Annotated in this window: 48 protein-coding genes (1 of these 48 running past the window's edge); 9 read left to right on the top strand and 39 right to left on the bottom strand. The window is 53.5% G+C overall.

Annotated features, from left to right (window positions below; translation table 11 throughout):
• Positions 1-1,185, bottom strand: the 5' portion of a protein-coding gene (locus tag FC18_RS04820) for an ABC-F family ATP-binding cassette domain-containing protein (RefSeq protein WP_054678872.1). The gene continues 360 nt to the left of window position 1, outside the view; only the first 1,185 of its 1,545 coding nucleotides appear in the window; its start codon is at positions 1,183-1,185; its stop codon lies off the left edge, out of view.
• A gap of 215 nt (positions 1,186-1,400) precedes the next feature.
• Between FC18_RS04820 and lepB the strand changes: the two genes are divergently transcribed.
• The gene (gene lepB, locus FC18_RS04815; RefSeq protein WP_054678869.1) at positions 1,401-2,012 is read left to right on the top strand and encodes a signal peptidase I; all 612 of its coding nucleotides are present in this window, start codon (positions 1,401-1,403) and stop codon (positions 2,010-2,012) included.
• Positions 2,013-2,070: 58 nt separating this feature from the next.
• Here the strand turns inward: lepB and FC18_RS04810 are convergent, their stop codons facing one another.
• Positions 2,071-2,400: a hypothetical protein gene (locus tag FC18_RS04810; protein ID WP_056975613.1), complete on the bottom strand. Its 330-nt coding sequence runs from the start codon at positions 2,398-2,400 to the stop codon at positions 2,071-2,073.
• Positions 2,401-2,650: 250 nt separating this feature from the next.
• On the opposite strand from FC18_RS04810, the gene FC18_RS04805 reads away from it, so the two are divergent.
• Positions 2,651-3,364 (top strand): histidine phosphatase family protein, encoded by a 714-nt coding sequence (locus tag FC18_RS04805; protein WP_054678865.1) that lies wholly within the window; start codon positions 2,651-2,653, stop codon positions 3,362-3,364.
• 58 nt (positions 3,365-3,422) lie between these two features.
• Here the strand turns inward: FC18_RS04805 and nagA are convergent, their stop codons facing one another.
• From nagA to guaB, 15 genes are all read right to left on the bottom strand, one after another.
• Positions 3,423-4,580, bottom strand: coding sequence for an N-acetylglucosamine-6-phosphate deacetylase (gene nagA, locus FC18_RS04800; protein WP_054678862.1), 1,158 nt, complete (start codon positions 4,578-4,580; stop codon positions 3,423-3,425).
• Positions 4,581-4,812: 232 nt separating this feature from the next.
• Positions 4,813-5,202, bottom strand: coding sequence for a PTS sugar transporter subunit IIA (locus tag FC18_RS04795; RefSeq protein WP_054678859.1), 390 nt, complete (start codon positions 5,200-5,202; stop codon positions 4,813-4,815).
• Between the two features lie 114 nt (positions 5,203-5,316).
• Positions 5,317-6,138 carry a PTS system mannose/fructose/sorbose family transporter subunit IID gene (locus FC18_RS04790; protein ID WP_054678856.1) on the bottom strand — a complete coding sequence of 274 codons (822 nt, stop codon included), beginning with the start codon at positions 6,136-6,138 and terminating at the stop codon, positions 5,317-5,319.
• Positions 6,125-7,018, bottom strand: coding sequence for a PTS mannose/fructose/sorbose/N-acetylgalactosamine transporter subunit IIC (locus tag FC18_RS04785; protein WP_054678853.1), 894 nt, complete (start codon positions 7,016-7,018; stop codon positions 6,125-6,127). The genes FC18_RS04790 and FC18_RS04785 overlap by 14 nt, the downstream gene beginning before the upstream one ends.
• Positions 7,019-7,108: 90 nt before the next feature.
• A complete protein-coding gene (locus FC18_RS04780) occupies positions 7,109-7,588 on the bottom strand; it encodes a PTS sugar transporter subunit IIB (protein ID WP_054678850.1) in 480 nt (159 codons plus the stop codon).
• 193 nt (positions 7,589-7,781) lie between these two features.
• Entirely contained in the window at positions 7,782-8,957 is a 1,176-nt protein-coding gene (locus FC18_RS04775; protein ID WP_056975611.1) for an SIS domain-containing protein, read from the bottom strand.
• Between the two features lie 54 nt (positions 8,958-9,011).
• Positions 9,012-9,752: a GntR family transcriptional regulator gene (locus FC18_RS04770; RefSeq protein ID WP_054678844.1), complete on the bottom strand. Its 741-nt coding sequence runs from the start codon at positions 9,750-9,752 to the stop codon at positions 9,012-9,014.
• Between the two features lie 844 nt (positions 9,753-10,596).
• Positions 10,597-12,141, bottom strand: a complete 1,545-nt coding sequence (locus tag FC18_RS04765; RefSeq protein ID WP_054678841.1) for a UDP-N-acetylmuramoyl-L-alanyl-D-glutamate--2,6-diaminopimelate ligase — start codon at positions 12,139-12,141, stop codon at positions 10,597-10,599.
• 67 nt (positions 12,142-12,208) lie between these two features.
• Positions 12,209-12,688, bottom strand: coding sequence for a transcription elongation factor GreA (gene greA / locus FC18_RS04760; RefSeq protein WP_056975609.1), 480 nt, complete (start codon positions 12,686-12,688; stop codon positions 12,209-12,211).
• 179 nt (positions 12,689-12,867) lie between these two features.
• The gene (locus FC18_RS04755; protein ID WP_056975607.1) at positions 12,868-14,169 is read right to left on the bottom strand and encodes a serine hydrolase; all 1,302 of its coding nucleotides are present in this window, start codon (positions 14,167-14,169) and stop codon (positions 12,868-12,870) included.
• Between the two features lie 173 nt (positions 14,170-14,342).
• A complete protein-coding gene (locus FC18_RS04750) occupies positions 14,343-15,509 on the bottom strand; it encodes a sensor histidine kinase (RefSeq protein WP_054678836.1) in 1,167 nt (388 codons plus the stop codon).
• 2 nt (positions 15,510-15,511) lie between these two features.
• Positions 15,512-16,198 carry a response regulator transcription factor CroR gene (croR, locus tag FC18_RS04745; RefSeq protein ID WP_054678833.1) on the bottom strand — a complete coding sequence of 229 codons (687 nt, stop codon included), beginning with the start codon at positions 16,196-16,198 and terminating at the stop codon, positions 15,512-15,514.
• Between the two features lie 184 nt (positions 16,199-16,382).
• Positions 16,383-16,985, bottom strand: a complete 603-nt coding sequence (locus FC18_RS04740; RefSeq protein WP_054678830.1) for a TetR/AcrR family transcriptional regulator — start codon at positions 16,983-16,985, stop codon at positions 16,383-16,385.
• Positions 16,986-17,072: 87 nt separating this feature from the next.
• Positions 17,073-18,422: an Nramp family divalent metal transporter gene (locus FC18_RS04735; protein ID WP_056975605.1), complete on the bottom strand. Its 1,350-nt coding sequence runs from the start codon at positions 18,420-18,422 to the stop codon at positions 17,073-17,075.
• 482 nt (positions 18,423-18,904) lie between these two features.
• Positions 18,905-20,389: an IMP dehydrogenase gene (gene guaB / locus FC18_RS04730; protein WP_056975603.1), complete on the bottom strand. Its 1,485-nt coding sequence runs from the start codon at positions 20,387-20,389 to the stop codon at positions 18,905-18,907.
• Positions 20,390-20,813: 424 nt separating this feature from the next.
• Between guaB and FC18_RS04725 the strand changes: the two genes are divergently transcribed.
• The 3 genes from FC18_RS04725 to FC18_RS04715 all read left to right on the top strand — a co-directional run bounded on the left by FC18_RS04725 (position 20,814) and on the right by FC18_RS04715 (position 24,056).
• Positions 20,814-21,731 (top strand): ABC transporter ATP-binding protein, encoded by a 918-nt coding sequence (locus FC18_RS04725; protein ID WP_056975601.1) that lies wholly within the window; start codon positions 20,814-20,816, stop codon positions 21,729-21,731.
• Positions 21,721-23,337 (top strand): ABC transporter permease, encoded by a 1,617-nt coding sequence (locus FC18_RS04720; RefSeq protein WP_056975599.1) that lies wholly within the window; start codon positions 21,721-21,723, stop codon positions 23,335-23,337. Before FC18_RS04725 ends, FC18_RS04720 begins: the two co-directional genes overlap by 11 nt.
• A gap of 80 nt (positions 23,338-23,417) precedes the next feature.
• Positions 23,418-24,056 carry a TetR/AcrR family transcriptional regulator gene (locus FC18_RS04715; protein ID WP_056975597.1) on the top strand — a complete coding sequence of 213 codons (639 nt, stop codon included), beginning with the start codon at positions 23,418-23,420 and terminating at the stop codon, positions 24,054-24,056.
• Between the two features lie 57 nt (positions 24,057-24,113).
• On the opposite strand, the gene FC18_RS04710 is transcribed toward FC18_RS04715, so the two are convergent.
• The 7 genes from FC18_RS04710 to rsmG all read right to left on the bottom strand — a co-directional run bounded on the left by FC18_RS04710 (position 24,114) and on the right by rsmG (position 29,617).
• On the bottom strand, positions 24,114-24,830 hold the full coding sequence (locus tag FC18_RS04710; protein WP_054678816.1) for a DUF1129 domain-containing protein: 717 nt from the start codon (positions 24,828-24,830) through the stop codon (positions 24,114-24,116).
• A gap of 41 nt (positions 24,831-24,871) precedes the next feature.
• Complete coding sequence (ychF, locus tag FC18_RS04705; RefSeq protein WP_054678812.1) at positions 24,872-25,972, bottom strand: redox-regulated ATPase YchF; 1,101 nt, start codon at positions 25,970-25,972, stop codon at positions 24,872-24,874.
• An 80-nt stretch (positions 25,973-26,052) separates the two neighbouring features.
• On the bottom strand, positions 26,053-26,238 hold the full coding sequence (locus FC18_RS04700; protein ID WP_054678810.1) for a DUF951 domain-containing protein: 186 nt from the start codon (positions 26,236-26,238) through the stop codon (positions 26,053-26,055).
• An 83-nt stretch (positions 26,239-26,321) separates the two neighbouring features.
• On the bottom strand, positions 26,322-27,191 hold the full coding sequence (locus FC18_RS04695) for a ParB/RepB/Spo0J family partition protein (RefSeq protein WP_056975595.1): 870 nt from the start codon (positions 27,189-27,191) through the stop codon (positions 26,322-26,324).
• Positions 27,181-27,948, bottom strand: coding sequence for a ParA family protein (locus FC18_RS04690; protein WP_054678807.1), 768 nt, complete (start codon positions 27,946-27,948; stop codon positions 27,181-27,183). The genes FC18_RS04695 and FC18_RS04690 overlap by 11 nt, the downstream gene beginning before the upstream one ends.
• A gap of 52 nt (positions 27,949-28,000) precedes the next feature.
• A complete protein-coding gene (noc, locus tag FC18_RS04685; RefSeq protein ID WP_054678804.1) occupies positions 28,001-28,885 on the bottom strand; it encodes a nucleoid occlusion protein in 885 nt (294 codons plus the stop codon).
• 3 nt (positions 28,886-28,888) lie between these two features.
• Positions 28,889-29,617, bottom strand: a complete 729-nt coding sequence (gene rsmG, locus FC18_RS04680; protein WP_054678802.1) for a 16S rRNA (guanine(527)-N(7))-methyltransferase RsmG — start codon at positions 29,615-29,617, stop codon at positions 28,889-28,891.
• Positions 29,618-30,287: 670 nt separating this feature from the next.
• Between rsmG and FC18_RS04675 the strand changes: the two genes are divergently transcribed.
• Both FC18_RS04675 and FC18_RS12035 read left to right on the top strand, forming a co-directional pair.
• A complete protein-coding gene (locus tag FC18_RS04675; protein WP_054678874.1) occupies positions 30,288-30,521 on the top strand; it encodes a hypothetical protein in 234 nt (77 codons plus the stop codon).
• Positions 30,518-30,691 carry a hypothetical protein gene (locus FC18_RS12035; RefSeq protein WP_156300907.1) on the top strand — a complete coding sequence of 58 codons (174 nt, stop codon included), beginning with the start codon at positions 30,518-30,520 and terminating at the stop codon, positions 30,689-30,691. Before FC18_RS04675 ends, FC18_RS12035 begins: the two co-directional genes overlap by 4 nt.
• A 44-nt stretch (positions 30,692-30,735) precedes the next feature.
• Here the strand turns inward: FC18_RS12035 and FC18_RS04670 are convergent, their stop codons facing one another.
• Complete coding sequence (locus FC18_RS04670) at positions 30,736-31,212, bottom strand: CvpA family protein (protein ID WP_056975593.1); 477 nt, start codon at positions 31,210-31,212, stop codon at positions 30,736-30,738.
• A gap of 130 nt (positions 31,213-31,342) precedes the next feature.
• Entirely contained in the window at positions 31,343-39,025 is a 7,683-nt protein-coding gene (locus FC18_RS04665) for a Cna B-type domain-containing protein (protein WP_056975591.1), read from the bottom strand.
• A gap of 690 nt (positions 39,026-39,715) precedes the next feature.
• Between FC18_RS04665 and FC18_RS04660 the strand changes: the two genes are divergently transcribed.
• The gene (locus tag FC18_RS04660) at positions 39,716-39,922 is read left to right on the top strand and encodes an LBP_cg2779 family protein (RefSeq protein ID WP_054678790.1); all 207 of its coding nucleotides are present in this window, start codon (positions 39,716-39,718) and stop codon (positions 39,920-39,922) included.
• 52 nt (positions 39,923-39,974) lie between these two features.
• Here the strand turns inward: FC18_RS04660 and FC18_RS04655 are convergent, their stop codons facing one another.
• The 13 genes from FC18_RS04655 to FC18_RS04590 all read right to left on the bottom strand — a co-directional run bounded on the left by FC18_RS04655 (position 39,975) and on the right by FC18_RS04590 (position 56,511).
• Positions 39,975-40,616: an LVIS_2131 family protein gene (locus FC18_RS04655; RefSeq protein ID WP_054678787.1), complete on the bottom strand. Its 642-nt coding sequence runs from the start codon at positions 40,614-40,616 to the stop codon at positions 39,975-39,977.
• Between the two features lie 44 nt (positions 40,617-40,660).
• The gene (locus tag FC18_RS04650; protein ID WP_056975589.1) at positions 40,661-42,034 is read right to left on the bottom strand and encodes an FAD-dependent oxidoreductase; all 1,374 of its coding nucleotides are present in this window, start codon (positions 42,032-42,034) and stop codon (positions 40,661-40,663) included.
• Positions 42,035-42,289: 255 nt separating this feature from the next.
• Entirely contained in the window at positions 42,290-42,670 is a 381-nt protein-coding gene (locus FC18_RS04640; RefSeq protein ID WP_054678781.1) for an LPXTG cell wall anchor domain-containing protein, read from the bottom strand.
• A gap of 24 nt (positions 42,671-42,694) precedes the next feature.
• On the bottom strand, positions 42,695-43,729 hold the full coding sequence (locus FC18_RS04635) for a WxLIP family cell surface protein (protein WP_056975587.1): 1,035 nt from the start codon (positions 43,727-43,729) through the stop codon (positions 42,695-42,697).
• Between the two features lie 91 nt (positions 43,730-43,820).
• Positions 43,821-44,621: a WxL domain-containing protein gene (locus tag FC18_RS04630; RefSeq protein WP_056975585.1), complete on the bottom strand. Its 801-nt coding sequence runs from the start codon at positions 44,619-44,621 to the stop codon at positions 43,821-43,823.
• A gap of 489 nt (positions 44,622-45,110) precedes the next feature.
• A complete protein-coding gene (locus FC18_RS04625) occupies positions 45,111-47,483 on the bottom strand; it encodes a phosphoketolase family protein (RefSeq protein ID WP_156660867.1) in 2,373 nt (790 codons plus the stop codon).
• A 210-nt stretch (positions 47,484-47,693) separates the two neighbouring features.
• Positions 47,694-50,402: a YhgE/Pip family protein gene (locus FC18_RS04620; protein ID WP_162260704.1), complete on the bottom strand. Its 2,709-nt coding sequence runs from the start codon at positions 50,400-50,402 to the stop codon at positions 47,694-47,696.
• 268 nt (positions 50,403-50,670) lie between these two features.
• Positions 50,671-51,561 (bottom strand): aminoglycoside 6-adenylyltransferase, encoded by an 891-nt coding sequence (locus tag FC18_RS04615; RefSeq protein ID WP_054678762.1) that lies wholly within the window; start codon positions 51,559-51,561, stop codon positions 50,671-50,673.
• Positions 51,562-51,629: 68 nt separating this feature from the next.
• Positions 51,630-51,842: a hypothetical protein gene (locus tag FC18_RS04610; RefSeq protein WP_054678759.1), complete on the bottom strand. Its 213-nt coding sequence runs from the start codon at positions 51,840-51,842 to the stop codon at positions 51,630-51,632.
• A gap of 61 nt (positions 51,843-51,903) precedes the next feature.
• Positions 51,904-53,184 (bottom strand): replication-associated recombination protein A, encoded by a 1,281-nt coding sequence (locus tag FC18_RS04605; protein WP_162207918.1) that lies wholly within the window; start codon positions 53,182-53,184, stop codon positions 51,904-51,906.
• 103 nt (positions 53,185-53,287) lie between these two features.
• Positions 53,288-53,812 carry a GNAT family N-acetyltransferase gene (locus tag FC18_RS04600; protein ID WP_054678752.1) on the bottom strand — a complete coding sequence of 175 codons (525 nt, stop codon included), beginning with the start codon at positions 53,810-53,812 and terminating at the stop codon, positions 53,288-53,290.
• A gap of 149 nt (positions 53,813-53,961) precedes the next feature.
• On the bottom strand, positions 53,962-55,419 hold the full coding sequence (locus tag FC18_RS04595) for an NCS2 family permease (RefSeq protein WP_056975579.1): 1,458 nt from the start codon (positions 55,417-55,419) through the stop codon (positions 53,962-53,964).
• A gap of 258 nt (positions 55,420-55,677) precedes the next feature.
• Positions 55,678-56,511 carry an Rgg/GadR/MutR family transcriptional regulator gene (locus FC18_RS04590; protein WP_056975577.1) on the bottom strand — a complete coding sequence of 278 codons (834 nt, stop codon included), beginning with the start codon at positions 56,509-56,511 and terminating at the stop codon, positions 55,678-55,680.
• A 188-nt stretch (positions 56,512-56,699) separates the two neighbouring features.
• Between FC18_RS04590 and FC18_RS04585 the strand changes: the two genes are divergently transcribed.
• A complete protein-coding gene (locus FC18_RS04585; protein WP_156300904.1) occupies positions 56,700-57,425 on the top strand; it encodes a hypothetical protein in 726 nt (241 codons plus the stop codon).
• The last annotated feature ends 246 nt before the right edge of the window (positions 57,426-57,671 follow it).

Here is a 57,671-nt window from a genome sequence, read left to right as displayed (position 1 = left end):
CTTCCAGTTCAGTTCTTGTTCGAAGTAACCAAAGACCACGTTCTGCGCAATCTCGACGTTGCCGCTGATTGCGGGCTGCAACCCCAGAATTGTCCGCAGCAGTGTCGACTTTCCGACCCCGTTGAACCCTTCAAGCACCAGAACCTCATCGGCGGAGATGGTAAAGTTCATCGGGCTGAGCAGGGGCTTGTCGTACCCAACAACCAGGTCGTTCACGTCGACCAGCACCTGACTGTTCTGTTCCACAAACGGAAAGCCAATCTTCGCGTGTGCCCGGTTGCCAGGTGGGGTCAGGCGATCAACGCGCGCCAGTTGCTTCTCCCGGCTCTTCGCCGAGTTACTGCGACTGCCGGCCTTGAACTTACGGATGTACGCTTCCGTTTTTTGAATCATTTCTTGCTGCTTGTGGAAAGCCTTCATGTAGGTCTCCGCGTTGGCCGCCTTCTGCCGCATCGCCTGTTTCAGACTACCCGTGTACTTAGTAATCGTCGCAAACTCGACGTCCAGAATTGCGTTGGTCACCCGCTGCAAGAAGTCGTAGTCATGGCTAATTACGATAAAGGCACCTTCGAACTCCTGCAGCCAGTCGGCCAACCAATCAATGTGGTCCTTGTCCAGGTAGTTGGTTGGTTCATCGAGCAGCAGCATATCGGGTTCTTCCAGCAGCAACTTGGCCAAAATAATCTTGGAACGTTGGCCCCCAGAAAGCTGGTCCACCTTGTGATCCAGACCAATTGCGAGCAAGCCTAGCCCACTAGCAACCGTCTCAATTTGGGTCTCGATGTCATAGAAGTTGCGTGCTTCGAGTTCTTGCTGCAGCTCACCAGCTTTTTCAAGCAACTCATCGTCTTGATTCTCAGCGTAGTCAGCGTAAATCTTATTGATTTTCGCTTCCTTAGCGTACAAATCCGCAAAGGCGGTCTTCAGGAAGTCACCGATGGTCTGGCCCGGGGTCAGGTTGGCGTATTGGTCAAGGTACCCCACGTGCAGGTGCTTCTGCCACACAATCTTCCCGGCATCTGGCTCCAGCTGGCCGGTCAGAATCTTGATTAGCGTACTCTTCCCCGCACCATTTTGGCCCACAATCCCCAAATGGTCTTCTTTGTTCACCTGGAAACTGGCGTCCGTGTACAGCTGCTTATCAACAAACCGCTGACTCAGGCCCGTTACCGTCAAAATACTCATTATTTGTCTCCTTAAGAATTGGTCTCTGGCGTCAAGTGACCCGCAGTTTGTCCAAAATCTTGTCCGTGTTCATTAACGTTAAATAATTCTAACGCAAAACTGGGCGTGCGAATATATGCGCGCTTAACTATTAGGCGAATATTCGCACTTGTCTCCACCCGTCACGTTAGCACATGTGGTATGATTATCACAACTATAGTTGGAGGATTAATCCATTGGCGTCAAATAAGAACGATTACATTAAATCTATTTTGCAGTTTATCGCCCTATTCGTTGCGGTACTCGCCGCGACCATGCTGCTCATGCGGTTCGTCGTCAGCAAGGATGTCGTTCAGGGGCCATCGATGGAGCCCGGGCTCAATAACGGAGACCGGTTAATCTCCCTGCGCATGAAGAAGCCAAAGCGCAACGATATCGTCGTGCTGTACGCGCCCAAGGTTGACAACCCCGCACCCGGCGAACTCTACATCAAGCGGGTCATCGGCATGCCTGGAGACACCGTTGAGAGCAAGAACGATCAGCTCTACATCAACGGCAAAAAGGTCAAGCAGTCCTACCTCAGCCAGAAGTTCATCAAGCAGGAGCTGCAAGACTCCGCCAGCGAGCAAGGGGTGAACGTCAATGCGCTGAAGTTCACCAACGACTTCTCACTGAAGACCCTCTCCTCAACCCACCGCACCACGGTGCCCAAGGGTAAGTACTTCGTGATGGGGGACAACCGGTACGTTTCCCACGACGGCCGCGCGTTCGGCTTCATCGGTAAGAAGGACATTCAATCCACCGTGGTCTTCCGCTACTGGCCATTAAACAAAATTAAAACCTACTAATTAGCAAACGCCCCGGGCTCAATCCCCGGGGCGTTTTTTTGCTGCACACAGATGCTAGTTACAGCTGAATCTGGTGGCTGTCAATCAGTGCGCGTATGGCGTTTTGAATACTGAGTAACGTGCCCGCCGCATCTTCCTTGAACGACTCAATGTACGTTTGGCCGCCGAGCGTTGGTGTGGCGACCTCCGCACCCATCATGTCCGTGATGTGCAGCTGGGTCCCATCAATCTTGGCGGTGAAGTAACTGCCCTCGGTGCCTTCATCCAGCAATTCCTGCGCCCAGTTCTGCAGGCCGGCCTTGATTACCGTATCTGCATCCCCGGCGATTCCGTCTGCAACCAACTTGTTCACTTCATTCATGTTCTGTGGTACACCATGCAAGATCATTCCCGTTGCCTCCAATGATTATCCTTTTAGCCGTACTTTATTTACACGTTCATCTTACAATAAGTAAGTGGAAAAGTCACGCAACCCCCGCAATCTCGCCAAACTTTTACCCTTACCAACCTGCGAGCACCCGTGACCACGATTAACTATCCGTCCGTTCACATTTGCGGCCAGATATGCGACGATAGGGTTAGGAAATAAATCGCAGTGCCGCATCCTTGCGGCAAACACACTATAGGAGGACTTCAGCATGGTAGAAATCTGGCTCACACGACACGGTGAAACGCAGTACAACGTTAAGGGCGTCGTCCAGGGCATCGTCAACTCTAACCTCACCGAACGCGGGGCTGCCGACGCCCAGGCACTTGGCCGCGGATTCGCACAGGAACACGTGCACTTTGACGCCGCATACTCCAGCGACCTCGGCCGCGCCGTTGACACCGCCCAGCTCGCACTGACCGCTTCGGGCAACAAGCTTGCCGTAACCCAAATGTCTGGTTTGCGCGAACAGAACTTCGGCATGTTCGACGGTCAACCCGAAACCCAGCGGCAAGGCGCACTCGGCGCGATGCTCAAGGACGCCGGGATTGCCAACGTCGATTCACTGAACATGAAGCAGATGGTCGACCTCGTGCGGATTCTCGATATCCACCACGGACAGGCCACCGCCGAAAACGCCAAGATGAGCATCGCCCGCTTCACCGCAGCCCTGACCAAGATTGGCGAAACGGCTGAACGTGAGCACCAGCACCGCGTGTTCGTGGTGGCGCACGGGGCCATCATCTGGCTGTTCCTTAACTCTATCGGCATGCCTGATGATGCCGGGTTCATCAAGAACGTTGCCGTTTCCAAGCTGATTTTCGGCAAGGACAAGTTCACCATTGCCACAACGAACGACCGCAAGTACGTTGAACTGGGTGGCGGGACCAAGAACGTCCCTAGCCAAGAATTCAAGCTCAACTAACTCCAAACACGAAAAAAGCTTCCGCAATTAAACTGCGGAAGCTTTTTTGTTGCAATGCCTATGCTTCGTAACGTGACTGACCATTCAGGTACGTTGCGGCCAGGGACATGTCTGGCTTCAAAACGATGAAGTCAGCATCGCGGCCAGGCAGAATGCTGCCGCACTTGTCGGCAACCTTGCAGGACTTCGCTGGTACGTAGCTAGCCATCAGAACTGCTTCTTCAGGCGTGTTGCCGTTCCAGTCCACCACGTTCTTGATGGCGTCGTTCAGCTTCAGGATGGAGCCGGCCAGACTGTGGGCACCGTCACGCAGCTTCGCCATGCCGTCCTTAACGACAACTGGGAATTCACCCAGTACGTAGTCGCCATCAGGCATGAGGCCCGCACGCATGCAGTCCGTGATGAGTGCAACGTGTTCTGGGGTCTTCTCGCGGATCAGGGAAGCAGCAACTTCTGGACGTACGTGGTGCCCGTCGCAGATCAGTTCATCGTCCACTACCTGCGTGAACATCGCAGCCCCAACCATCCCGGGTTCGCGGTGGTTCAGACCACTCATCCCGTTGAAGGTGTGGGTGAAGACGGAGGCACCGGCTTCGATGCAGGCCTTGGCTTCTTCAAAGGTGGCGCTGGAGTGGCCCAGGGAAACAACCTTGCCGGACTGAGTTACGTGCTTAGTGAAGGCAACCGCACCCTTACGTTCTGGGGCAATCGCAATCTTCTGCAGCAAGCCCTTGGCACTCTTCTGCCATTCGTCGAACTCGGTCACAGATGGGTCCTTGAAGTACTTAGGGTTCTGGGCCCCTTTGTGTTCTTCGGTGAAGTAAGGACCTTCGAAGTAAATCCCCTGAATCTTGGCGCCGTCTTCTTCACCCTTGTGGTCGCCGATGGTCTTACATACGGCGTTCAGCTGGTCAAAGGAACCGGTCAGCGTGGTTGGCAGCCATGAGGTTACCCCACAAGAAAGCAGACCTTCACTCATTTCTTGGATATCATCCCAGTTGTTGTCCATTACGTCGTGGCCAAGCAAACCGTGAATGTGCGTGTCAACCAAACCAGGGGCAATCCACTGGTCACCCAGGTCCTTGATCTCACCTTCTGGCTTCTGGCTTGCGGGGTAGTAGTCCCCAAACTTGCCGTCATCCGTGATTTCAAGGTACCCGCCGTTTTCGGTCACGTTCTTCAGGAAGAACTTAGCCGCGTGAATGTAATAACTCATTGCAATATTCTCCAATCTTTTAAACACTTGCGCCCAGCAATCAACCAAGCAGCCAGACTGTTGCGCTTTCATAATAATTCTAACACTACCACCGCTTAATGTTCACCGCGGATAAACAACGCGGGGCCAGGACAACCGTCCCGGCCCCGCATTCTCATTCTCTCATGTTGTGGTGCATGCGATTTTGTTTGTACTCAAATCCATTAAGCAGGTGGTTGCAGTCTACTGACTATCAGCCGATGCCCGCAATCACATCGTTAACGTGAACGATACCATCCTTGGATTCGTTGACGATTGCTGGTTCCATGCCCAGCATCTCACCATTGATGTAGCTAATCAGCATTGGTAGGTTCATTCCGGCGTACAGGTCGAAACTTGCCTTGCCTTCCATCAAAATCCGGGAAGCCACGTTGCAAGGTGTGCCGCCCATCAGATCGGCAAAAACGGTGTAGTCGCTCAAGCCGTCAATTTCGTCCAGCAATTTCTTCTGGAAGTCTTCTGGGCCTTCACTTGGCAGCAGGCCAACCGTGTGAATGTTGTCCTGTGGTCCCATAATCATTTCTGCGCTCTTCTTCAGTTCTTGGCAAAACAAGCCGTGACTGATTAGTACCAATTCACTCATAACGAAATCCTCCTTGATGAAACTGGAAATAGTGGTGCTCGGAGCGCCGCCCGTCAGACCCCCGTTAAGGATCGATTACAATCCTAAGTCTAACGCGTCCGCCCCATCTTTTTACTAGCCCTTGGTAATTACACCAAGTGCAGCCAGTGCGATGGATACAATCAGCACGATGAAGATTGCCTTGGTGGAGGTCATCTTCTTCTTACCAAGCATCCAGTAGATAATCCCAACGATGATTGCTGGCAGAATCTTTGGCAGAATCATGTCCAAGTTGTTCTGCAGGTTCAGTGGCACGGAACCAATGGTTGGTGCCCAGGCAATCTTAACGTTGATCATGGTAGCAACCAGGCCACCGACCATGAAGACACCCATCAAGGTAGCAGCGTCAGTCAAAGCGGACAGCTGGTGCTGCATCGTGGTAACCAGGGAAACCCCCTGCTTGTAAGCAATCTTGAGCTGTACCCAACGGAATACGTTGACAGCAAGTTGAGCGATAATCCAAATGAACAGACCAGTTGGGTTACCTTGTGAAGCCATCGTTGCGGCAATCGCCCCGAAGATAGCTGGAATCAGAGAAGCGAAGATGGAGTCACCGATTGCGGCGAAGGAACCCATCAGCCCAGTCTTCATACCGGAAACTGTTTCAGCCCCGTCAATCCCTTGTTCTTCTTCGACAGCCAGGTCAATACCAGTGATGATGGTGTTGAAGAAGTTGGAAGTGTTGAAGAACTGGGTGTGCATCTTCATTGCCTGCTTCAGTTCTGGGGTGTCATCCCCGTAGATCTTCCGCAGTTGTGGCAGGATGTGGTACAGGTAACCAGAACCTTGCATACGTTCGTAGTTCCAACCCAGTTGGAATCCGAACAAGCTACGACGGTTAATCTGATTGAAGTCTTTGTCAGTCAGCTTGTAGGTAGGCTTTTTAGAGTTCGTCATCTTCAATTTCCCCCGTTTCGCTAGAATTTGCATTGCTGGATGCTGCTACAGCCTTTGGTGCACTAACTGCACGCTGGTAGCTGATTGCGGCAAGTGCCAAACCGATGAATGCAATCGCAAGCATGGACAGACCGTTGAAGCCGGTTGTGAATGCCTTGGATGCAGCAGTGAGGCCGGCACCAAGAGTCTGGACATCGGTGAACAGGGTGGACATCAGCATGGTGATGATGAACCCAAGAATCAGGTATGGCCAGTGCTTCTTTACTGGCAGGTAACGGAGCAAGATAGCGAACCCAACGGCTGGCAGTACGGCACCGGCAACGGACAGACCATCACCAAGCCACTTCCAAGGGCCGTTCAGAGCTTTAACCAGGTTACCAATGAAGGTCCCACCAAGTGCAAGCCCGAGGGATACAGGAATCATACGGGAAAGTGCCCATGGAAGCGCACCAGCAACGAAGTAACGTTCGATACCCTTGTAGTTCATCTTTTCAACTTGCGCATCAATCCGGTGTGCGAAGAAGGTGTTGGTGAAACGACCAAGAATATCCATGTAAACCATCAAACTAGCAACAGGAACGGCAACTGCGGCAATCGCAGCCTGAGCGTTCATGCCGGCACCAACTGAGAATGCTACGGCGATCAGTGTCCCGGTGTTCGCGTCAATACGTGTCGCACCACCGAAAGTACCAACCCCAAGAATCGTCAGCTGCATACCACCACCGATAATCAAACCGGCTTTAACGTCACCCATGACCAGCCCGGAAATCAGACCAGCGGCAACTGGTGAACTCAATGAAGAGTAAATCTGCAATTCATCGAGAATCTGGTAGCCGGCGTACAGCGTGATGAGTAAAATCTGCCACCATACAATGTGCATTGTTCTTCCTCCTTTAGTCGAGCCCTATCCCGCCATGACGGGGACAGGCTCTGCTCGTAGTCGAGCGTGCAGGCAAAACCCGCCGCTCTGTTACTTCTTCAGCAACGGCATGAACTCTACTGGTGTGTCACCAGGGGCCATCTGGTTAATCAGGTGAACGCCGAGTTTGTCGAGCTCTTCGAAGTTCTTCACGTCTTCATCAACAACGTTAACTGAACGTGTGATTGAACGTGTTTCGTCTGTCTGGGACATGTTACCGACGTTGATTTCGTCGATTGGCACACCCATCTTGACCAATTCAAGCAGTGGTGCTGGCGTCTTAGCGACAATGAAGACCTTCTGTGAGTCATACTTGTGCGCCAAAATGTGTTCGCCCGCAGTCTTGATTGGCAATACGGAAAGACGCACGCTGGTTGGTGCTGCCATCCGCAAACCGCTCTTCTCAATTGCACTCTGAGACACCTTGTCGTCAACAACCAGAATCCGGGTTGCTTGCAACTTGGTGGTCCAAAGGTTAGCAACTTGACCGTGAACCAAACGGCCGTCAATACGTGTTGCAATAATTGCCATGACCATTCCTCCTTGGAGCAGACCGCATAACGTTTACCGCCATGTTGTCCGCTAACTTGGGTTACTACCTTCAATTCCACTTATGATCTGGTTCAATCACGAAGGTATTAACCCGTAACCTACGATGTAAAGCCGGTGTTTACCGGGCTTTACGAATAAATAATTGCCTTAATGGCGTGGAATCCAAATTAATTTAGCCTGCGTAATCGTGCAGGATTACCCCTTTAACGACCCGGTTAACGGTGCCGCTTGGTGATGGAGTATCAGGGGTGTTGCCCACCTTGATGGAGCTCAGCAGAGCCAGCGTCTGGGCGAACATCACGTCTGGCAGGGCCTGGTAGGCTTCTGGCAGCGCCGTGTCGCCGGTAGCGAAGGCGAAGTTATCACCGGAGAAGTTGTTCTCCTGGTTGGTGCCAATCGCAACGACACGCTGGGCAATCTTGTCGCCGTTGATTTCTTCCATCACGTCGACGTCGTACTGCCGGGTGTATGGGTTGTTGCTGAGAAAATCGAAGACGAGGGTCTTGCCATCAACGAAGGACTTAGGCCCGTGCCGGAAGCCCATGGACGTGTCGAAGATGGTTGCCAGTTTGCCGGCAGTCAGTTCGAGCACCTTGAGCTGTGCTTCGCGGGTGAGCCCACCAAGGCTACCTGAGCCAAGGTAGGTAATCCGGTCGAAGTCCCCGGCGATGTACGCCTGGATTTCGGCTTCGCGGGAAATCACCTCGTGGCCCATGTTGACGATGGTGGCCACGTAATCAGCCTTAGCAACTTCATCGGCCTGATCGAAGGTAAGCAGTGCGGTGAGGGCCATGCAGGAGAAGCTCCCCGTCATCGCAAAGCCCTTGTCGTTGGACCCGGCTGGCTGCAAGAGAAGCAGGTTCCGACTTTCGCCAGTTGCGTGTTTTGCGAGGTTCCCGTCTGGGGCGCAAGTAATCGTAATCTGGTGCAGGTTGTGGACGAGCTGTTCAGCCAGTTCCACAGTCTTGACGGATTCAGGAGAGTTACCACTGCGGGCGAATGATACCAGCACGGTTGGGGTGTCCGGCTCCAAAAAGTCGTATGGCGCCGAAACGATGTCGGTCGTCGCGATTGATTCGAACCGGAAGTGCTTCCGGTCCCCGTGACGGTTCAGGTAAGGCGTAACGGTGTCACCCGTGTAAGCACTGGTGCCGGCACCGGTGAAAATCACGCGGACTACTTGGCCATCTGCCTCATCGATTACTTTGCGCAAGTACGTTGCAATGGCTGACTTCTGTGCTGAGTAGTTGTCGAATGCCTCTTCCCATAATTCTGGCTGCTGCTTGATTTCCTTAGTGGTAATCTGAGCGCCAAGTTCAGTTAATTCTTCCGTTGATTTTGCAAACACAACTAGTCCTCCTATATCTTCCCTACGATCGGGTCAAACTTCACTCGCCAACGCTCAGGTTGTTGAGCCGCGCCCTGCACCGTGATGCAACACGCGATATACAAATTGGTCGGCACGGGTCACGCTGAGGGTAAACTCAACGATTTCACCGTTAACCCCAGTACTGGTGCGCTGAACGTTCAGGCTGGGCGAGCCCTTGGGCACTTCGAGCAGCTCGGCATCCTTGTCCGGCATGAGGCTGGCGTAGAATGCTTCGCGTGCATCGAGGACCGGTGAGTCGTACTTCTGCAGCATGGCCGCGTACAGGCCAAAACGTTCAATGTCCGTCGGCGTCAGCTTCGGGAACCGGTCAGCGGGCAAGAATGTCCGCTCGACCATCAGCGGTACGCCATCGGCACAACGCAGACGCTTGAGCTTGTAAGCCGGCGTCCCCAGCGGAATGTTGAGCTGTTCCGCAATGTACTTGGTGGCGGGGAAATGTTCCAGGTAGATAACCCGCGAAAATGGCCGGCGACCTTGTTCCTCCATCTGTTCCGTGAAGCTGTACGTGTCGGCTAAGTTCGTTGGTTCAACCAGCGGATTCGCGACGAACGTGCCCCGGCCGCGACGGCGGTAAATCAGGCCCATCATTTCGAGCTTCGCAAGCGCCGCCCGCACCGTGTTCCGACTGACGCCGTACTCTTCAGCGAGAATGCGCTCGGCCGGAATCTGCTCGTGCGGCACCATCCGGGTTTTGATCCGGTCACGCAGCTGGTTGACCAGTTGCTCGTGTAGTGGTTGCTCTACCTGTTCCATTTGTCCTCACCTCCTGGTATTGGTACCAACCAGAAGCAGTGTAAACGTATTCTTAAATACCGTCAACCTGACCAATTTGCAAATATGGATATTTTCTGAAATTATTGCAGAAATTGGTACAGATAGACCAATAAAATGTCCGTAAAAGAAATGTTTAAAGCGTGCCCATCTGACGCGGCTTCGAATGAACACCGTCAATATATCAGCCAAATCAATTACTAGCAATCCTTTTTGGTATATATGCTCACAAAAAAAGACCAATAATTTTGAAAGCGTTACAAACTTTTTCTAACCCCGTAAACCAAAACACGATACCACCGGGCATCTAACGCGTGTAAGCGATGTTTTCAAAAATATGTAGTGGTCACCCACTTCTTTACAAATGTTGATATATCAGCGTTTTTCGATGGTACCAATCATGAATTTGTTGCTTTATCCCCGTGAAAACAAAATTCGACGGAACCACGATTGCCCTAGACCAATTTCAGGTCATGACAAAGCCCGTCATCATGCCCGCTCCAGCGATTGGTATAGACTCATATACGTGGGTACCACGCGTTTTACAGCCCGCAGCAAAACGGGGCCAGTTTTCACTGAACCCCGCTAATTATTATTTGTTCCTACCAATTATTATCTAATTTATCGTCGGTTAAGAGTGTTTATTTTGTTCGTTTTAGCCTTCAAATTTGCAGTTTTTGACCACAAAACCGGTTTTTTGACGTCCCATCCAAACAAAAACTCACGCTCTGTGCATTTGCGCGCGCACTATCACGAAGTTCTAATTTCGCCTACGAGCACATTAAAACGGCGCCAGCAAAATTTGCTGGCGCCGCACTTAGTTCAATTATTCTGCATTAATGACTTGCTGCACAGCCGCCGCATCGGTCATCCACGGTGTGTTCACGCCGCGGATGCGCTGGCGGTTCTCGGCACCCTTGCCGGCAATAACGACAATGTCTTCGGGCGCACTAGCATTGATTGCCGCCGTAATGGCCTGCTGGCGGTCTAGTTCAACGTGCACGTGGACGCGCTGTTCATCGATGTCCTCCCGAATATCGGACACAATCGACTCGGCGCTCTCAAAACCAGGATTGTCCGTGGTCAGGAACGCATCATCAGCGTACTCGTTCAATGCGCGCGCAAAGTCCTTGCGCCGCGACACACCGCGATCACCAGTCGCACCGATGACCACGAGTAGCCGCGGATTGTTGAATTCCGCGTTCAGGTAGCTTAGGACCGACTTCAAACTGGCATAGTTGTGCGCGTAATCCACGTAGACGTGTCCGTGACCTGGCACGGAGTATTCTTCCATCCGGCCCGGAATCGTCACCTTGGCGATTCCGTTGGCAGCCGTGGTGGCATCCACACCGGCCAGCCCGCCGCTGATGATGGCGGCCGCCGCGTTGCTTTCGTTGTAATCACCCGTCACCTGAATCGTGTAGTTGCCGCCGACATTCAGCGCCACCGCCTTGTTGGTCACCGGAATCAGCGTGAAGTCACTGCGCTGGGTCCCAATTGTGTGCGTGTCGTAGCGGAAGTCAATCTGAACGTCCGGACTAGCCGGCTTGAACGTGGCCGATGCGTACAGGTAAATACTGTCGGGCCGCGTCGTGGTTTGGGCCGCCGCGTACACCTCAGCGAAGTGGCTGGTTTCCGCGTTAATCACCACTTTGCGCGAGTTAACAATCATCTGTAGCTTGCAGTGCAGGTAGTCGGCGAAGTCCTTGTGCTCGGTGGGCCCGATGTGGTCTGGTTCGATGTTCAGGAACACGCCGACATCGTAGCTAAGGCCAAAGACCCGGTTACGCAGGTACGCCTGGCTGGAGACTTCCATGACCAGGTTGCTGAGCCCGTTGTCGACAGCGGTGCGCATGTCGTGGAACAGGTCCATGCTTTCGGGCGTGGACAGGTCGGAGCGGAACTGCTCGCCGACCCCCGGGCCCACGATGCGGTCGATGGAGGAGAACAGCGCCACGTGCTTCGGGTGGGCTGCTTCCAGAATGCCCCGAGTGAAGTATGCAGACGTGGTCTTCCCTTGCGTCCCCGTGTAGGCGATGACGTGCAAATCATCTTGCGGGAAGTCGTAAAAGGCCGCACTCAAAATCGCCATGGCCTTGGTGATGTTCACCACAATCAGCGCGTTGAGGCCGTTGCCTTCCACGTACGGTTTTTCCGCCACGTACGTCAGCGCCCCGTTGTCCTTGGCCATGGAGAGGTAAATCGGCCGGAACTTCGCGCCCTTACAGAAGAACAGCGTGGGCCCATCAACCTTGCGTGAGTCGTACGCAATCCCGCTCATGTCAACGGCCGTATCATTTTGCACCGCACTGCTCTTCAGCAAATGGTGTTCCTTGAGTAAGAGAATGCAGGCCTGGAGAGAAAGTCCCATAATAATCCTTTCGTACGGCATATCGGTTCCCCAATATGCTGCTTGATTCCACTTTGCACCGCTAAGGCTATTCGAAATCGCCCATCAGTTGCACTTGTTCAATCGTCACTGAGTACGTGCCCGCTGGTGCCGCAACGGCGCAGGTGTCACCGACCTTGTGGCCCATAATCGCGGCGCCCAGTGGGGAAACCGAGGTCAAGTTCGCCTCCGAAATCTCCGCCTCGGCCGGCCCGACCAGGTTGTACGTATCCACGTCGTCGGCCTCATCGCTAAAACGCACCGTCACCGTCTTGCCGAGCGTGGCCACACCGTCGTCTGCGACCGTTACCTGCTCGCCGTACCGCGTTTCCTTGTCCAGGTAGCGCATCCGGCTTTCGAGGTGCCGCAGTTCACGCTTCGATTCCGTGTACTCGGCGTTCTCGGAGCGATCCCCCAGTGCCGCCGCGGCCGCCACCCGTTTGATCAGCGCCGGGCGTTTGGCCTTGCACCGCTCAATCTCGGCCTTCAGCCACACCATCCCTTGTGGCGTAATGTCAAAATATTCCATGTTCACCCTCCTACAAGCACCACGAATTCAGTGCATAGGTTCTACAGCTATTGTGCCTAGCTGCGGCCAAAATGGCAACACCCACGCACCAATTTAACTTAAATTACACGTAGCAAGTGGCCACTGGCGCATACAAAAGGGCAGACCCGTAAGTCTGCCCCGATAGTGCATGCTATTGCTTAGAACAAGTTGCTAAAGAAATTACCAATCCCGCGGAACAACAGGCGGAAGAAGCCGGCCTTCTCAACGGTCTTGGTGGTTGCAACCTTCACGCCGGTTTCGCTGCCATCGACGTAACCGAGGGTGTCGCCCTTCACGCTCACAGTGACATCCCCGACCGTGGTACCCTTCTTCACGGGCGCCGCAACGGTCTTCTTGACGGCCTTGTAGCTAAGCGTCACGTCCTTCTTGGTCGTGGCGGTTGGTACGGGCACGGTAACGGCCTGACTGGTCTTCGCGGCAACGGTGGTGTCCTTACCCTTGTCGACCGTGACCGTCTTGTGCCCCGCGATGCTGGCGTTCTTGCCGACAATCGTCATGTTCTTCCAATTACTGAAGGTCCAGCGCATCAGTTCAGCAGTCCGCTGGAAACGCTTGGTGGCACCCGTCCCGCCGGCGTTCAGCACCACGGTGATGATCCGCATCCCGTTCTTGGTCGCCGTCCCGGTGAAGCATTCACCAGCGGCGTCGGTCGTCCCGGTCTTCAGGCCATCAACGTTCAGGTCGGACTGGTTGTAAACAAGGCCGGGCAGCATCCAGTCCCAGTTGTCCATCTTCGTGGCGTCATCGGTGCCGGCGCGGAAGGTCTTGTGGGCGATGCTGGTTGTGTCCAAGACATCAGGGAAGTCGGTGAGCAGCTTCTGGGCCACGATGGCCATGTCCTTGGCACTCATCCGGTTCTCGTCGGTCTTGCTCGTCCCGGTGACGATGTATTCGCCCAGGTCAGAGTTGTCGAGCCCACAGGCGTTGACGATGGTGGCGTCACTAATGCCCCAGCTCTGCAGCTTCTTGTTCATCATGTCGATGAACTTGTCCTGGCTCCCGGCAACGATGTCCCCGAGTTCCATGGCTGCAGCGTTAGCGGAGTAAATCAGCGTTGCTTGGTACAATTCCTTCACGGAGTATGAACCATCGGCCCGCAGCGGCACGTTTGACAAAGACTTGTCCTGGCTGATCTTGTAGATTTCGTGGTCCGGCGTAATCTTGTCGGTCCACTTCACCTTACCGGACTTGATGGCTTCCCGCAGCAAGTACACGGTAATCAGCTTGGTCATGGACGCAATTGGCAATGCCGTGGTTGCGTTCTTAGCGTACAAAACCTTACCCGTCTTGGCGTCAACACTGATTGCCGCCTTCGCGTTCAGGTTCAGCGTGCTTTCAACCCCGTCGGTCGCCGCACTAGCTGTGGCTGCTGGCAGCACGGTGGCCCCAATCGTAATCGTGGCTAAAAAGGCCACGATGGTACGGAAGAACTTCTTCATCACTATATCCTCTCTATGTGCCCGCAGCGGCGAACACGAAAACGCACTATTTTTAGCCCGACACGCCTTAACAGCGCGCCAGACTTCGCGTCAATACATAAACTATTTTACACGGGATTAGAGTAAGCACAATGCCGGGATTACGCTTGTGCCGGACTTTTGCCGAAAAATAACTAAACGCTTTCCTTGTCGTCGCGCTTCAACGTGACCCCGGTCTTCAGTGGCAGGTGCATGACAAAGGAGGTCAGCTCGCGGTTGGAATCCGCGAAAATATAACCGCCGTGCAACGTCACGATACTCTGGGCAATTGCCAGGCCGAGCCCCGACCCCCCAGTTTCCTGCGAGCGGCTTTCTTCGACGCGGTAGAACCGGTCGAACAGCTGGTTGAGCGAACCGGTCGGAATCTGCTGCCCGTCGTTGGCCACGCGCACGACCACTTCCGAGCCGATTTTTTCCGCACTCAGGTACACGTGCTTGGCGCCCTTGCCGTACTTCAGCGCGTTAATAATTAGATTATTGAACACCCGCCCCAGCTTCTCGGAGTCGGCCTCCATCATGAGCGGCGTCGGGTCGCAGTGCACATCAAACTCGATGCCCTTCTTGCGGCCTTCAAGCTCGAAGCTGGCGGCAAGTTGATCGAGCATCGCGGCCATGTCGAACTTGGCCAAGGTCAACTTGGTCGTCGTACTGCGCACCTTCGTGTATTCGAACAGGTCCTCAACCAGCACCTTCATCTGCTTGGACTTCAGGTAGGCCGTGTGCACGTACTTCTGCATCTCAGCTTCCGTGCGGTACTGGCGGTCTTCAATTAGCCCCAGGTACCCGATGATGGAAGTCAGCGGCGTGCGAATATCGTGGGAAACGTTCGTAATCAGCTCATCCTTGCTGGCCTCAATCTTGCGTTCTTCTTCCATCGATTTCACCGCCGAATCCACCAGGGCGTTGATACTGGAGACAACCTTCTCCATATCCGGTCCCACTTCAAGGCGAATACGGTGGTTCAGGTGGCCCTCAGCGATGTAGTGCAATTCACCAATGATGTGGCGCAGCTGCATCTGCCGGTAGCGACGAATCAGGCGCCAGTAGACGACAATGACGTCGGCCACCGCCATCACGATGATGAACAGGTTCTGCCAACTCCAGAGGTGATTCCCGCCGAACGTAATGGTGGTCTTGATGGTCCAGATGGCACTGGCCCACTGCCGATCGCTCACAATCATCTGGTCAATCATGACGATGAGGGCGAAATTGAGTAGCAAAAGGAGGATGACGGTCACGAGACCCTCAACCCACAGTTCAGATTTTTCCTTGGTCGTGAGGTGAATTTTTTCACTGGCCATGCTTATGCCTCAACTTTGTACCCAACGCCCCAAACAGTCTGGATGACCTTCTCGCCGTCCGTTGCTTCTTCAATCTTGTCGCGCAGGTGGGAAACGTGCACCATGACGGTCTTAGCCGACACGATGGACTCCTGCTGCCATACGCGCTCGAAGATTTCGTCGGCGGAGAACACGCGGTTCGGGTGACTTGCCAGCAAGTACAGAATCCCGAATTCCAGGGCGGTCAGCTGAATCTGCTTGCCCGCGATGGTGACCACCTCGTGGCTATCCTTGTTGATCTTCAGCGGGCCAACTTCGAGAACGTCCGGCGTCGTGTTCTGCACCGCATTTTGGCTCCGGCGCAGCAAGCTCTTCACGCGGGCCATCACTTCCAGCGGGTTGAACGGCTTGGTTACGTAGTCGTCAGCCCCGGTAATCAGCCCCTGAATCTTGTCCATGTCGCCGGTCTTGGCGGACACAATGATAATCGGAATCTGACTATCCTTGCGCACTTCCTTCACGACCTCCATCCCGGACATGTTCGGCATCATGATGTCGAGCACCATGAGCGCGATGTCGGGATTCGTGACTAACTTAGTGATGGCTTCCTTCCCGGAGTATGCCGGAATGGGTTCGTAGCCTTCGTTGGTTGCGTAAATGCTCAGCAGTTCAACGATTTCTTTATCGTCGTCAACAATTAAAATTTTCATTTCGATATAACCTCTTCCAAATCAGAATGGTAGTGGTATTGCTACCCCAATTCTACCAAAAACTACCAATAAAGCGGTGCTGATTTTATTTTTTATGCAAAAGCTAAAAAGTACGCGGCGGAAACAAAAAGCCAGCGCCAATGCAGCCCCGAAACGGGCACATTGGCGCTGGCTAACGCGCGGTTTAATGTTGAAATAACATAAATTGGAGTTCCTTGCGCATCTGCGCCGCCGTCGCATCTGACAATTCGCGGCGGTTACTGATGAGCAGGGCCTCGTACAGATGGCGCTGCAAAATATCCATGATGATGCTGGCAACTACGGGCACGTCGGCCTCGCTGCCGGGCAGTAAGTTTGCGTGCGGCCGCAACGCCTGCATGATTTCCGTTTGGATCCCCGCGAGCACCGTGTTCATCCAGCTCGACTCGTCGTCGGACAGCAGCATCCGTTCACGCACGGTGATCATGAAGGACTGGTAGTTGTCCTCACGGGTGAATAGGTCCCAAACCGTGCGGAACAGTTGCAACAGCTGGTCAACTAACTCTGCCGTCGTGGTCACACCCGACAAATCGAAGGCAACCTCGTTAATCCGGTTTTCCAGGCCCTGACGCACAATCGTGTCCAGAATTTCCTGTTTGCCGTGCGGGAAGTAATAATACAGCAAGCCGTCCGCAATCCCGAGCGCCTTATTCAATTCACGCGTGGTGGTTGCTTCATAGCCTTTTTCAGCAAAAAGATCGCGGGCAACGTCCACTATCTTGGCGCGTTGATCGTCACTTTTAGACATACATACCTCTTTCAATTATTTAGGCGCAATATCCGCCTGCCTACGATAAAAACCGCAGCAAGCGCCACGGTTTTTGGCTTTTTTGGACTACAGAATGCCGATGGTTTGCAGAATCAGGTAAATATTCAGCAAAATCAGCACAATCGTGGCAATCCAGGACAGAATCTTGGTGGCCATGTTGTTGGCGAATTCACCCATCAGTTTCTTGCTGCTGGTGAAGATAACCAGCGGAATCACCGCAAACGGCAGCGCGATACTCAGGAAGACCTGGGAGAAGGTCAACAGGTTTTCAATCTTCGCTTCGTTGCCGTGGTAGATGAAGGCAAAAATCAGCACGGGGGTCACGGACAGGAGCCGGGTAACCAGCCGCTGAACCCACATTGGGGCCTTAATCCGGATGAACCCTTCCATTACAATCTGCCCGGCGAGCGTCCCGGTAATGGTTGAACTCTGCCCGGAAGACAGAAGCGCAATGGCAAAGAGCATGGACAGCACTGGGCTGGCGATAGCGCCGACGATTGCGGGGTTGTTCAGGGACTGGAACAATTCGGCGAAACGGCCGATTGAACTCTTCGTCCCGTAGAACAGGGCCGCCCCCAAAATCAGGAGCAAGCTGTTCACGATGAATGCGAGGAACAGCTGCAAGTTGGAGTCGATGGTCGCAAACTTAACGGCCTGCTTCAACTCTGCACGGTTCTTGCGGTTCACCTTCCGCGTCTGGGAGATGGATGAACCCAGGTACAGGTCATGCGGCATCACGGTCGCACCAACAATCCCGAGGGTCAGGTACAGCATCCCGTGGTTCGTCACAATACTCGTCGTTGGGATGTACCCGGTGAGAATCCCGCCGATGTCGGGCTTGGCCAGGAACACTTCGTACCCGAACACAACCAGAATCACGGCCACCAGGGTGGCAACGATGGCTTCAATCTTGCGGAACCCGAGCTTCATGAGCAAGAGCAATAGCAAAACGTCCAGCGCGGTGATACAAATCCCGACAATCAGCGGAATCCCGAACAGCAACTGAATCGCAATCCCAGACCCGATGATTTCGGCGATATCCGTGGCCATGATGGCTAATTCGGCAATGATCCAGAGCGTGAAGCCCCCGACTTTCCCGGTGTGTTCCCGGGTGAGCTGTGCCAGGTCCTTACCCGTCACAATCCCCATCTTAGATGCCATTGCCTGCAGCATCATCGCAATTAAACTTGAGAGTAAAACAACGGCGAGCAGCTTGTACTTAAACTGTGCCCCACCGGCGATGGACGTAATCCAGTTACCTGGGTCCATGTACCCCACCGCAATCAGAACCCCAGGGCCCATGAATGCGCGGAATGTCTTCCAGAACCCCGCGTTCTGCGGAACCTCGATTGTCCCGTTAACTTCGCTAAGGCTCGTGCCGCCTTGTTCATCCTTGTGTACATCATTTGCTTGCATGATTATACCTCTTTCCTATTGGCTTAGAAATTCGGTGATCAATGTGGCGCGCACCCGAGTTCGAACCGTCGCACTTCCCAGCGTGACAACTCCGGATTACTTCAACCGTGTCGGCTTCCAAATTAATCAGCTAATTCACTTTTAGTTGAGCGCCCGCTCAACTTAATCCCATATTAAATATACGCGAAATTTTCTGAAAAGCAATAGATTTTGAGCGTTCGCCCAAATTTTTTTGGTGTCCCAAACAATTTCCGGGCAAACGCCTTGGTTGCGGCGTTTAATCTGGCAAACTCGTGGGCAGGTTATCATGAATCCACCCTGAAACAACCACTAAACTGTCATTTTTACGGCCAATGGTTTCTGGCCGCCAATGTTGTTGAACCCCACAAAACAATTGCGCGCACCGCCTGCATCCAGTTCGCGCGCAAATAAAAAGCGGCAACCTGCGCACGATTATGTACGCGGATTGCCGCTAGCAAAAATTATTCGACTGAGTAGTTAGGTGCTTCCTTGGTAATCTGAACGTCGTGCGGGTGGCTTTCACGCAACCCGGCGCCAGAAATCTGGATGAACTGGGCGTCGTCTTCCAGCGTTTTGAGGTCTGGTGCACCGACGTAACCCATGCCGGCACGCAGGCCTCCGACCATTTGGAAAATCACGTCGCCGACCGCGCCCTTGTAGGCAACGCGGCCTTCGATTCCTTCTGGCACCAGCTTATTGGCTTCGTTCACGCCGGCCTGGAAGTAACGGTCGGATGAACCGTGGGCCTGTTCCATCGCCCCGAGTGAACCCATGCCGCGGTATGTCTTGTAGCGCCGACCGTGGAAGAGTTCCATCTGGCCTGGGGCTTCGTCGGTGCCGGCAAGCATGGAGCCCAGCATTACGGCGTTCCCACCGGCAGCCAGAGCCTTCACGATATCGCCGGAGTACTTGATGCCCCCGTCAGCGATGATGGTCTTGCCCAGTTCGCGGGCAACACTAGCTGCTTCGTAAACGGCGGTTAGCTGTGGCACCCCGACACCAGCAACGATACGGGTGGTGCAGATGGAGCCGGGGCCAATCCCGACCTTCACCACGTCAACCCCAGCGTCGTACAGAGCGCGGGTTGCTTCAGCAGTCGCAACGTTCCCGGCAATGAGGGTCGCCTTAGGGAAGTGCGCGCGGATTTCGGCAATCTTGCGCAGCACCCCAGCGGAGTGGCCGTGCGCCGTGTCGATGACAATCGCGTCGGCGCCGGCAGCCAGCAGGCCTTCCGCACGTTCGAACGTGTCGGAGGTTACCCCGACTGCGGCCGCAACGAGCAGGCGGCCCTTGGCGTCCTTCGCGGAGTTCGGGTACTTAGTTACTTGTTCAAGGTCCTTAATCGTAATCAGTCCGGACAGGCGGCCAGCTTCATCAACCAGCGGCAGCTTCTCAATCTTGTTGGCCTGGAAAATCTTGCTGGCTTCTTCAAGCGTGGTCCCCAGCGGTGCGGACACCACTTCGTCCGTCATGGCGCTGGCGATGTCCACGGACATGTCACCGACATAGCGCAGGTCGCGGTTGGTGATAATCCCAACCAGGCGCTTGTCGTCGTGACCCGCAACGATTGGCACCCCAGAGATGTGTTCCGCGTCCATCAGGTCGGCTGCTTCCTTCACGGTCCGGTCGGCGGTGAGGTAAACTGGGTCGCCGATGACCCCGTTCACTGCGCGCTTAACCTTGGCCACTTCTTCAACCTGGGCGGCAATCGACATGTTCTTGTGAATGACCGCCATCCCCCCTTGACGCGCCATGGCAATCGCCATTTTGCTCTCGGAGACGGTATCCATCCCGGCACTGATAATTGGGACGTTCAATTTAATGTTTGGAGCGAGCTGGGTGGACAGATCCACCTCATTCGGTAAGACATGACTCTCTGCTGGTACTAGCAAAACATCATCAAAAGTAAAACCGCGGCGTGCAAACTTGGTATCCCAATTACTCACGATCAATCCTTCTTTCTTATATTAGTAGAAATGCGCCAGGCAATTGCCCGACGCACTTCTATTTGATTGTTTGCAAGTTTAACACTGACATTTAATTAGAACAAGGCACTAGAGCCGAACGTTATAAAAAATAATCTGGGCTTAGTCAATTTCTAATGTTCGGAAAAGTGTTCCCCAATCACTGGCAAAATGCGCAAAATATTTTACCAATTTACCTGCCATCAGCGGCGCCAAAATTCCCACAAACAAATTGACTCATGAGTCATTGACTAAGCAGTCAATTCAGGTGTACACTCTGGTTGCCGAATGAAAAACGCGCGTGCACTGGCGTTTTCCCGGCCACGATTACCTGCTGGACTGTAGGCAGCAGCCTTCTTCGTGCATTAACTGACATCATTTTATTCTATCTATATGGAGGCTCAACATGTCTGAACCAGTCGTGAACATCAATCATCTGCAAAAGCATTTTGGCAAGTTCCAAGCCCTGAAGAACATCACCTTCACCGTCAACCCCGGCGAGGTCTTCGGGTTCATCGGGCCCAACGGTGCGGGGAAATCAACCACGATCCGCACGCTACTCGGGATTCTCAAGGCATCAGGCGGTAGTGCCACCATCTTCGGCAAGGACGTCTGGGCGGACGCGGTGGCCATCCACAAGCGCCTCGCCTACGTGCCTGGTGACGTGTACCTGTGGCCGAACCTATCTGGTGGTGAGGCCATCGACCTGTTCCTGAAGCTCAACGGCCAGAAGCACGACGCCAAGACCGACACGCTCATCAAGGAATTCGAACTCGACGTGTCCAAGAAGTGCCGGACCTACTCCAAGGGTAACCGGCAGAAGGTTGCGCTGGTCGCCGCTTTTGCCACCGACGCCGACCTGTACATCTTCGACGAACCCACCAGCGGTCTCGACCCGCTGATGGAGGAAGTCTTCCAGAAGCACGTGCTAACGCTGAAGGCAGCCGGCAAGTCCGTGCTGCTCTCCAGTCACATCCTGAGTGAAGTGGAACGCATGTGTGACCGCATCGGCATCATCCGCAGCGGGGAAATCATCGAAACCGGAACCCTAGACGAGATGCGCCAGCTGTCACGGACCAACATCACCGTCACCACGAGCACGCCGGCTGTCGACCTCGGGGAAATGAAGGCCATTCACGGCTTCACGCCGGTTGCTGGTGCCCACAACAAGTACACCTTCGCCGTCGACTCTGAAGCACTCGGCACGGTGATGACCGAGCTCACCGCCCGCGGCATCGTGGGCCTGCAGAGCACACCACCAACTCTGGAAGACCTCTTCCTGCGCTACTACAACCAAGAGGAGGGTGATTCAAGTGAACGCTAAATTCGGCAAAAGCGGCTTCCTCACCCGCTTCTACCTGCGCCGCGACTGGCTCCGGATATTCTTCTGGATCCTCGGTCTGGCCGGGTTAATGGGTGCGGCCGCCGCCAAATTCGATGGCCTGTACGGAACGGAAAAGGCGCTGAATTCCATCGCCGAAACACTCAAGACGCCGGCCATGGTTTCCCTGTTCGGTCCGTTCTCAGACGCCGTCAAGACGAACCCGGCGATTATCTACGCTGCAGAAATGATGGTCTTCATGGGCCTGTTCGCCGCAATGATGAACATCTACTTCGCCGTCCGCAACACACGCGCGGAAGAAGATTCCGGCGTGGCGGAGTTAGTGCGGGCCCACGCGATTGGTAAGCAAAGCCAGCTGCTGGCGGCGACCTTAGAACTCATCGTGATCAACCTGCTGGCCGGCATCATCGAAGCGGCCGGTTTGCAGGCTGCCAACATGACCGGCTCGACGGTTGAAGGTGACTGGTTGTTCGGCCTGGGTCTGGCCGCCTTTGGCTTGATGTTCGGGGCGTTCAGCCTGCTCATCGCCCAGCTCGTATCCAGTGGCCGTGCGGCAACCATGAGTAGCTACCTGCTGCTAGGCGTACTCTTCATCGCCCGCATGGGGACCGACGTCAAGAACACCGACTACACCTGGTACACGATTTTCGGCTGGATTGAAAAACTTAGCATCTACGTCGACAACAACTGGGCGCCAATCATTCTGATGCTCGGCGCGACCGTGGTTACCGGCGGCATTGCCTTCCTCGTGAACGGCACACGTGATGTCGGTGCTGGGGTCTTCCCTCAGCGTAGTGGCCGCAAGCGAGCCAGCGTCTTCCTCGCCGGTCCCCTCAGCCTGGTTACGCGCCTGGAACGCACCAGCATCATCGTCTGGCTCATCAGTATGCCCATCCTCGGTGCCAGTTATGGTTCCATCTTCGGCACGGTTGGCGACCTGATGAAGACCAACCCAGCATTGACCAAACTCATGGGGGCGGCGGCAGTCAACCAGGCTGCCCGCGCCGTCATCCTCTCCTTTGCGGGCAAGCTCAGCATCATCGTGGCACTGGTGGCCACCATCCCCGCCCTCATCACCCTGCTCAAGATTAACGGCGACGAGAAGAAAGGCTACCTGGAACAGATTCACGCCCGCGGTATCTCCCGCTTCAAAATTTTCGGCAGCTACACCCTCGTCGGCCTGCTGACGGGCTCCATCGGGCTTTTCCTCGGCATCATTGGCATGGGCGCGGCCGGGAACACGACCATGAAGCACCCCATCGCTCTGACCCGGTTCCTGCGCGGCTTCGTTGGGTACTGGCCGGCACTACTAGTCATCATCGGCATCACGCTGATTATCGTAGCGTACTTGCCGCGTATTCAGCAGTTCGTCTGGATTCTGCCTATCTACGGCCTGTTCTCCCTGTACCTCGGCCCGATGATGGACCTGCCGAAGTGGATGACCAAAATCACCCCGTACGGCTGGATCAATAACGTGCCCACTGCCCACATTAACTGGGGTACGTTCAGCTGGATGACCGCGCTCGGGCTGGCGCTCATCGTCCTCGCTTACGTCGGCTACCGACGCCGCGACCTGACGACTAACTAACCCAAGATTAGACATTTTACTACAAACTGTTGTAGATTATTAATTAGTTAATCGCTGCACCCGTTGAAAGAAGGATTATCATGACCAAGGCTGCCCCGCGTGACCCAGACAAAGAAGAACGAATTTTCAGCGCCGCCATGCACATCTTCGCCAGTCGTGGCTACCAAAACGCCAAGACCGACGACATCGTCACGCAGGCGGGCGTGTCTAAAGGACTGCTATTCCACTATTTCGGCAGCAAAGCGAACCTCTACGTCGAAACCGTCAAGCGCGCCTACCGCGTGATTGAGGACGTCGCCGACTACTCCGTCTGGCAGAACGCGCCCGACCTCACCACCATGATTACTTCCGCGTTGAAGTACAAGATTCAGCTGCAGATGCAATACCCCGATGAGTTCGCCATGGCCATCGCCGCCTACACGAACAACGCGACGCTGCCCCAGAAGATGCAGGATGAACTCGGCAATATATGGAGCAGCCAGCTCACCACCTCGGTGCCGATGTTGACCAAGCCGGTTATCGAGCGCATGCATTTGCGTGATGACGTGGAGCCCGAAACCGTCATGGAACTCATGAGTGCCATCAGCCTAATCATCGGTGAGAAGGCCAAGGCGCGGCTACAGGCTAACCCGCACCTACCCATTTCCGAGCTCGAAGACTTTGTCGACGAGACCAAGAAGTACATGGACGTGCTCATTCACGGATTCCAGAAACAGTAACCAACTAAAAAAGACAGTTCCCGTAAAAAGCGGGAGCTGTCTTTTAGTTTACGCGCGTTACTTCTTTGGCCGTGGAGTTGCCCCTGCCGCCTGGAACAGGTTGCGCAGGTTGTACTTCCGCTTCATGAAGAAGTGGGCACCGTATGCAACGACGGCGAGGATGAACTGGCCCCACCATGGCATGCTAGCAGTGATTGGCGTGTTAATCCCAGTCAGCCAGGTCGTGAAGAATGAGCCCACGATGATGAGAGCGAAGAACACGGCGGCCGTCAGGAAACCATTTGGCCGGTCATTCTTTGGCTTTTCGGCCCAGCGGCTGTAGTACGTGAAGGCCGCTGCGGCAACGAAGGACATGATGGCCAGTGACAGCAGACCACCCGAGTTCTGGGTGATGGTCTTGTGCCGCCAGATGGCGAAGAGACCCATGGCCCCATAAATCAAGGAGAAGATTGCCAAGAAGGAAAATGCCAGGTCGGTAGTTTCAATCCAGAACGGCTGGGCCGCTGGGGCCTGCTTAGGCGCATTGATCAGCTTGTCTGCGAGGACGGATGGTGAACCGTAAACCGTGTTCGCGGGCTTGCCGGCTGCTTGATCCTTCAAGATTGCGGGAATCAGTTCCTGCAACATCTCGGTTTCGCGCGCCTCGTCAACGCCTTCTTCCTTCAAGAACTTGCGGAGACGGAAGACGTAATCCGCGTTCTTGTTGCTGAGCTTGGGCAGCTCTTCGTCGAGGTTAACTTCGACTACTGGCTGCGCTTCTTGTTTCTTGGCCATGTATTTCCTCCTGGTACTGTAATGTGATTTTGGTTGTTAAATTAAACGTTGAACCGGAATTCAATGATGTCGCCATCTTGAACTTCGTATTCCTTCCCTTCAGAACGCAAGCGGCCGGCTTCACGCACGGCGGCCATGCTGCCGAACTTGTCGAGGTCAGCGAAGGACACGGTTTCGGCCCGAATGAAACCACGTTCGAAGTCGGAGTGGATAATCCCGGCAACTTGTGGGGCCTTCATGCCGCGCCGGAAGGTCCAAGCCCGTGTTTCCTTACCACCAGCGGTAAAGAACGTTGCCAGACCCAGCAGGTGGTAACTAGCACGAATGAGCTTGTCCAGCCCGGATTCCTCAACCCCTTCAGCTTCGAGGAAGTCAGCCTTGTCGTCATCGTCCAGTTCGCTGATTTCTTCTTCAGATTCAGCACACAGGGCAATCACTTCGGCGTTTTCCTTAGCGGCTTCGGCTTCAATCTGCTTGACGTAATCGCAGTCTTCAGGGTTAGCCATGTATTCTTCAGCGATGTTGGCCACGTAGAGCACTGGCTTGCTCGTGAGCAAGAACAGGCCCTTAACAATCTTCATCTCGTCCTTGTCGAAGTCGATGGAACGAACGGGGTTACCCTCTTCAAGCACCGGCTTAATCCGCTTCAGAATCTCGAATTCAACCTTCGCTTCCTTGTCACCAGAGCGGGCAACCTTCTCGACCCGGTCGTAGCGCTTCTGGATGGAATCCAAATCCGCGATGGCCAGTTCCATGTTGATGGTGGCCATGTCGTCGATTGGGTCAACCTTGCCGGTCACGTGGGTGATGTTGTCGTCATCGAATGCCCGCACAACGTGGACAATCGCGTCCACCTGGCGAATGTTCTCCAGGAACTTGTTCCCGAGACCTTCACCCTTGCTGGCACCCTTCACGATGCCGGCGATGTCGGTGAATTCGAAGGTCGTGTGAATGATCTTCTTTGCGGGAATGATTTCGTCGATGCGTGCCAGACGGGAATCTGGCACTTCAACCATCCCCACGTTGGGGTCGATGGTGGCAAATGGGTAGTTCGCCATTTCGGCACCAGCCTTGGTAATCGCGTTGAATAAGGTGGACTTGCCGACGTTTGGCAGCCCAACAATCCCTGCAGTAAGAGCCATGAGTTAAGTAATCCTTTCTTATCGCGCGGGTACAATGACTGCACCCGCCGTATCTGTGTATCCTGGTGCCGGTCAGCGCGCTATTCTGCCGCTTTTTCCAGTACCTTCTTCATCCGCTTCTCGAAGTCGCGGCGGGACATCATGACGATGTGTCCGCAACCGCAGCAGCTAATCTTGATGTCAGCACCCATCCGGATGATTTCCCACCGATTCTCGCCACACGCGTGCGGCTTCTTCATCATCACAATGTCGTGTAAGTCGTACATATATAATTGCCTCCGCATAAGGCGCAAATCTGCGCCCTCGTCACAATAAAACATTATACCGCTTTTCGCGTGTAGTTTCGCAATCAGTCGATGTTCACGTCCAGAATCGAGAGGATGCGGTTCAGATCCTCCGTGTTCTCGAAGTCGATCTCGATGTGGCCCGTGCCCTTCTGGTTCTGCGCGATGTTCACGCGGGTACCAAAGCGGTCCACGAGCCGGTTCTCGCTGGCCCGCAGGTAGGGTGACTTCGGCTTGTCCTGCACAGTTGGCCGCTTGACACCGTCGTTGGCCTGGGCAATCAGCTTCTCCAGCTGCCGCACGGTCAGGCCTTCCTCGATGACGCGCTTGGCCATGGCCACAATCTTGCTCTTATTCTTGAGCGACAGCAACGTGCGGGCCTGGCCCATGGAGAGCTTGCCGCTGGTCAGCATCTTCTTGACTTCATCGGGCAAAGACAAAAGACGCAGGTAGTTCGCAATGTACGGCCGGCTCTTGCCCAGGCGCTGGGAAACTTCGGCCTGCGTGAGGTTCAGCTTCTTAATCAGCATGTCGTACGCTTGCGCTTCTTCAATCGGCGTCAGGTTTTCACGCTGCAAGTTTTCCAGCACGGCCACTTCCATCATGGATGCTTCGTCAAAGTCGCGCACGATGGCCGGCACGGTGTCCTTACCCGCCAGCTTGGAAGCGCGGAACCGGCGCTCACCAGCGATGATCTCGTAGCCGTTGACACTCTTGCGCACGATGATGGGTTGGAACACCCCGGTCGTGCGGATGGATTCAGCGAGGTCCTTCAAGGCATCCTCGTCGAAGTCCTGACGCGGCTGGTACGGGTTAGGCCGAATGTCGTCCAGTGGCAGTTCCGTCACCACGTCCTTGGCGGTGTCGGTATTGTTGAAGTCGCTAAAAATTGCGTCGATGCCGCGACCAAGGCCTTTTCCTTTTTTATTCACCATGAGCTGCTAGTACCTCCTGAGCCAATTCTTCGTAAACCTGGGCCGCCCGTGACTTCGGTGCGTAGTCAACGATTGGCTGGCCGTATGATGGAGCTTCGGCTAACCGCGTCAGCCGGGGAATCACCGTGTTGTAGACGTGTTCGCCAAAGTGGGAGCGAACTTCCTCAATGACTTGCGCGCCAAGGTTCGTCCGTGCATCGTACATCGTCAGCAGCACGCCTTCAATCGCCAGGTTCGGATTGAAGTGCTTCTGGACGAGCTTCACCGTGTTGAGCAGTTGGCCCAAACCTTCCAGGGCGTAGAATTCGCTCTGCACGGGGATGAGAATACTGTTGCTGGCGGTGAAGGCGTTGATGGACAGCTGCCCCAGTGATGGCGGACAGTCGATGAGGACGAAATCATAGTTGTCCAGCACCGGCGCCAGGCCGAGCTTGAGCCGCATTTCCCGGGCAATCTGCGCCGTCAGTTCGATTTCGGCCCCAGCCAACTGAATGGTTGCGGGCACGATGTCGACCCCCTGGTGTTCGGTATGCAAAATGGCCTCGGTAATTGGTTCTTCGTTCACGAGGACGTCGTAAATATCCTTCTGCACGCGGGGCTTTTCGATGCCCACCCCACTCGTGGCGTTGCCTTGCGCATCAGCGTCGACAATGAGCACCTTTTTGCCCGCATTCGCTAAGCACGCGGCAAGGTTGACGGTCGTGGTGGTCTTACCCACCCCGCCTTTTTGGTTCGCAATTGCGATAACGTCGGCCATGTTCTCCTCCTTAAATTGCGCACGCGCGACTTTTGCGTGTGCATAATGCTAATTATTTCTTGGGAATCTCAATGATGACGCGGTAGACATCGCCGTCGTCTTCTTCACGTTCCTTAACCTTCATCCCCGAATCTTTGACCAGCTTCAGGGACTTCTTGATGGTGTTTAAGGCAATGCGTGAATCATGATTGAGGGCGCGCCGCTTACGGGGCTTCGGCTTTGCTGGTGCCGCCTTTGCCTCTGGTTCTGGCGTCGCTTCTGGTGCGGGTGCCGGTGTTGCCTGCTCTGCGGCTGCCGCTTCGGGATCGACAATCTCCTGCACAATGCGCGCGGTATCCTTAACCGTCAAACCTTCCAGCGCAATTCGTTCCAGCATCGCGGTCTGCTGTTCTGGATCCAATCGCAACAGTTCCCGGCCGTGCCGCTCGCTGATGACACCGTTCATGATGGCGGTCTGCACAGGCGCACTGAGCTTTAAAAGCCGCAGTTTGTTAGCGACAAAGGACTGACTCTTCCCAATCCGGCGGGCCAGGTTCGCCTGGGTCATCGCGTTTTGGGTCATCAGGTCGTTATACGCCCGTGCTTCTTCAACGGGTGACAGTTGCGCCCGCTGCAAGTTCTCGATGATCGCCATCGCGGCGGATTCATCATCAGCCATCGTGGTCACAATCGCCGGAATCTTCTCCCAGTTCAGCTGCGTGGTGACCGCCCGGAACCGGCGCTCACCGGCGATGATTTCGTAGTGGCCGTGTTCATACTCACGCACCACGATTGGCTGCAGCAAGCCGTGATCACTGATGGTCGCGGCCAGTTCCTTGATTGCATCTTCTTGAAAGACCTTGCGGGGCTGGAAGCGGTTGGGCACGATTGCGCTCACGGGCAGTTCCGTGACGACCTTCTCGTCCTTCTTCTTCCGCCCAAATAAATTGAGTGCCATAGTTTAACCCCCAATCGGCTGCTTCGCCGGGGTCCCCGGCTTGCGGGGGTACTTCTTCGGCGTTTGCTTTTGTTTATCAATCACCAGCAAGTGGCGCGTATCGTCGGCCAGTGGCAAGTGAATCGTGATGTCTCGCTGCAACTGACCGCCAAGGGTGGTCAGTGCCGTCTTGGCCGCGGTCACTTCAGTTGGTGCCTGGGCCGCCTTGAGCGCGATGAACTGCCCGCCCACCTTCACGAGCGGCAAGCACAGCTCAGCAAGCACGGGCAATGCGGCCACGGCGCGCGCGGTCACGATGTCGAACTGTTCGCGGTACTGCGACTTCTTCCCCGCGAAGGTTTCGGCGCGATCATGCACCAGCGTCACGCCGGTCATGCCGAGCTTTGTGGTCAGGCGGTCCAGGAAGTCAATCCGCTTTTGCAGCGAATCCACGATGGTCACGCGCAGGTTCGGGTTCAGAATCTTCATCGGCAATGACGGGAAGCCGGCACCGGCACCGACGTCACAGAGCGTGGCGTCAGTGGTGCGTAGGTCATCGATGGCGATGAGGGGCGTCACTGAGTCGTAGAAGTGCTTGAGGTACACTTCCCCTTCCTCCGTGATGGCAGTCAGGTTCATCTTCTGGTTCTCGCTGACCAAATATGCAAAATACGTGGCAAACTGCGCTTTCTGCTCAGCGGTCAACTTAATCCCCTGGGCGGCAAGTGCTGCAGCAAATTCTTCGGGCGTCATTGCATTCTCCATTTCTGCGTTCCACGCCGTCACTGCGGCGTTTCGACCGTTCATTTGTGGAACATAGCTAGTTTCACGTTACTCTTTAGTTTAGCCCAGCAGGCACTCTGAAGCAACCGGAACCACCGCCGCAACGTGGAAAAATCGAACAAAATTTCGCCAGCCGTCAGTGCCGTTCCATGTGAAACGACGCGCACAATTACGCGGAAAATTTGATTTAACAAATATCGGATTTTTTACCCCAAAAACTTTTGGATTTCGTACAATAATTATGTCAAAAAGTTGCGTAACGCGGAAAGGATTGGTGAAATGGTGAGAAGTTATTGGCTGTGGTGGATTCAGCATCGAAAGCAAACTAGGCATAGGGTTTCGCCAACCACCGCGCGCAGGTAGTGTGATTTGGGGAAAGCACCGCTGGGCAATACGGCAAGCCCGCACAAATCCATCTGGACTGGGGAGTCAGATGGGCGGAGTGTAGTTTAGGCAAAGCGCGTGCAACATATGCACGCCACATACGCGCACCTGATTTAGGCGCGCGCACAGGGAACACGGGCAGGAGCAACGCGGGTTGCTCCTGCTTTTGCGTTATAAACCAATTAATGTTGTATCCGCATTCAGGTGCAACCTGCTATAATTAAGGTATAGACAAGACTTGAAAGGCGGGATGATCATGAGTGAATCAATTTTCTTCAACCAGGGTGACGCCATTGCCAGCGACTACGACCACGCAGCCGCACGCCGCAGCGCCCAGATTTTCAAGTTGAACCACGAAACCAAGGGCGGCCTCGTTGTCGCTAAGAACGCTGACGGCAAGTTCGCCATCTTCTACGAGCAAGACGGCGCGCTGAACGCGAACTCGGACGCCGCGAAGAAGGACAAGTACACGGTGCTCGAACGGCTATGAGCAAACGTATCTGGCAAGACCTCGGCTTAGCTTTATTTGCAGTGCTGCTTGCCGGCCTGCTCTATTATTTCTTCCACCAAGAACTCGCGAACGTCTTCGCGGTGGGCATCACCGGCGCGGCGCTCGGGTGCACGCTGGCACTGCTAATCGCCAACCTGTGGCGGCATTAAAAAAGGCGCGGGCAAACTAAGTGTTTGCTCCACGTCTTTTTAGTTTACTCAAGCCAATTCTGAATCTTGTTGGCGTTCACGAGCGGCATGTTCGTCGCGATGAACTGCGCCGTCTTGGAACTTTCGTACTGCTGCTCAACCCACACGCTTTGGGTCATGAGCAGAATCGTCAGCGTGATGAAAATCAGTCCGTAGTTCAGCAGTCCGGCCACAATCGCGCCGCCAATGCTGTTGACCTGCTTGATGCCCGGAATCCACGTGATGCTCCGGGCCAGTGCGGCCAGTAGGTTAAAGGCGATGTGGCCGAGAAGCACAATCAGGAAGAACGCCAGAATCCGACTGCCTAAGCCAGGATTCGTCGTGTTACTGATGGTTTCTGCCAGCGGCCGGTACATGAAGAAGGCCGCGACCCACAGCACAACGCTAGAGACCAGCGTGATGACCGTGGAGAGTAGCCCGCGTCGCCACCCATTGATGATGGAGGCGATGAGCCACAAACCGATAACAATTGTAAAAACCATGGCAACATCCCCCTTTGTTTCCAGATGACTCATTACATATATTATGCCGCAAATCGCGGCTGTTGCCATCCGCCGATAGTCCTACATACAAAAAACCATTTCGCCCGCAAAGACGAAATGGTTTTTTAGTTTAAGCCTTGAATTCTTCGCGCTTGCGCAGTGCAACTGCCAGCAGGGTCACGAGCATCCCCGCACCCAGCAGCGTCAGTACCCACTGATTATTAGCGTCACCAGTCTGGGGCAACCCACCAAATGTATCTGGCAGGTGGCCGCCGTTACCTGGCTGGCCAGGTGTGTGCGGCGTCTTCGGCTGGTTTGGTTTGTTTGGCTTATTCGGCTGGTTTGGCGTGTGCGGACCAGTTGGTGGCACATTGCCGAACGTGTTTGGCAATGGTGGGAACGGCAGGATGGTGTTCGTTAAGTCGTAACCATCCACGCTGCTCGTGTAACCATCAACCTCGTCTTCACTGATGGTGTAAACAATCTGCTTACCGTTAGCAAAGACAGGCAGGTTCGTGAAGCTGTACTGCCAGTTGTCATCGGCAGTGACTTCCTTTGTGGCAACGGTCTTCCCGTTTGCCAGCAGGTGCACCGTGATGCTCTCTGGCCGCATGCCGTACGTGTCGTCATCATCAAGCCACGTCTTGGTCCCGGCAACCGCCGTCACTTCTGGCGTGTGCGTGTTCGTCAAGTTGTCGCCATCGGTGGTCGTCGTGTACCCGGCAACCGCGTCTTCGGCAACCGTGTAGACAATCGCCTTGCCGTCATCGTACTTCGGCAGGTCGGTGAAGTTGTACTGCCAGTTGTCGGCCGCAGTGACCGTCTTGCTGGCAGCTTCAACGCCGTTCGCCAGCAGCCGCACCGTGATGCTCTCTGGCCGTTTGCCGTCCTGGTCGTTGTTGTCGTTCCAGGTCTTGGTACCCGCAATCGTCGTTGTTTCTGGCGTGTGCGTGTTGGTGAGGTCATACCCGCTGACGGACTTGGTGTAGCCCGCAACCGCATTTTCATCAACCGTGTAGCTGATTGCTTTGCCGTCTGCGTACTTCGGTAAGCTGGTGAAATTGTACTGCCAGTTCGTGGCCGCCGAAACGGTGCGGGTCTGTACGGCCTTACCGTTCGCCAGCAGGGTGACGGTGATGCTATCCGGCCGCATGCCATCCTGGTTAGCCGCGTCGTTCCACGTCTTGGTCCCCGTAACGGCGACCAGATCTGGGGTGTGCGTGTTCGTCAGGTTGGTGCCGTTCACGCTCTTGGCGTAACCAGCAACATCACTTTCATCGATGCTGTAGTTGATCTGCTTGCCGTTTGCGTACTGTGGCAGGTTCGTGAAGCTGTACTGCCAGTTATCACTGGCAGATACTTGCTTGCTCTGTACTTTCTGGCCGTTAGCGAGCAGGTAAACGGTGATGCTGCCCGGGCGCTTGCCGTCCTGGTTGTTGGCGTCGTTCCACGTCTTGGTCCCCGTCACCTTGGTCGTTGCCGGCTGGTGCGTGTTGGTCAGGTCGTAGCCAGAAATCTTCTTGCTGTAGCCGGCCACACTAGCTTCATCGATTGTGTAGACAATCTTCTTGCCGTGGTCGTTCTTCGGCAGGCCGGTGAAGTTGTAGCGCCAGTCGTCCTTGGCCGTCACGGTCTTGCTCTGAACCTGCTTACCGTTAGCCAGCAGGTTCACGGTGATGCTGCTTGGCCGCTTGCCGTCCTGGTCGTTCGCGTCGTTCCAGACCTTGTAGCCTTCAACCTGTGTTTCTTCAGGCCGGTAGCTGTTGGTCAGGTCGGTGCCCTTGATGGTCTTGATGTAGCCGGCTGGGCTGTCTTCATCGATGGTGTAGTTAATCTTCACGCCATCTTTGTACTCGTCCAGGTTGGTGAAGCTGTACTGCCAGTTGTCGCTGGCGGTAACCTTCTTGCTCTGCACCTGCTTGCCATCAGCGAACAGGTTCACGGTGATGCTGCTTGGCCGCTTGCCGTCCTGGTCGTCCGCGTCATCCCAGGTCTTGTGCCCAGAAATCTCGGTCGTGGCCGGGGTGTGACTGTTGGTCAAGTCAGTCCCATTGATGTTTGTCTTGTAACCATCGACCTTAGCTTCGGCGATGGTGTAATTGATTTCCTTGCCATCTTCATACTGCGGCAGGTCAGTGAAGCTGTACTTCCAGTTGTCTGCCTGCGTCACGGTCTGGTGTTTGAATTCCTGCCCGTTCTTCAGCAGCTCAACGTCGATGCTTGTTGGGCGAATACCGTCTTGGTTGTTGGCGTCGTCCCAAGTCTTCGTCCCCGTAACCTGCGTGGTGGCAGGCGTGTGGGTGTTGATCAGGTCGTCGCCGGAAACCTGCTTATCGTAGCCAGCAACGTCATCTTCATCGATTGTATAAGCAATCTGCTGCCCGTCGTTGTAGACTGGCAAGTTATCGAAGCTGTACTGCCACTTGTCGGCGGCAGTCACCTTCTTGGACTTAACTTCAGTGCCGTTAGCGAGCAGCTTAACGGTGATACTGCTTGGCCGCTTGCCGTCTTGGTTGTTGGCGTCTTTCCAGGTCTTGGTGCCGGACACCTGCGTCGTTTCTGGGGTGTAGGTGTTGGTGAGGTTGTATCCCTGAATTGAGGTGGTGTAACCAGGCACCGGAACTTCCTCGATGGTGTACGTGATTGGGTGGCCGTTCGCATTCTTCGGCAAGCCGGTGAAGTTGTACTGCCAGTTGTTAGCCTTTGTCACGGTCTGGCTTTTAATCTTCACACCATCGGCAATCAGGTTAACGGTGATGCTTGTTGGCCGCTTACCATCCTGGTCGTTACCGTCATTCCAAAACTTGTTCCCTTCAACCTGCGTTTCTGCGGGTTTGTAGGCATTAGTGATGTCGTGATCTTTAATAGTCTTGATATAACCGGCTGGCGCATCTTCATCAACGGAGTAGTCAATCTTCTGCCCGTTTTTGAATTCATCCAGATTAGTAAAGCTGTATTGCCAGTTGTTTGCGGCAGTAACTTGCTGCGACTGTACCTTGTCCCCATTTGCGAGGAGGTAAACGGTGATGCTGTCTGGACGGTTACCATCTTGGTTATTCCCGTCATCCCAGGTTTTACTTCCGGAAAATTCGGTCTTCGCTGGTGTGTAACTGTTGGTCAAGTCGTAACCATTAACTGTCGTTTCATAGCCAGCAACCTTTGTTTCGCTGATGGTGTAGTTAATCTCCTTACCATTTTCGTACTTAGGTAAATCGGTGAAACTGTACTGCCAGTTATCTTTTGCGGTAACTGTCTTTTTATCAATTTCCTTATCATTCTTCAGGAGGTGTACTTCAATACTTGCGGGACGCTTGCCGTCCTGATTGTCGTTGTCATCCCAGGTCTTCTTACCTTCAACATTGGTTGTTTCAGGCGTGTGGGTGTTGGTCAGGTCAAAGCCGGTCGTCTTGCTGGTATAACCATCAACGTCGCCTTCACTAACTGTGTACACAATTTCTTTGCCGTTTGCATATTTAGGCTGATCAGTGAAAGTGTACTTCCAGTCATCGGCCTTCGATACCTGCTTGCTAGCAACTTGCTTGCCATCTGCAAGCAAGTTAACCGTAATCTCGGCTGGACGCTTGCCGTCCTGGTCGTCCTTGTCGTCCCAGGTCTTGGTACCCGATATCGTCGTGACATCAGGCGTGTGGGTGTTGGTCAAGTCAAAGTTGGTCGTCTTGCTGGTATATCCGTCAACAGTATCTTCACCAATTGTATAAGCAATCTTCTGCCCGTCCTTGTAGACTGGCAGGTTGTCGAAGCTGTACTGCCACTTGTCGGCGGCAGTCACCTTCTTGGACTTAACTTCAGTGCCGTTAGCGAGCAGCTTAACGGTGATGCTGGTAGGACGAGCGCCGTCCTGGTTGTCATTGTCGTCCCAGGTCTTGGTACCAGAGACTTCGGTAGTTTCCGGCGTACGCGAGTTCGTGATGTTGTAGCCATCAACTTTGCTAGTGTAACCAGCTACTTCAGCTTCTTTAACGGTATAGGTAATTGGATTGCCATCTTTATCGGCTGTTGGCTGCTTACCAAAATCGTACTTCCAGTTGCCATCCTTATCTGGCGTCACGTCCTTGCTGAACAGTAGGGTCCCATTGGCAAGTAGGTTTACAGTAATGCTGCTTGGCCGTAAACCTTCTTTGTTATTCGCATCGTCCCACGTCTTGGTCCCGGAAATATCGGTTATGTTTGGCGTGTTCGTAATGTTGTTTTGGTCATCATACGCAGCCGTGTAATGTTCTACCGGCTCTTCCTCGACTGTGTACGTAATATCGTTGCCATCGCTGTCCTGTGTTGGCAAATCAGTGAACTCATACTGCCAGTTATCCTGAGCAGTAACGGTCTTGGTATCAACAACCTTGTCGTTGTTATCAAGCAAATCTACGGTAATGCTACCTGGCCGCAAACCATATTCGTCATTATTGTCAGCCCAGGTCTTTTGGCCTTTAAGCGTTGTTGTTGCAATCTTAGGATCCTTAACGGTAACCGTGTTTTCCGACGCATCCGCACCCGGCACAACGGTAACCGTCTGCGGTGCCACCTTCTGATAGCCAGCAGGCGCCTTGTTCTCAACCAACTTGAATTTACCTGGGTCAAGGTCAAGGTTTTCGAAGTCAGCCCGTCCGTTTTCGTCAGTTGTCTTGGTCGCAATGGAGTGACCCTCGCTATCAAACAATTCGAACTCTGCGTCTTTAAGTGCCTCGCCATCAGGACCTGTCTTAACGATGTGCAGACTGCCTAACTCACCACTACCATTCGCATCGCCATCTTTCAGGTCGACACTCTCAATCTGGCCATTTACATCACCAGTCGTGTAGTTCCCGGTCAGTTTAGCCGTGTTCGTTGGCGTGTAACCACCAGCCAGCGCTTCAGCAGCAGTATACCGCAATGTGGTCGTGTACGTTATGGTAACAGCCTGACTAACTTTTCCGTTAAAGGTCAACGTGAAACCTTGCTGATGCTTATCAACGCTGTACGTTGGAGTCGCAATATCAGTATCCTGTTGCGTTGGCGCATCATCTAAGGATACCCGCTTCAATTCAGTACCGTCAGCAAGCTTAACCGTGAATTCATCCGGGTAGTCACTAGGTGAAACGTCATCAGTAAGGCCAAGTTCAGTATTATCAAAAATGACGTTAGAACCAAACGTGTCGGTTACCGTGTTGTTCTTTAAAACAAAGTCTCCTGGTGCTGGGTGCACAGTAACGGTGTATTTTGCGTGCGTGGCGGTCTTGGTCTGTGCACCAGAAACCTGCGCGCCAGCGTCATTTAAGAGAATACCAGACTTGTCCAACATATCCTGATCAGTAAAGAGGTTCTCGTCTTGATAGTCACTAACTGTCCCATAACGCGAGTCTTCATAATAAGCGGTGTTGGTAACTTGGTGCATAATGTCGCTGGTCTCATTACCATCATTGGTTAGCTTGGTGGTGTATACAATGTCGTAGTTTTGATTATCGGAAGGATCAAATCCGGTAATCATGATGGCACCATTTTTGATATTGTCTTTCGTTGGTAATTGATGCCGGTCATTCGATGGCACAAACTTACTCAACACATCGTCTGGTACAGTCTTAACGTACGAGATTTTAACGTCAACGTCTTTATTATTGCCATCACGCACCGTGATGGCGCCATTAACGTCACCATCAGGCTGAACTGAATTGCCATCTTTGTCCAACAAACTCCAACCAACTGGTAACGGGTCGAGAAGCACGCCATCGCTGGCCAGTAACTTATGCTCGCCGTTGAAGTTAATGTGCCATTTAATCGTCCCGTCAGTCTTGTTGAACCCACCGTCAGTGTATTTGTTCATCCCAAATCCGGAGATGCCTGCTGGTGGCACATCGTTCTTGTCGCCATTACCACTATCACTAGTAAAGCTGGAACTATTCTTCTGATCATCCTTTTTGGTCTGAACCGTCTTGTACTGAACCGTGACTGTACTATTCGCGTTGTTATCGCTCTTAGCGGTCCAGTCTTTCAAGTCGAGCGTGAACCCATGGTCACCCTCAGCCTTCGTCAGCGTGTAGTCCGATGAACTAAGTGTTTGCGCGTCGCCGTCGCCATTTTCGTCAGCCGTCACAACGAACTTGTGATTATCATCGATTAGTAGCGTCAGGCCATCCGTCATGGTGTCAGTAATGACCAGGTTCTTAACGTTCGCGTGTTCAGGATTAACAACGATTTGCCAGTTATTAACTAGCCGCTGATCAGAACCGTTTAGTTCATATGCAGAAGCCTTACCGTTCTTGTCAATCGTTGGCTTAGGCGTTTCTCCAGGGTTGTTCTGCCCCTGGCCGTTACCATTGTTGTTCCCGTCACCAGGATTGTCGGGGGTACTTGGCTCGGCTGGTGGCACAGTTACCTTTTGTCCACCCCAACTAATGTCGTTGGTGTTCTTATCGAAAGTAGCCTTGTCGTAGTTGGCCGCATCGTAGCCTTCCTTAGGCTTGGTGTAGTAAACCATGTTGATGTTCTTAGCATCATTCTTGTTTGCGGTAATTGTGTACTTGTTACCATCCTGACTGACAGTCCAGTCATCACCGGCAAGCTTCTTCACCTGGTCGTCAGAAAGTTCACTCTGACCGTCTTGATTATAAAGTGTCTGGCCGTTGCCCAGCGTGTCAGTAATCGTCGTGCCAGCAGTAATCTGGCCGTCGCCTTGCTTGTTCAGGTCAACGTGCCATTCAATCAAACCAGTCTGTTTATTGAAGGAAGCACTAGTCTTTTGCAAGCTAGCCTTGAACCCAGGAGTTGCCGTATCAGTTTCTGTATCTGGTTCGTTGCCGTTATTGTTTAATACAGCGCTGTTCGTTGTAGAAGTGGCATTGCCCCCATTGATGACATTTCCGCTGGTTTCAGTTTTTAAGCCATCAAGGTCAACCGTGGTTGTGTATTCCACCTTAAATTGATCGTTAGTATCTTGCTTAACAGCAAAGTGGACAACTTTATTGCCGTCCTTATCATCAATCGATTTTTTGTACAGCAGTCCTTCGTTGGCAGAATCCTCTGCGAATGAGCCATCTGGCTGCAGCTTGTACGCCGTAATTTTAAGGTCACTAATATCACTGACACCCTTTGGCAGTGTATCAGCTAAGTCAGCTGCTTTGTCGTTGTTTTCACCGACAAGCTTGTTCGCATTACTGTTTAAAGTGATGGTCCAGGCAACGTCAGCCTTAGTACCATCGCTGTTGTACGTGATGCTGCCGTGACTCTTGCTTAAATCCGTCCCGTTTTCCACTTCAACGGGTGGGAATTTTTTATCGTCATTAGCGACGAAAGGAATATCACTAGCGGTGTTGTCCGCACCGTCAGCCCGGACTGCAATCCCGTGCATCGTGATGTTCCCAGAAACATTACCGATTGTCAGCTTATGAAAGACCATGATGGCCGTGTCTGAGCCGTCGAATTCAACCGTCCCGAGAGATTGGTGATTTTTGGAATCAGTAATGTCGAGGTTGTGCATACCACTGGCGTCAAAGTTGGCCGGCAACTTAAATTTAAAGTAGTCGCCTTCCTGGATACTTTTACGCACAGATTCAGGCAGTGACCATGTATACTGCAGTCCAATCGCCTGACCCACCTTAACGCTAGAATCGGGGTCAGTGATTGCAGAATCAAGGATTGTCTTCGACCCGTCTGCCGCGGTCTTCAAATCCTCATTACCGTCAATGGTTGTGATGTCACGATTTAACGCAATATCCGTCGGCTCCGCCATAACCGTCTGCACCCCAGTCGCGAAGTACTGGAAAAACGGCAGCAGAATGACTACGAGCATCACCGGGTTGAACCATTTCGTGATTTGCTTCATGTTGGTTTTCCTCCAAAAAATACCAACATACACTCCGTAATCAGCACCGGCACGATGGTGTTCCATCCGCGCTCGATCTTCGCCCCCCAGTAAGGACCAAGTTGCCGGCACTTGTCTTAAATCGGCTGATTAATTACACATTTCCCGTGAAGAAAATGTATAAATTTGCAAGCAGTACCAATAACATTAACGTCACACAAATCGCTTGCGGCTTGTTATTGTCTGTTTGCGCAAATTATTGCCAATGTAACGGGGTTAACTATAGTAAAGGCGGCTATACAAATCAACATAAATTATAAAATTAGTTTTTTGTTCCTGCAGAAAAAACACGCGTCCAGCGTGGTACAATAAGCATTTTTTGGACCCAATTATAACCACGTAAATGGTAGTACACTAGCTGTAGTAAGTGGCCTATACCACCCCCAAGATATTGTTTGTGATTTTCGCAAAATCGCTCTGTGGCGTAATTAAATTGTAATTTGAATAACCAATCATATTATTTTAAAAGAATATCCTTTTGCCGATTTTCACCCAACTTAATAACAGACCAATCACCATTCACCGCACCAATTCATCGCCACCACAAAAAATCCGCCGCGATGGTTTTTCCGCGCCGAATTTTCTAGTATAATTAACGTAATCAATAGTGCGTGTTTGCTTGCAACGTGCTTATCAATGGAGGATATCATTTTGAGTCAGTATGATCAGTTAAGTGAAATCGCACACGCAATCGTCGAGTTCCAGCGGAAGAACAACCTGACGGACGCCGAAATGGCGCTGAACAGCCACGTGTCCGTGGAACACATCCACAACATCAAGGCCATGAAAGAAACCGCGGACGCCGAAGTTCTTGGCAGTCTGGAAGCTTACATGGCACACAAGCCAACTGGTAAGTAAGCTGCAAACCAAAAATCGCCCCGAGCTGCATGCTCAGGGCGATTTTTTTAGTTTAGTTACTCAATGGTTGCACATTAATCAATGAATCGTTCGGAATCCGGATGATGGTGAAGGAACCTGCAGCCTTGCCGGCGTGCATCCCCAGTCCGTTCAAGAACGTGTCCTTGTACTTGGCGCTGATGGTCGCGGCATAGGCGTGGTCACTCGTCTTGTCCAGCTTCTTCAGTTCCTTCAGCTGTTTCTTGCTCCACGGGTACGAAGCCGCACGCATTGGCAGGTAGGATGCATCTGAATTAATGATGGCGTTGTGGCTGCTGACCTGAATCTTCGAGCCTTCAGACCAGTACGTGTACCGCTTGCTTGGGGTGTTGCTGCTAGTCCCCTGCACAATCACGTAGTACGCCTGATCCTCGTCCGTCTGCATCACGAGTGGCCCGTATTCATGCTTGACCGTCACCTGGTCCGTGGCCGTGTAGTCAACGGGCCGCATCCAGGCCGCGTAGAAGAGACCGTAACCAACGACGAAGAAAATAAGCACTTCAACAATATCAATCACGACGGTCGCGCCCGTGCGCTTCTTGCCGTGCACCACAATGTTCTTGATGTGGCGATTACGAATGTTGACGCAGATGAACACTAGGTAGAGTACTAGTAAAATCCACGCGCCAATCCCAATTAAGTTCCACGTATTCATATTTTCTCCGTTCTGTTCATTGAGGACATCGCTGCCCCGCCAAGCTACTTATCGAACAGGCGGTGCCGCGAGGATTTCTCCTGGTTCACGGCTGCCTGACCGAGGAGGTTCAAATAGTTCCACGGCTGATCGTAGTTGGGGTTGAAGAGCATGTCGACATACGCCAAATCATCAATCGTGTTGCCATTTTGAATCATCGTTGATATTAGGTTAGCACACATCGACACGTCTTTGCGACTGTAGAATTGTGCGCCCAAGATTTTGCGATTATCTCGATTGTACACCAGGACCATGTTCAATTGTTCATTAGTCGGCATGAAATCGGGGCGGTAGTTCTGGGTCAGGCGCACCGAAGCGGCGTGGGGGAAACTCACCGCGGCTTTGGCGGCCGTCAGCCCGGTGCTCGCCAGCGTTTTACCAAAGAGTGCGAGGGCGCTAGTGGCCTGGGTGCCCATGTACTTGACCGAGCCGTATTCCGCAACGTTCGCCCCCGCAATCTTACCCATGCGCACGGCGTTAGTGGCCAGGGGTGCGTACACGTGCCGGTTGGTGGGGTTGTAGTGGACGGCCGCCGAGTCGCCGGCAGCGAAGATGTCTGGGTTGCTCGTTTGCATGTAGTCGTTCACCATAATCGCGTTCTGGTCGGTGAGGTCCACGAGCCCCTGCACGAGCTCGGTCATGGGCGAGAAACCCACACAGACAATGGCCATGTCCGCCTGCAATTCGCCCTGGTTGGTGGTGATGTAGACCCCGCCATCACCCTCTTCGAAGCCCTCGACAATCTCGTTATCGTGCAGTTCCACGCCGTTAGCAACCAGGTCATCATGGATCAATCCCGCTAGTTCAGGATCCACGTAATGTCCCAGCAGCTGCTTGCGCCCATTAATGAGCACGACCTCAAAGCCGCGACGGCTGAGGGCCTCGGAAATTTCGGTCCCGATATAGCCGCCCCCGACCACCGCAATCTTGCGGGCATTGAGTGCTGCTTTTTCGATGGCCATGGCGTCATCGTAGTTCTTGCACAAGAATACCCGCGGCGTGTTGACCCCTTGAATCGGTGGCACCACGGGGTACGACCCGGTCGTCATGATGATGCGGTCGTAAGGTTCGCTGCGCATCTGCCCGCCGACCAGGTCCTGCACCTCCACCACTTTTTCCTCAGTGTCGATGCGCACAACGTCGTGCTGCAGGTACACGTGTACGTTCGGCCCCAGCGCCTCGAGGTCGGCTGCCGTCGCGTAAAAAACCTTCTGCAGCGAATCGACCACCCCCTCGAGGTAGAGGTAGATGCCACAAGATAGGAAAGAAATATCGTTGCGCCGCTCAAAGACGGCCACCTCCGCCAAGGGGTCCCGCGCAACTAGCTCCTGCACCGCCGCGGTTCCGGCGTGCGTACAACCGATGATTACAGTTTTCATAGACTTATCCTCATCCGGTGCGCAAACACGTCGCACCGCTCAACTATTCCATTCTTATTATGCCATTTTCGCCGGCAATCACAAAATAAGTTGTCCAGCGCGGTAGCCATAATTAAAACGCTAAAAAGCCGTATGTGCATATTTTTCCTGCACCCACCCCTGGCCATTTTAACGTTCATTGCCCGAATCCCCTGATACTGCCTAAACTGGAAAAATGCCACGGCGCAGCGCGCCCGTGGCATTAGCCCATTATCCTCATTGAACCTGCTTGCGTCTTGCAATCATCACCGTTCCGGTCAGCAGCAACATGATGATGCCCAGCGCCGTAACTAACGGATTGTGCTCATTGCCGGTTTGCGGCAAATGGTGCATCGTCGTCACGGTGTTCTTCACGTAAACCCGCTTGTACGTCCCCGCTTTGGTGCCGGGCAGCGCGTCTGCGTAGCGTACCTCGTTGTTATCTGGCTTGTTGCCACTCCCTGCCGCGGGGGTTGTGCCCGTATCTGGCAGGTCGCGCTTCTCACCGACAACCTCAACTTGCGCCGTGGAATCGGTCGCGTGCACCACGGTTTTCACCAGCGCGCCCGTGAACAGGAGAACCACAGCTATGGTGATGCAAATGCGCCAGTGTTTCATAGTTCCCCCTACCTTTCGCCTAGGCTAGTTCTCGTCATCGTCCTTCTTTCGCCGCTTGAGCAGCAGAATCAAGAGCAAAATAATTAATAATAGTAGCAGTACCCCTACTGCAATCAATACCCAAACCCACCATGGCCACGAGTGATCAAGTTTAACCCCCGCCGCCTTATTAATCTTTTCGGCGTCCGCCGCCAAAATCGTGAAGTTCTTCTTGAAGTGCCAGCGCCGACTGCCCGAGACCGCCAGCAAGTCCAGCGCGTAATCCCCGGGTTCCAACCCGACGTCCGGGAAAATCCCGAAGGCAAAGTGCGAAGTTGGCGCCATCGCGTAGTTGTGCACCTTGCGAATGAAGAGCGTCTTCTTCTGGTCGCGCCAGCTAACCTTCGCTGTAATGTCCATTTGGCCGAAATACGTCGGTGTCGGGTTCTGCAGCGTGGCGAGCACCGCGGGCTTGTTACTTTGCAGCCCGCCCTGGACACTCATCAGCTTCACTTCCGGCCGCACGTCACTCTGTGCGGTCTTGGTCGTCTGCAGTTGCACGCCGACAACCAGGGCGAACCGGTTGTTGATCTTCATGCCGGACCCTTCCGTCTGCCGCGTAGTGCGGTCGAGAACGTAGATGCCGCCCAGAATGACCCCGGTCAGCGGCTGCTTCGGCACGTGCACCGTCATCGTGACCGCTTCGACCTTGCCGACCGGAATCGTCACGTTGATTGGGTCACTAGTCAGATCCTTCAGGTAGTGTTTCGCGGACGGGTCAGTTTCCTTGTTTGGCTTGTAGCCAATCTCACCGTTCGTCTGCGTGAATGCGTTCGTCGCACTCACCCGCAGCTTTTTCACTACTTTTGAAGTGTTAGCGATATTCACGGTCAGCTTCTGCGTGCTGCCCGGCTTGACCAGCAAGTTGAAGTAACTGCTGACGGTACCGATTTGATTATCTGGAATTACCGGAGCGACGGTGTAACCAGCACCGTTACTAGCACTAGCCTGGTGCATGCCGCTGAAGCCCAGCCCCAGCAGCACGGCGGTTAGCGCCAGCCACAATTTGCGTTTCATCATTAGAACACCCTCTCGTTCATGTCACGGTTTGAAGCAAAAACGGCCGGTATTTCCCCCACCGACCGTCTTTGCGTTGCTGTTTAGATGTTAGTTAGTTGCCGGTGCCAGTTGGGTCGGTAGTTGCTGCACCTTCACCTGCAGCTGCTGGTGTTGCAGTGCTAGACAGGGTCCACTTGATGGTAGCCTGGTAAACGCCCTTCTTTGCAGCAGCGTTTGCGTCTAAGTTCAATGTAGAAGCTGACAGGTCAGCGATGGTCATGCCGGCTCCTTGGTTAGCTGGTGCAACCCACAAATCCTGATCAGTATCATCAGTTGGCAGGTTCACGCCGCTCTCCAGGGTTTTGTACCCGGCACCCAGGAATGTCGCATCGGACGCCCCGACGTCACCTATGCCAACATTGGTGTTCTTGAGGTCGATGCTCCCGGTCAAACTGTTAGCGTCAGAAGTGAATTTTGACAGTGATGCTTTCAGTGTCCAGCCGGCCCCGGTTCCCCGGTAGTCGGACACGGTCAGGTGTGCGTTGCCGTTGTCGTGCGCACCATTTGCGACTTTAGTGTCAACGTACTTGATGTCGTTCTGTGCGGTAATCAAGTCACCAGCCTTAACCTGACCAAAGTTCAAGTCAGGCACAGTAACCAGCTGTAAGAGGTCCTCACCTTTTGCATTCGTATCTGGCAGGTCAGGCAGATCCGTAATTGGTTCACCCGTGTTCGGGTTGGTTGGTGTCCCACCTTCCAGAACTTCAATTTGGGCAGTGGAGTTAATTGGCGTTGCAGAGTATGGCTTTGCAGTCGATGTTGCTGCAAACACACCTGCTGCAGGAGCCAGCGCCATCAAAACCGTAGCTGCAATGCTCGCGAAACCGTAAACGAGTTTGTTATTCTTAATCATGATAAAACCCTCCATATTTTTGGCATTCGGATTGCGGTAGCCCCTCTGGTAACCGCTCCTTCCTTACAATGTTATTATCTGGTTAATGACCATGCTTTTTGCGTTAGATTTCATAAACTAATTTTTTATTTTTCGCACACGACGGTATATTTGCCGAAATATTTATGGTAACGATAAATCAGTCCTGAAAAGCCGCAATATTTGTACCCACTAATCGCGTAAAAATCGCCGCCAGTGCGCGTCGTTAAAGCATTGAACTAATTCCACAAGTAAATTGCACGTCCGCAACAACAAAAGCCAACGTCAATTTACACTAAACTTTGTACTAACATTTTATAAGTATATTCATGATTAGTTGGGTTTGATAATTTTATCAATTATCACCACCGGCACATCGGCGATTACCAAAATCACAGCCATAACTGCACCAAAAAAGCGGGCCACCCAATCACAATGATTGAATGGCCCGCCAGTAACATTATTCAGTTGTTATTTAACATCCGTCCAGTGCCAGTCGCGCACTTCAGGGATGTCATCCCCGTTCTCGCGAATGTAGTCGTGGTGATACTGCAACTTGTTGTCCATTTCCTGAATGAACGCACCGGCCTTCTCCGCGTAACCCGGTACGGACATGATGGCGTCCTTCGCCAGGTGGAAACGGTCGAGGCTGTTGAGCACACGCATGTCGAATGGCGTGGTGATGTCCCCTTCTTCACGGTAACCGTGGACAGAGAGCTTGCGGTTAGCACGTGGGAACCAGATGTCGCGGATCAGTCCTTCGTAGCCGTGGAAGGCGAAGATGACGGGCTTGTCCGTGGTGAAGTAACGGTTGAATTCCGCTTCGCTCAGACCACGGGGGTCAACTTCTGGCGCCCGCAGCTTGAGCAGGTCAACCACGTTGATGAAGCGAATCTTGAGTTCAGGGAAGGCATCATGGAGCAGGTCGATTGCGGCCAAGCTTTCCATGTTCGGTTCCGTGCCGGCAGCGACCATGACCACGTCGGGTTCGGCGTTGTCGTCGGTACTTGCCCAATCGATGCGCGCCAGACCCTGGTTCGCGAGCACGGTTGCTTCATCAATCGTGTAGAACTGTTGCCGGGGCTGCTTGGAAGCAATCAGAATGTTGACCGTCTGCTCACTACTGAAGAGCAGTGGTGAAACCGCCAGCATGGTGTTGGCATCGGCCGGTAGGTATTCGCGGACGAATTCCGGCGTCTTCTCCGCCACGTGGGTCAGAATCCCTGGGTCCTGGTGCGTGTACCCGTTGTGATCCTGCTGGAAACTGGTGGAGGTGGACACGATGTTAAGTGATGGGTAGTGCTTGCGCCATGGCTGCTCGCTGGCTTCCTTGATCCACTTGAAGTGCTGGGTAATCATGGAATCCACGACGCGCAGGAAGGCTTCGTAACTAGTGAACAGACCGTGGCGGCCCGTCAGCGTGTAGCCTTCGTTGAAACCTTCGCTCTGGTGTTCAGACAACTGGGAGTCGATAATCCGGCCAGCAGGAGCGAGCTTCTCGTCCGTGTAGTCGTTGATTGGTTCGAGCCATTGCCGTGGGGACGCCTTGAAGATGTCGTACAGCCGGTTACTCATGGTTTCGTCGGGGCCGAAAATCCGGAAGTTGTCCGGGTTGAGCTTGATGAGTTCAGCCAGGTATGCGGACCAAATAATCATGTCCTGCTTCGTATCCTTGCCGTGCACCGTGTTGTCCAGTGCAAACTTGCGGTAGTCTGGCAGCACAAGCGGCTTGGGGTCAAGCCCGCCGTTCGTGATTGGGTTGCTGGACATCCGCTTGTCCTTAGCTGGCACCAGTGCCTGGAGGTCAGGCACCAGGTGACCATCGGCGTCAAACTGCTGCTCTGGGTGGTAGGACTTGAGCCAGTCAGTCAGGTTGTCTGCGTGCTGCATGTCAGCCGCGTCAACGGGGATTGGAATCTGGTGCGCACGGAAGCTGCCTTCGATTGGCACATTGTTCCATTCCTTTGGCCCAGTCCAGCCCTTTGGTGACCGGAAGACAATCACGGGCCACTTAGGCTGCGTGGTATCGCCGGTTTCGCGGGCGTGCTTCTGGATGCTGCGGATGCTCTCGATGGCCCCGTCCATTGCGGCGGCAAGTTCAGGGTTCAGCTTGTCGGCATCGTCACCTTCAACGAAGATTGGTGCCCAGCCAGCCCCTTCCAAGTACTTGCGCACGTCAGAATCACTCTTGCGGGCAAGAATTGTGGGGTTGGAAATCTTGAAGCCATTCATGTGGATGATTGGCAGCACAGCCCCGTCGTTGATTGGGTTGATGAACGTTCCACTGAACCAGCTAGCTGCCAGTGGACCCGTTTCGGTTTCACCGTCCCCGATGACCGTTGCGGCAATCACGTCCGGGTTGTCGAGAATCGTCCCGACCGCGTGGCTGAGTGCGTAACCAAGTTCCCCACCTTCGTGCAGGGAGCCTGGCGTCTGGGCGCTCGCGTGGCTAGCCACCCCACCTGGGAAGCTGAACTGCTTGAACAGGCGCTTCATGCCGACCTTGTCCTGACTGATGTTAGGGTAAATTTCGGAATAGTGGCCGTCCAAATAGGCGTTGGACACCATCACCTGGCCACCGTGACCGGGACCCTCGATGTAGAACATGTTCAGGTCGTACTTGTTGATCACCCGGTTCAGGTGGGTGTAGATGAAGTTCTGCCCGGAAATCGTGCCCCAGTGGCCGATTGGGTGGGCCTTAACGTCCTCCTTGGTCAGCGGACGTTCCAGCAACGGGTTGTCCTTCAAGTACAGCTGACCGACAGACAGGTAGTTTGCGGCTTCCCAGTAACGCTTCATGCGGGCAAAGTACTCTGGTGTGCTGTAATCAGTAGTATTCGTCATGTACAAAACCTCCATTAGTCCTAGTAATAGTCGGGACTGTGATATTGCGCTAAAAATGAGCGCTTTCAGTGATACATACAGTATACAACAAATCGCCCGCGCTTTTGGTTGCAGTCTGCACGGAATGTCCGGGGAAAAGTGGCCGCTCGCCATTTTCCCGGCCAACGCAAAAACGCGCCCGGACTCCGGACGCGCATCGCGTTACTTCTATTACTTAGTTGGTTCAATGTCGAGCTTGGCCATCAGGTACTTGATTGCCGGGAACATCAGCGCGATGCTGACAAGGCCGATGACAATCAGAATAATGACACTTTCAGCCACGGTGGCGGAAGCAATCCCACTGGTAATCGCGTTGCGGAAACCGTTGATTGCGTACGTCATTGGCAGGAACTTCTGGAAGGTCTCGTACAGTGGGCTGATGGTTTCAGCTGGGAAGAGACCACCGGAACCACTCATCGTGAGCAGGCCGAGGGCAATGAAGATCCCGACGCCGCCGAACGCGAGGTTCAGCATCTGGGTCAGGTACATTGCCGACAGCGCGAACAGGATGGTCATCCCGTAGAACTGGGCCAAATGGTCGATTGGCAAACCAATAACCAGCATCAGCGTTGCTTCAATCAGAGCCATTGCGAGGGCCACCAGGGTCCCAACCGCAATCTTCGCCTTGAACCATTCAGCAACGGACTTGTAACCATCGTGCCGGCGCATTGGGTAGGTGAAGTTGAAGATGATGATGGCGATGAACAGCGCCAGAGCCAGAACGTAAGGTGCCAGTGCGGCCCCGTAGTTCGGCACGGTCGTCATCCGCTTCTGGACGTCCTTACTTGGTTCCGCGAACATCTTGGCAGTTGCCTTGGTCAGCTTAACGTTGTTGACCTGCTTGTAACCGTCAGTCAGACCATCGGCAAGCTTCTTGGAACCGTCCTTGAGCTGGCTGGTCCCATCGGTCAGCGCGCCGGAGTTGTCGGTGAGCTGGGTGGTCCCGTCGCTCAGCTGGTTCACCCCGTCGATGAGGGCGGGTACCTTGCTGTTGAGCTGGTTGAGGCCATCAGAGAGCTGGCCAGCACCGGTGTCAACCTGTTTTGAACCATCTGCGAGCTTGTTGACCCCGGAAGCCAGTGTTGGCACCTGACCATTAAGCTGGTCAAGACCATTGCTGAGCTGACCGGAACCGTTGAGCAGTTGGGTCACACCACTTGAAAGCTTAGGTGCCTTGACGTTCAGGCTGTTCAAGCCGTCAGTCAGCTGCTGCACACCAGATGCGAGTGTCCCCCGCTGTTGGTAGACCTTCTTGAGGCCAGCCTTCAGCTGATTACTCCCGTCGACAAGCTTTGCAACACCCTCGTCAAAGCCAAGGGTTTCTGGATCCTTAGCCTTTGCTGCGGCACTTGGGTTGAGCTGGACATTCATCGTTGACAGACCATCGGCAAATTGGCCAACCGCGGTCTGCAAACCATTAGGATCACCAGTTTCTGGATCGGTTTCATCTGTATCCATGTTGTATACGACCAGGTTCAAGACAGACATTGCCGAAATCTTGGACATTGCGCCCAGCGGGTTCTTAGCATCGTCGTTCGTGAGGGTCTTGCCGTTATCCAAAACGGTACCCATCTTGTCTTGTGCAGCCGTAACCTTTTTCCAGGCCGCTTCAACAGCCGCCTTCTGATCAGGGTCAGTAATGCCGGCAACTGCGGATTCCATGGCCTTATCGGCAGTTGCCTGGTTGGACTTCGCTGCCGAAACGTTAGACTTGAGCAAGCCAGTCGCAAGCTTCAGGGCACTAACCTGGTCATTAACCTTCTTTTGCAAGGTCAACATCTTGTTTGTGATGTATTCAGTACCCTTTGCCAGCCCGTACTTGGTTGGGTCAGCGCTGTTGTTATCGCCCAGTGTCTGCGTCTGGAACTGCTTCAGCCCCGTCTGCAACTGGCCAACGCCGTCGTAAAGTTGCTCAACGGCACTAACCAAAGATGGGTCGCTGCCGTTGCCAAAGTTAACGCTCTGGTTAAGCTGGTTCATGCCGTCAGTTAACTTCTGGACCCCGCCAGTCAAATCGCTATCGCCCGTCCCGTTAACCTGATTGTTAATGTCGGACAAACCACCCTTAATCTGGTGACTACCATCGTCGAGCTTGTTCACCCCGGTGCTCAGTGCCGGAATGTTGCCCTGCAACTGACCCAGGCCGTTTGCGACTTGGCTAGTCCCATCTTTCAGCTGGTTCCCGCCGTCTGCGAGCTGCTTGACCCCAGAGCTAAGTGGGGAAGCCGCAACCTTCATCGTCTGGATCCCGTTGTGGACCTTGGAAACGCCGACCGTGTACTGGTTCACCCCGTTGTCCAGGGTCACGGTCCCGTCGCTGATTTGGGTCGCACCAGTTGCGGCGGTCCCAATCTGCTTGCCGATGTTGCCGACCTGTTCAAACAGGGTGCTGGCGAAGGCGTTGGTGACGTTCGCCCGAATCTGGGCGTTCAACTTGTCGGCGCCGACCTGACTCATGACTTCACTGATGTAGTTCAAAGAGCCGTTCGTCTTGTAGGTAAGCTTCATCTGCTTCGGATGCAGGTTCAGCACCGTTGCGGCATTCTTCGAGAAGTTTTCGGGAATCGTCACAACCGTGTAGTACTTGTTGTCCTTGAGCCCCTTAGCCGCTTCCTGCGCGCTCACGATGTGCCAGCCCAGCTGGTTATCCTTGCGCAATTTGGCTACGGTCTGAGCCCCAACATTAACCAGTTTGCCTTGCAGGTGCGTCGGCTTGTCGTGGTTCACGACAGCAATCGGCACCTTCCCCGTGTTGCCGTATGGATCCCAGGCAGACGTCAGGAAACAAAATGAATAAACAAATGGAATAAGAACAATCGCCACAATGAGTAACATAATCGACTTACTGTGGAAGATGTTGGAGAATTCCTTCTTAATCACGAGCAGTTTCAACTCCTTCTTCAGTCGCTGCGCGTTACAGCTGTAACGCACAAGTTCGCATAAATTTGCAAATCACCGCGGTCAAACACTGCCGGTAAAAATCGGCAAATGCTTTACGGCCGGGCTTTGTGTTCCAGGCACTAGCAAATTTTAACTTCCTTCATGCGTGATAGTTTACAGTTTATGCGTCCATTTGCATACGATACTGGTGTAACGCAAAGGAGCAGTGCGGACGAAAATCCGCACTGCTCCTAGTTTCACTCGTGTTCTAATTCAGTTCGAGGTTCTGCGCGTCCGGCGCCAAAGTCCGAATCGCCGTCACGTACTGCCGGCTACCCGCTTCTTCGACAGCCGCGTATTCGAAGCCGAGGCGGTACGCAACCTCACCAGCGACGGCACTGAACAAGTCCGCCATCGTCGTCAGCGCCGTCCACGCTGCTTCGGTGTCACCAAGCGCATACGTTTGCTGCAAACTCTGCCACTGCACATCAGGTAGCAACTGGGCCAGCTGCTTGTGCTCCTTGCCCGTGCTGATGGCCCAATCGTGCTCGCTGCCAACCAGCCAATCGCACATATCCAGCAAGTAAGGGCGCAACACGTCATTAATCATCGCGTTCGCATACAGCAATTCGCCGCGCCACAAACCCTTGGCCGCGTACGGCAGCACCCACCAGAAATCATTGGTGTGGTGGTAAAACAACGCTGACGTCGGCTTCTGCACCCAGTGATTCCGGTCGCTCGTCGGCGGCAACGCGGGCAAAATACCATCCTTATCCAGCAGCGGCACGGTCTGACCATCCTGACCGTACGTCCGTGCACAAACTGCCACCGGCTCGAGGTGCAGGTCAATCCGGTTGCCATCCGTGAAAACGCTCATGATGGTGTACCCATTTTGCTGCGGATCATTGGCCTGACCCACCGCAGTGTCGAGGGCATCTGGTTCTTGGTGCAGCAACGGCGTGCCGAATGCCGCATACCACGTGCGGTCCGCCAACATCCCCGTGATGTCGGTAGTTACGTACACGATGTCGAAGTCCTGAAAGAGGTCATGCTTGGCGTTCGGATTCGCCCGCGACCCATTCATATACACGGCCCGTACGCGCGCATCGGCCTGGGCTACCTGCATAATCAGCTGCATCATCGTTTCTTGACTGCGCATAATTTTCCTCCAAAAAAGCCGCAAAGAATTGCCTCAGGGGCACCTTCACGGCTTACCGACATCTTTAATTACCGCACACGCTTAGGCCGAACCGTCTGCCCCGCCGCGCGCATCTGGGGACGCGGACGACCGGGACGCGGCACTGCCTGACTCAGCGTTGGTGCTGGAACATCAGCGGGCGCCTGCTTCTCCCCCGGTGCAACGACGATATGGGTCTTGGAAATCAGGGCCCCCAGCGCAACGCCGGCCGCAAATGCGAACAATGTTTTCTTCTTGGACATTAGATTTTCCCCGCTCTCTTCTAGTTGCCTGTATTGTAACAAACTCGGGGCCAGAATCACACTACTTGCTGCCCGGCTTCGGGTCGTGCTGCCGGTGCCACTGGCGAATCTGTTCCAACCGCTGCGCCCAGCGGACCTCACTGCCCTGACTGGTTGGGTGGTAGTACTGCTTGCCCACCAAGTTGTCCGGCATCGTCTGCATGGTCGTCAGCTTGTCCGGTGCATCCTGAGCGTACTGGTAATCCTTACCGTAGCCCTCTTCCTGCATCAACTTGGTGACGCCGTTGCGAATCTGGAGCGGTACGGGTTCAGCCAGCATGTTGACCGCATCCGCCTTGGCCGCGTTGTAGGCGTCATAGACCGACGCACTCTTCGGCGCCAGTGCCAGGTATGCCGTCGCGTGGGCCAGGTTCACGGAACACTCGGGCATGCCGAGGAACTGGCTGGCCTGAAACGCAGCCACGGCAATTTCCAATGCCCGCGAATCCGCCAAGCCGACGTCCTCACTGGCGAACTGCACCAGCCGGCGCGCCACGTACAGCGGGTCCTCGCCCGCCTCTAACATCCGGGAAAGCCAGTACAATGCGGCGTCCACATCAGAGTTACGCATTGATTTGTGCAGCGCCGAGATTAGGTTGTAGTGCTCCTCGCCGTGCTTGTCGTACATCAGCGCTTTTTTGCCCATGATTTGCTGCAAATCGTCGCTGGAAACGGTGGTCACGCCATCGACTACCTGGCCGTTCGTCACCGCCATCTCCAGCGTGTTCAGCGCCGTGCGGGCATCCCCGTTCGCGTACACCGCAATCTTGTGCAGCAGGTCGTCATCAGCCTGCACCTTGAAGTCCCCGAACCCGCGCGGATCGGTTAACGCACGCTTTTGCAAGCCGACCAGGTCGTCCTCGCTCAGGGCGTGCAGCACAAATACCCGCAACCGGGACAAGAGCGCCGAGTTAATCTCGAAGCTCGGGTTCTCAGTCGTCGCACCAATGAGGATGATGCTACCGCGCTCAACGTACGGCAAAAAGGCGTCCTGCTGCGCCTTGTTGAACCGGTGGATTTCGTCGACGAACACAATCGTCTTGTGCCCGCCCGCCTTGTTCAGTTCGGCCTCACGCATCACCTGACGGATTTCCTTGATGCCGCTAGTGACGGCGGAGAAGTTCACGAACTGGGCCTGCGTCTGGCTGGCAATCAGCTGGGCGAGCGTCGTCTTGCCGACACCAGGTGGGCCCCAGAAAATCATCGAGGTAATCTGGTCGCGCTCAATCAGGTTGAACAGCACCCGGCCCGGCGCGATGAGGTTCTGTTGACCGGCAAAATCCGCCAGCGTCTGCGGCCGCATTCGGGCCGCGAGTGGCTGGTATCCGGCGTTTTCTTCCTTGGGCTGTTCATCATCGAATAATGACCCTTGTTCCACGCTCACCGTCTCCTTTCACCGACTAATGCTAAAAATGGTACTCCGGCAGCGCCAAGATGTCCGCTGCATTCAGCACCAGTGAGCCGTCCTTTTGCTGCGAAAAATGGTTGGCCAGGTACAGCTCGCGGTCGGCTGCACGCACAATCTGGCCCGCCTGCAACTTGGTCAAGCCGAGTTCGTGCACCGCAAACCCGAGCATCCGCGGCAACACTTCCGTCAGCACCGCACTATCTGTTTCCGGCAATGTCGCCATCCGCACCGTCGCGCACTTGCCATCGGTGGTGAAACCGAACAGGCCGAACGTGCCGACCAGTTCGTCACTCTGGCGGTCACGAATCCCGTAGAGCAGCGCCTTGTTCCCCATCACGAGCGCCATCGCCCGGTTGATGAAGTGCGCCGTGTCGCCAATCGTCTTGTCGACCGGTCGTGCCTGCGCCTGTGCAATCTCCAGGTTCTGCCGCATCGTGAGCACGTCCTTGGCCTTGAACAGCGTCAGCCAGTCCATCGTGTAGTGGACCGACATAATTGGGTGATATTTTTCAAAAATCGCCATTGTGGGCGCCTCCCTTGCATACTTCGCTAGCTTAATTTTACCACAGGCGCACAGGTGTTCCCGGGCGCAAATGGGGGAAAGCGTCCGGTAGTACAGAAAAAGGCCAGCACTTCATCAGCGCTGGCCCGCATTAAAAGGTAATATTCAATTTACAGTATCGCCAAAATCACAAAGTTCAAAATAAACCCAATCGTCGCCACGGCCAATACCGGGTGGATTTCCTTAATCTTCCCCTGCACAATCTTGATCAGGCAGTAGAAGATGAAGCCGGCCGCAATCCCGTACGAGATGTTGTAGATGAGCCCCATGACGATGGACGCCATGAATGCGGGAATGGCTTCGGCGAGGTCGTTCCAATTGATTTCCTTGAACGAGCTGACCATCATGACCCCGACCATCAGGAGTGCGGGCGCAGTTGCCTGCGTTGGCACGATGCTGATGATTGGCGCGAAGACGGCGGAAATCAGGAACAGAATGGAGACGGTCACGGCGGTTAGCCCCGTGCGGCCACCGGCACCAATCCCGGCGGCACTTTCAACGTACGTCGTGGTGTTAGACGTCCCGAAGATGGCCCCGATGGAGGTCGCGATGGAATCGGCGAACAGTGCCTTGTCCAGCCGGGTGGAGAAGCCAGTGCTGGTCTCGAGTTTCTTCATGTCGTCGTCGGAGAAAATCCCGGTGCGACGGCCGGTCCCGATGAACGTACCCAGCGTGTCGAAGGTGTCGGAGAAACAGAACGCGAAGATGGTCATCAGCGACAGGATGATGTTGTGGCCGCCGGTGAACAGCGTGCCCATCCCGTGGGGGCCGAACGCAGCGCCGAACGTGGTGCCCAGCTGTGCGAACGAGTTAGCTAGCGAGTTGGAGGCAGAGAAGCTCAGGTCGGTGACGCCCATGGGAATCCCAATCAGGGTGGTCAGAACAATCCCGATAATCACGGCACCAGGCACCTTCTTGATCAACAAGATGACCATGATGACAACCCCGATGAGGGCGAGCAATGCGCCGGAGTTCGCGAAGTTCGTCAGCGCGGGCACGATGCCGCCACCGGTAACAACGCCGGTGACCCCACCCTTGAAGTGCGTGGTGCCGATGTTGTAAGCCGCGTTGTTGATGCTCAAGATGTCGGAAGAATCGGACGTGAACTGGAGGAAGCCGGCGTTCTTCAGTCCAATGTAGCCGACGAACACCCCAATCCCCCCGCCAATTGCGTGCTGGAGGGCTTCCGGAATCGCCACGATGATCAGCTTCCGGATCTTGGTGATGGTGATGAAGATGTTGAACAGCCCGCAGATGAACACGAGGGCGAGGGCCTGCTGCCAGGTGTAACCCAGCGCGAAGACCACGGTGTAGGTGAAGAAGGCGTTCAGCCCCATCCCCGGTGCCAGCGCGTAAGGGACGTTCGCGAACAGTCCCATGACCGCGGTCCCGATGGCGCTGGCCACGATGGTTGCGAGAAAGACTGCTTGGGAAGGCATCCCAGCGAGGGAGAGAATCTGAGGGTTAACGAACAGAATGTATGACATTGCGAAGAAAGTAGTGAAGCCGGCCATAATTTCGCGGCCAGTTGTGGTATTGTTCGCCTTTAGCTTGAAAAAGTTATCCATGACGCGCTCCTATTGGTTTGATAGGACTAGTTTACTAACCTTTTAGGTACATTTCAAGCATAAAGTTAAGCTTTTATTCGGATAGACACGAACGTTAGCTGCTCAATCACGACAAATGCCCGTCTATCAAGGATGCGTCACCGCAATAATTTCTTAAAAAGATTATTGTCCGTTTGCAGCCATGAAAAAAGAGCCACCACCCGTCACCAGGAAGTGGCTAATCAATGTGCATTAGATATTCACTGTATTCTACGAGATTTACTGCACATCACTGACAAGTTGATACCACTTTTGGTTATCAAAAAAACGAATTACAGCGAGCAATTGCGTTCTTTCCGCCTCATCCGTTTTGTTCGAGCTGTACGACTTTTGCAAAAAAGAAAACACCCTGCTCGCCAAAAGTGTCCTGTAATCCGAACTCTTTCGCGCAACGGCCTGTAACTCAGCCAAAAAAATATCCAATTCTACTTTAGCCTTACGTTCATACATAAGTTGAGTTCCGTTTACCAAAAAAGCCAACAAATCAGCTGAATAACTTGCGCTATCTGAATAAACACGCATTAACTTAATCGACTCGTGAAATTGAAAAGCGATATATTCACTTTCAAACATGAACATGCAATTACTAAACAGAACAAGTTCAAAGCGGCCCCAAACATCTACCGCGTCTAGGTATCGTTTAACTTTTTTGGCAATGCCTTTTGCTGTATTACTCCTCAGTTGTTCAGTGTTTAGATTACTCAACAAATAGTACTGTGCATACAAACTATAATAGTAAAAATCATTTGTGGATGCGTATTTTTCAAGTAGTTCATTAGATAGTTCTGAGGAATAGCTGGTATTAAACGCCTCTTTTACCTTCCTTGAAATGATTCTTTTTTCGCTTATGTTACCATCGTGGAACTGGTACTCATACTCTTCCAGCGTAATATTCATTTTTTCACAAAACGCAAAACAACTTTCAAACGACATTTTACTGCCATCAGTCTCAAAGGTAGATAGTGCATTTCGGCTGCAAACTCCACTTGTAAGCTCAGTTTGTGACAAGCCCCGCTCATGGCGCAACTTTCTAATTAGTTCATTGTGTCTCATACTTGTGAACTCCTTATGTCGGGTTACTTGGCAAAGAATATTTTGCCTAAAAGTTATGATAGCATTATCAATAGTAGTTCACAAAATAAAAGAGGTGAAATTATATTGAATCAACTATCTGATTTAGATTGGTGGCCCCTTGGTCTGATGTAGTCTTCATGCACATTACCACAATTTTGGAGGAACGAATGATGATTAAAAATTTTCGGGAAAAATTTATCTATTTATTTCTAACGGTGCTTTTAGTAGCCACCTATGCAAGTCCGACGTATTACGCCTTAGCTACCTCAAACACCGAATCCACAGATGTAGCACAGTCTGAAACTATCACGGTAAATGGTTACAAAATTGAAAAAACAACTACAGATACTACAATGTCGCTTTCGATGAACAGTGACGGTTATCATGTACGGGTTAATAACGACTACACGCTGAAACAAATAACCACTTCAATTACCGATAGTTCAGGGAAAATGGTAGTTAATCAAACTGCATCAACCGCTCCGCTTAACGGTATTTCATTAGGTGATCTTGCAAGAATCGGGTCAAAGGTTCATCTTGCCGCTGATTCACGGTATTGGTATCAGGTTGATGGAAACTACATCCGCATTGGCTGCATCGCCAAGTACAAAGTAAAGAACACAAACAGTCATGTTAAAGCATACCGGAGTGCAATCCAGTCGAGTAACTCCTATATCGCAGGGACCGGAATTTCAGCAACCTCTCTTGCTATCGTATGTGGAATCGTTGGGGCAGCTACAGCACTAGTTCCTCCAGTTGCGGTGGCTGGTTTGATTGTTGGTGCAGTCACTGTTGGTAGTGGCACCGCAACCAAGTTATACAAAGGTGTCGCAAAGGCTAACGTTGCTAAAGAGGAGTACGATATGGCCAAGATTGCCGGAAAGAAATACTAATGAATTCACGTCACTCCCCCAAACCCTCCGAACTTTTCTGGACAGCGTTCAGTCTTGTAATCGGAATTCAATTATTAATTCCAATAAACGAATCAGTAACTAATTTTGGATTTAACATAATTGCAAGCACCCTAATTATATGTGGATATTACCGCGAATACATCAGAAGAAAGCACTCGACTAAAAAATAGTGGAACTATGTCAAACGGTGTTGAATAGTAAATTTATCATTTGGAGTTCGTCCTT

The sequence above is a fragment of the Lacticaseibacillus sharpeae JCM 1186 = DSM 20505 genome, assembly GCF_001436225.1.
Taxonomy (GTDB): domain Bacteria; phylum Bacillota; class Bacilli; order Lactobacillales; family Lactobacillaceae; genus Lacticaseibacillus; species Lacticaseibacillus sharpeae.
Note: the sequence above shows the minus strand (reverse complement) of the source record. Positions and strands in the feature narration are given on the sequence as shown.

What these genes read in the sequence shown, in the direction of transcription:
- FC18_RS04615 (WP_054678762.1), bottom strand. Translation starts at nt 51,561, where the DNA reads ATGCGCAGTCAAGAAACGATGATGCAGCTGATTATGCAGGTAGCCCAG.
- FC18_RS04700 (WP_054678810.1), bottom strand. Translation starts at nt 26,238, where the DNA reads ATGTACGACTTACACGACATTGTGATGATGAAGAAGCCGCACGCGTGT.
- FC18_RS04810 (WP_056975613.1), bottom strand. Translation starts at nt 2,400, where the DNA reads ATGATCTTGCATGGTGTACCACAGAACATGAATGAAGTGAACAAGTTG.
- FC18_RS04755 (WP_056975607.1), bottom strand. Translation starts at nt 14,169, where the DNA reads ATGAAGAAGTTCTTCCGTACCATCGTGGCCTTTTTAGCCACGATTACG.
- FC18_RS04650 (WP_056975589.1), bottom strand. Translation starts at nt 42,034, where the DNA reads ATGAAAACTGTAATCATCGGTTGTACGCACGCCGGAACCGCGGCGGTG.
- FC18_RS04770 (WP_054678844.1), bottom strand. Translation starts at nt 9,752, where the DNA reads ATGGAACAGGTAGAGCAACCACTACACGAGCAACTGGTCAACCAGCTG.
- FC18_RS04655 (WP_054678787.1), bottom strand. Translation starts at nt 40,616, where the DNA reads ATGAATACGTGGAACTTAATTGGGATTGGCGCGTGGATTTTACTAGTA.
- nagA (WP_054678862.1), bottom strand. Translation starts at nt 4,580, where the DNA reads ATGAGTTATTACATTCACGCGGCTAAGTTCTTCCTGAAGAACGTGACC.
- FC18_RS04635 (WP_056975587.1), bottom strand. Translation starts at nt 43,729, where the DNA reads ATGATGAAACGCAAATTGTGGCTGGCGCTAACCGCCGTGCTGCTGGGG.
- FC18_RS04690 (WP_054678807.1), bottom strand. Translation starts at nt 27,948, where the DNA reads ATGGCCGACGTTATCGCAATTGCGAACCAAAAAGGCGGGGTGGGTAAG.
- FC18_RS04605 (WP_162207918.1), bottom strand. Translation starts at nt 53,184, where the DNA reads ATGCGGCCGCAGACGCTGGCGGATTTTGCCGGTCAACAGAACCTCATC.
- FC18_RS04670 (WP_056975593.1), bottom strand. Translation starts at nt 31,212, where the DNA reads ATGGTTTTTACAATTGTTATCGGTTTGTGGCTCATCGCCTCCATCATC.
- FC18_RS04600 (WP_054678752.1), bottom strand. Translation starts at nt 53,812, where the DNA reads ATGGCGATTTTTGAAAAATATCACCCAATTATGTCGGTCCACTACACG.
- FC18_RS04640 (WP_054678781.1), bottom strand. Translation starts at nt 42,670, where the DNA reads ATGAAACACTGGCGCATTTGCATCACCATAGCTGTGGTTCTCCTGTTC.
- FC18_RS04785 (WP_054678853.1), bottom strand. Translation starts at nt 7,018, where the DNA reads ATGCACATTGTATGGTGGCAGATTTTACTCATCACGCTGTACGCCGGC.
- FC18_RS04675 (WP_054678874.1), top strand. Translation starts at nt 30,288, where the DNA reads ATGAGTGAATCAATTTTCTTCAACCAGGGTGACGCCATTGCCAGCGAC.
- FC18_RS04585 (WP_156300904.1), top strand. Translation starts at nt 56,700, where the DNA reads ATGATGATTAAAAATTTTCGGGAAAAATTTATCTATTTATTTCTAACG.
- FC18_RS04765 (WP_054678841.1), bottom strand. Translation starts at nt 12,141, where the DNA reads ATGGGACTTTCTCTCCAGGCCTGCATTCTCTTACTCAAGGAACACCAT.
- FC18_RS04795 (WP_054678859.1), bottom strand. Translation starts at nt 5,202, where the DNA reads ATGAGTGAATTGGTACTAATCAGTCACGGCTTGTTTTGCCAAGAACTG.
- croR (WP_054678833.1), bottom strand. Translation starts at nt 16,198, where the DNA reads ATGAAAATTTTAATTGTTGACGACGATAAAGAAATCGTTGAACTGCTG.
- FC18_RS04735 (WP_056975605.1), bottom strand. Translation starts at nt 18,422, where the DNA reads ATGCAAGCAAATGATGTACACAAGGATGAACAAGGCGGCACGAGCCTT.
- ychF (WP_054678812.1), bottom strand. Translation starts at nt 25,972, where the DNA reads ATGGCTCTTACTGCAGGGATTGTTGGGCTGCCAAACGTCGGCAAGTCC.
- FC18_RS04715 (WP_056975597.1), top strand. Translation starts at nt 23,418, where the DNA reads ATGACCAAGGCTGCCCCGCGTGACCCAGACAAAGAAGAACGAATTTTC.
- FC18_RS04625 (WP_156660867.1), bottom strand. Translation starts at nt 47,483, where the DNA reads ATGACGAATACTACTGATTACAGCACACCAGAGTACTTTGCCCGCATG.
- FC18_RS04630 (WP_056975585.1), bottom strand. Translation starts at nt 44,621, where the DNA reads ATGATTAAGAATAACAAACTCGTTTACGGTTTCGCGAGCATTGCAGCT.
- FC18_RS04595 (WP_056975579.1), bottom strand. Translation starts at nt 55,419, where the DNA reads ATGGATAACTTTTTCAAGCTAAAGGCGAACAATACCACAACTGGCCGC.
- FC18_RS04805 (WP_054678865.1), top strand. Translation starts at nt 2,651, where the DNA reads ATGGTAGAAATCTGGCTCACACGACACGGTGAAACGCAGTACAACGTT.
- FC18_RS04750 (WP_054678836.1), bottom strand. Translation starts at nt 15,509, where the DNA reads ATGGCCAGTGAAAAAATTCACCTCACGACCAAGGAAAAATCTGAACTG.
- rsmG (WP_054678802.1), bottom strand. Translation starts at nt 29,617, where the DNA reads ATGACGCCCGAAGAATTTGCTGCAGCACTTGCCGCCCAGGGGATTAAG.
- FC18_RS12035 (WP_156300907.1), top strand. Translation starts at nt 30,518, where the DNA reads ATGAGCAAACGTATCTGGCAAGACCTCGGCTTAGCTTTATTTGCAGTG.
- FC18_RS04695 (WP_056975595.1), bottom strand. Translation starts at nt 27,191, where the DNA reads ATGGTGAATAAAAAAGGAAAAGGCCTTGGTCGCGGCATCGACGCAATT.
- FC18_RS04790 (WP_054678856.1), bottom strand. Translation starts at nt 6,138, where the DNA reads ATGACGAACTCTAAAAAGCCTACCTACAAGCTGACTGACAAAGACTTC.
- FC18_RS04710 (WP_054678816.1), bottom strand. Translation starts at nt 24,830, where the DNA reads ATGGCCAAGAAACAAGAAGCGCAGCCAGTAGTCGAAGTTAACCTCGAC.
- FC18_RS04780 (WP_054678850.1), bottom strand. Translation starts at nt 7,588, where the DNA reads ATGGCAATTATTGCAACACGTATTGACGGCCGTTTGGTTCACGGTCAA.
- greA (WP_056975609.1), bottom strand. Translation starts at nt 12,688, where the DNA reads ATGGAATATTTTGACATTACGCCACAAGGGATGGTGTGGCTGAAGGCC.
- FC18_RS04665 (WP_056975591.1), bottom strand. Translation starts at nt 39,025, where the DNA reads ATGAAGCAAATCACGAAATGGTTCAACCCGGTGATGCTCGTAGTCATT.
- noc (WP_054678804.1), bottom strand. Translation starts at nt 28,885, where the DNA reads ATGGCACTCAATTTATTTGGGCGGAAGAAGAAGGACGAGAAGGTCGTC.
- FC18_RS04725 (WP_056975601.1), top strand. Translation starts at nt 20,814, where the DNA reads ATGTCTGAACCAGTCGTGAACATCAATCATCTGCAAAAGCATTTTGGC.
- FC18_RS04610 (WP_054678759.1), bottom strand. Translation starts at nt 51,842, where the DNA reads ATGTCCAAGAAGAAAACATTGTTCGCATTTGCGGCCGGCGTTGCGCTG.
- FC18_RS04740 (WP_054678830.1), bottom strand. Translation starts at nt 16,985, where the DNA reads ATGTCTAAAAGTGACGATCAACGCGCCAAGATAGTGGACGTTGCCCGC.
- FC18_RS04590 (WP_056975577.1), bottom strand. Translation starts at nt 56,511, where the DNA reads ATGAGACACAATGAACTAATTAGAAAGTTGCGCCATGAGCGGGGCTTG.